The sequence below is a fragment of the Paenibacillus sp. RC84 genome, assembly GCF_041260495.1.
GTDB lineage: Bacteria > Bacillota > Bacilli > Paenibacillales > NBRC-103111 > Paenibacillus_F.
In genome coordinates this window covers 1-57,671 of record NZ_JBGBYL010000017.1, presented here as the reverse complement: position 1 = coordinate 57,671, position 57,671 = coordinate 1, and the positions used below count along the sequence as shown (strand labels likewise).

The 57,671-nt window shown below is 45.3% G+C and carries 54 protein-coding genes, 5 tRNA genes and 2 pseudogenes (1 of these 61 running past the window's edge); 47 read left to right on the top strand and 14 right to left on the bottom strand.

Going from position 1 to position 57,671, the window contains the following annotated elements:
* Positions 1–982, bottom strand: partial view of an S-layer homology domain-containing protein gene (locus ABH899_RS27690; RefSeq protein ID WP_370002047.1) — the 5' portion only. It extends 359 nt beyond the left edge of the window; 982 of the gene's 1,341 nt are visible here — the first part of the coding sequence; the start codon lies at positions 980–982; the stop codon falls past the left edge of the window.
* A 214-nt stretch (positions 983–1,196) separates the two neighbouring features.
* Here ABH899_RS27690 and ABH899_RS27685 point away from each other — a divergent pair, with 214 nt between their 5' ends.
* Positions 1,197–1,475 (top strand): hypothetical protein, encoded by a 279-nt coding sequence (locus tag ABH899_RS27685; RefSeq protein WP_370002045.1) that lies wholly within the window; start codon positions 1,197–1,199, stop codon positions 1,473–1,475.
* A gap of 151 nt (positions 1,476–1,626) precedes the next feature.
* On the opposite strand, the gene ABH899_RS27680 is transcribed toward ABH899_RS27685, so the two are convergent.
* The gene (locus ABH899_RS27680; protein ID WP_370002044.1) at positions 1,627–2,055 is read right to left on the bottom strand and encodes a MarR family winged helix-turn-helix transcriptional regulator; all 429 of its coding nucleotides are present in this window, start codon (positions 2,053–2,055) and stop codon (positions 1,627–1,629) included.
* 260 nt (positions 2,056–2,315) lie between these two features.
* Between ABH899_RS27680 and ABH899_RS27675 the strand changes: the two genes are divergently transcribed.
* Entirely contained in the window at positions 2,316–2,489 is a 174-nt protein-coding gene (locus ABH899_RS27675) for an SDR family NAD(P)-dependent oxidoreductase (RefSeq protein ID WP_370002042.1), read from the top strand.
* Positions 2,490–2,667: 178 nt separating this feature from the next.
* On the opposite strand, the gene ABH899_RS27670 is transcribed toward ABH899_RS27675, so the two are convergent.
* Positions 2,668–3,366 carry a Crp/Fnr family transcriptional regulator gene (locus ABH899_RS27670; RefSeq protein ID WP_009675171.1) on the bottom strand — a complete coding sequence of 233 codons (699 nt, stop codon included), beginning with the start codon at positions 3,364–3,366 and terminating at the stop codon, positions 2,668–2,670.
* A gap of 41 nt (positions 3,367–3,407) precedes the next feature.
* Between ABH899_RS27670 and ABH899_RS27665 the strand changes: the two genes are divergently transcribed.
* The 7 genes and pseudogenes from ABH899_RS27665 to ABH899_RS27635 form a co-directional block, all read left to right on the top strand.
* Entirely contained in the window at positions 3,408–4,556 is a 1,149-nt protein-coding gene (locus ABH899_RS27665; protein WP_370002040.1) for an aminotransferase class V-fold PLP-dependent enzyme, read from the top strand.
* A 211-nt stretch (positions 4,557–4,767) separates the two neighbouring features.
* Positions 4,768–6,009, top strand: a complete 1,242-nt coding sequence (locus ABH899_RS27660; RefSeq protein ID WP_370002039.1) for a metal-dependent hydrolase family protein — start codon at positions 4,768–4,770, stop codon at positions 6,007–6,009.
* A gap of 37 nt (positions 6,010–6,046) precedes the next feature.
* A complete protein-coding gene (locus ABH899_RS27655; protein ID WP_009675199.1) occupies positions 6,047–6,256 on the top strand; it encodes a DUF3311 domain-containing protein in 210 nt (69 codons plus the stop codon).
* Positions 6,256–7,737: a sodium:solute symporter family protein gene (locus ABH899_RS27650; protein ID WP_370002037.1), complete on the top strand. Its 1,482-nt coding sequence runs from the start codon at positions 6,256–6,258 to the stop codon at positions 7,735–7,737. Before ABH899_RS27655 ends, ABH899_RS27650 begins: the two co-directional genes overlap by 1 nt.
* Position 7,738: 1 nt before the next feature.
* Positions 7,739–8,932 carry a metal-dependent hydrolase family protein gene (locus ABH899_RS27645; RefSeq protein ID WP_370002036.1) on the top strand — a complete coding sequence of 398 codons (1,194 nt, stop codon included), beginning with the start codon at positions 7,739–7,741 and terminating at the stop codon, positions 8,930–8,932.
* A 252-nt stretch (positions 8,933–9,184) separates the two neighbouring features.
* The gene (locus ABH899_RS27640; protein ID WP_370002034.1) at positions 9,185–9,316 is read left to right on the top strand and encodes a hypothetical protein; all 132 of its coding nucleotides are present in this window, start codon (positions 9,185–9,187) and stop codon (positions 9,314–9,316) included.
* Positions 9,317–9,373: 57 nt separating this feature from the next.
* Positions 9,374–9,691, top strand: a pseudogene (locus ABH899_RS27635) (DUF4352 domain-containing protein); the annotation flags it as partial.
* Positions 9,692–9,748: 57 nt separating this feature from the next.
* Here ABH899_RS27635 and ABH899_RS27630 read toward each other — a convergent pair.
* Together ABH899_RS27630 and ABH899_RS27625 are read right to left on the bottom strand one after the other, a co-directional pair.
* Positions 9,749–11,374, bottom strand: coding sequence for an S-layer homology domain-containing protein (locus tag ABH899_RS27630; protein WP_370002032.1), 1,626 nt, complete (start codon positions 11,372–11,374; stop codon positions 9,749–9,751).
* A gap of 319 nt (positions 11,375–11,693) precedes the next feature.
* Positions 11,694–14,147: an O-antigen ligase family protein gene (locus ABH899_RS27625; RefSeq protein ID WP_370002031.1), complete on the bottom strand. Its 2,454-nt coding sequence runs from the start codon at positions 14,145–14,147 to the stop codon at positions 11,694–11,696.
* A gap of 150 nt (positions 14,148–14,297) precedes the next feature.
* Here ABH899_RS27625 and ABH899_RS27620 point away from each other — a divergent pair, with 150 nt between their 5' ends.
* The 21 genes from ABH899_RS27620 to ABH899_RS27520 all read left to right on the top strand — a co-directional run bounded on the left by ABH899_RS27620 (position 14,298) and on the right by ABH899_RS27520 (position 36,635).
* A complete protein-coding gene (locus tag ABH899_RS27620; RefSeq protein WP_370002029.1) occupies positions 14,298–15,593 on the top strand; it encodes a glycosyltransferase family 4 protein in 1,296 nt (431 codons plus the stop codon).
* 23 nt (positions 15,594–15,616) lie between these two features.
* On the top strand, positions 15,617–16,690 hold the full coding sequence (locus ABH899_RS27615; RefSeq protein WP_370002027.1) for a mannose-1-phosphate guanylyltransferase: 1,074 nt from the start codon (positions 15,617–15,619) through the stop codon (positions 16,688–16,690).
* A gap of 36 nt (positions 16,691–16,726) precedes the next feature.
* Positions 16,727–17,695 (top strand): GDP-mannose 4,6-dehydratase, encoded by a 969-nt coding sequence (gene gmd / locus ABH899_RS27610; RefSeq protein WP_218230774.1) that lies wholly within the window; start codon positions 16,727–16,729, stop codon positions 17,693–17,695.
* A 3-nt stretch (positions 17,696–17,698) separates the two neighbouring features.
* Positions 17,699–18,646: a GDP-mannose 4,6-dehydratase gene (locus ABH899_RS27605; RefSeq protein ID WP_370002025.1), complete on the top strand. Its 948-nt coding sequence runs from the start codon at positions 17,699–17,701 to the stop codon at positions 18,644–18,646.
* Positions 18,643–19,593, top strand: coding sequence for a GDP-L-fucose synthase family protein (locus tag ABH899_RS27600; RefSeq protein WP_256124152.1), 951 nt, complete (start codon positions 18,643–18,645; stop codon positions 19,591–19,593). The genes ABH899_RS27605 and ABH899_RS27600 overlap by 4 nt, the downstream gene beginning before the upstream one ends.
* The gene (locus ABH899_RS27595) at positions 19,586–20,371 is read left to right on the top strand and encodes an ABC transporter permease (protein WP_370002023.1); all 786 of its coding nucleotides are present in this window, start codon (positions 19,586–19,588) and stop codon (positions 20,369–20,371) included. The genes ABH899_RS27600 and ABH899_RS27595 overlap by 8 nt, the downstream gene beginning before the upstream one ends.
* A complete protein-coding gene (locus ABH899_RS27590) occupies positions 20,368–21,582 on the top strand; it encodes an ABC transporter ATP-binding protein (protein ID WP_370002021.1) in 1,215 nt (404 codons plus the stop codon). Before ABH899_RS27595 ends, ABH899_RS27590 begins: the two co-directional genes overlap by 4 nt.
* Positions 21,583–21,602: 20 nt before the next feature.
* On the top strand, positions 21,603–23,009 hold the full coding sequence (locus tag ABH899_RS27585; protein WP_370002019.1) for a class I SAM-dependent methyltransferase: 1,407 nt from the start codon (positions 21,603–21,605) through the stop codon (positions 23,007–23,009).
* A 1-nt stretch (position 23,010) separates the two neighbouring features.
* Positions 23,011–25,314, top strand: a complete 2,304-nt coding sequence (locus ABH899_RS27580; protein WP_370002017.1) for a glycosyltransferase — start codon at positions 23,011–23,013, stop codon at positions 25,312–25,314.
* Between the two features lie 9 nt (positions 25,315–25,323).
* Positions 25,324–26,475, top strand: coding sequence for a glycosyltransferase family 2 protein (locus ABH899_RS27575; protein ID WP_218230768.1), 1,152 nt, complete (start codon positions 25,324–25,326; stop codon positions 26,473–26,475).
* Positions 26,476–28,413, top strand: coding sequence for a hypothetical protein (locus ABH899_RS27570; RefSeq protein WP_218230767.1), 1,938 nt, complete (start codon positions 26,476–26,478; stop codon positions 28,411–28,413).
* A 38-nt stretch (positions 28,414–28,451) separates the two neighbouring features.
* A complete protein-coding gene (locus tag ABH899_RS27565; protein ID WP_370002015.1) occupies positions 28,452–29,438 on the top strand; it encodes a glycosyltransferase family 2 protein in 987 nt (328 codons plus the stop codon).
* Positions 29,425–29,838 carry a GtrA family protein gene (locus ABH899_RS27560; RefSeq protein ID WP_218230765.1) on the top strand — a complete coding sequence of 138 codons (414 nt, stop codon included), beginning with the start codon at positions 29,425–29,427 and terminating at the stop codon, positions 29,836–29,838. Before ABH899_RS27565 ends, ABH899_RS27560 begins: the two co-directional genes overlap by 14 nt.
* Positions 29,835–30,578, top strand: coding sequence for a sugar phosphate nucleotidyltransferase (locus tag ABH899_RS27555; RefSeq protein ID WP_370002012.1), 744 nt, complete (start codon positions 29,835–29,837; stop codon positions 30,576–30,578). Before ABH899_RS27560 ends, ABH899_RS27555 begins: the two co-directional genes overlap by 4 nt.
* A 19-nt stretch (positions 30,579–30,597) precedes the next feature.
* On the top strand, positions 30,598–31,161 hold the full coding sequence (gene rfbC / locus ABH899_RS27550) for a dTDP-4-dehydrorhamnose 3,5-epimerase (RefSeq protein ID WP_370002010.1): 564 nt from the start codon (positions 30,598–30,600) through the stop codon (positions 31,159–31,161).
* Positions 31,158–32,162, top strand: a complete 1,005-nt coding sequence (rfbB, locus tag ABH899_RS27545) for a dTDP-glucose 4,6-dehydratase (RefSeq protein ID WP_370002008.1) — start codon at positions 31,158–31,160, stop codon at positions 32,160–32,162. The genes rfbC and rfbB overlap by 4 nt, the downstream gene beginning before the upstream one ends.
* 17 nt (positions 32,163–32,179) lie before the next feature.
* Positions 32,180–33,031 carry a dTDP-4-dehydrorhamnose reductase gene (gene rfbD, locus ABH899_RS27540; protein ID WP_370002006.1) on the top strand — a complete coding sequence of 284 codons (852 nt, stop codon included), beginning with the start codon at positions 32,180–32,182 and terminating at the stop codon, positions 33,029–33,031.
* The gene (locus tag ABH899_RS27535; RefSeq protein ID WP_370002004.1) at positions 33,021–33,962 is read left to right on the top strand and encodes a glycosyltransferase family 2 protein; all 942 of its coding nucleotides are present in this window, start codon (positions 33,021–33,023) and stop codon (positions 33,960–33,962) included. The genes rfbD and ABH899_RS27535 overlap by 11 nt, the downstream gene beginning before the upstream one ends.
* A 97-nt stretch (positions 33,963–34,059) precedes the next feature.
* Positions 34,060–34,956 carry a glycosyltransferase family 2 protein gene (locus ABH899_RS27530; RefSeq protein ID WP_370002003.1) on the top strand — a complete coding sequence of 299 codons (897 nt, stop codon included), beginning with the start codon at positions 34,060–34,062 and terminating at the stop codon, positions 34,954–34,956.
* Between the two features lie 72 nt (positions 34,957–35,028).
* A complete protein-coding gene (locus ABH899_RS27525; protein ID WP_370002001.1) occupies positions 35,029–36,444 on the top strand; it encodes an undecaprenyl-phosphate glucose phosphotransferase in 1,416 nt (471 codons plus the stop codon).
* Between the two features lie 62 nt (positions 36,445–36,506).
* Positions 36,507–36,635: a hypothetical protein gene (locus ABH899_RS27520; RefSeq protein WP_009675220.1), complete on the top strand. Its 129-nt coding sequence runs from the start codon at positions 36,507–36,509 to the stop codon at positions 36,633–36,635.
* 98 nt (positions 36,636–36,733) lie between these two features.
* Here ABH899_RS27520 and ABH899_RS27515 read toward each other — a convergent pair.
* Positions 36,734–37,083, bottom strand: a pseudogene (locus tag ABH899_RS27515) (SDR family oxidoreductase); the annotation flags it as partial.
* 142 nt (positions 37,084–37,225) lie between these two features.
* Positions 37,226–37,408 (bottom strand): hypothetical protein, encoded by a 183-nt coding sequence (locus tag ABH899_RS28625; protein ID WP_483312626.1) that lies wholly within the window; start codon positions 37,406–37,408, stop codon positions 37,226–37,228.
* 558 nt (positions 37,409–37,966) lie between these two features.
* On the opposite strand from ABH899_RS28625, the gene ABH899_RS27505 reads away from it, so the two are divergent.
* The 9 genes from ABH899_RS27505 (at position 37,967) to nagZ (ending at position 48,106) form a co-directional block, all read left to right on the top strand.
* Positions 37,967–38,851, top strand: a complete 885-nt coding sequence (locus tag ABH899_RS27505) for a hypothetical protein (protein ID WP_370001999.1) — start codon at positions 37,967–37,969, stop codon at positions 38,849–38,851.
* Entirely contained in the window at positions 38,848–39,624 is a 777-nt protein-coding gene (locus ABH899_RS27500; RefSeq protein ID WP_370001997.1) for a ParB N-terminal domain-containing protein, read from the top strand. Before ABH899_RS27505 ends, ABH899_RS27500 begins: the two co-directional genes overlap by 4 nt.
* 495 nt (positions 39,625–40,119) lie before the next feature.
* Positions 40,120–40,347, top strand: a complete 228-nt coding sequence (locus tag ABH899_RS27495; protein ID WP_370001995.1) for a serine hydrolase — start codon at positions 40,120–40,122, stop codon at positions 40,345–40,347.
* Between the two features lie 253 nt (positions 40,348–40,600).
* Positions 40,601–42,007 (top strand): DUF4367 domain-containing protein, encoded by a 1,407-nt coding sequence (locus ABH899_RS27490; protein ID WP_370001993.1) that lies wholly within the window; start codon positions 40,601–40,603, stop codon positions 42,005–42,007.
* 182 nt (positions 42,008–42,189) lie between these two features.
* Positions 42,190–43,389 carry an alanine racemase gene (gene alr, locus ABH899_RS27485; protein ID WP_370001992.1) on the top strand — a complete coding sequence of 400 codons (1,200 nt, stop codon included), beginning with the start codon at positions 42,190–42,192 and terminating at the stop codon, positions 43,387–43,389.
* 215 nt (positions 43,390–43,604) lie between these two features.
* Positions 43,605–43,886, top strand: coding sequence for a CopG family ribbon-helix-helix protein (locus ABH899_RS27480; RefSeq protein WP_036740450.1), 282 nt, complete (start codon positions 43,605–43,607; stop codon positions 43,884–43,886).
* Positions 43,887–43,890: 4 nt separating this feature from the next.
* Positions 43,891–44,241 carry a type II toxin-antitoxin system PemK/MazF family toxin gene (locus tag ABH899_RS27475; protein WP_009675190.1) on the top strand — a complete coding sequence of 117 codons (351 nt, stop codon included), beginning with the start codon at positions 43,891–43,893 and terminating at the stop codon, positions 44,239–44,241.
* Between the two features lie 181 nt (positions 44,242–44,422).
* The gene (locus ABH899_RS27470; protein ID WP_256124149.1) at positions 44,423–46,654 is read left to right on the top strand and encodes a Tex family protein; all 2,232 of its coding nucleotides are present in this window, start codon (positions 44,423–44,425) and stop codon (positions 46,652–46,654) included.
* A gap of 192 nt (positions 46,655–46,846) precedes the next feature.
* Positions 46,847–48,106, top strand: a complete 1,260-nt coding sequence (gene nagZ, locus ABH899_RS27465; protein ID WP_370001990.1) for a beta-N-acetylhexosaminidase — start codon at positions 46,847–46,849, stop codon at positions 48,104–48,106.
* Positions 48,107–48,154: 48 nt separating this feature from the next.
* On the opposite strand, the gene cmpA is transcribed toward nagZ, so the two are convergent.
* Together cmpA and ABH899_RS27455 are read right to left on the bottom strand one after the other, a co-directional pair.
* On the bottom strand, positions 48,155–48,301 hold the full coding sequence (gene cmpA / locus ABH899_RS27460; protein ID WP_085981306.1) for a cortex morphogenetic protein CmpA: 147 nt from the start codon (positions 48,299–48,301) through the stop codon (positions 48,155–48,157).
* Between the two features lie 96 nt (positions 48,302–48,397).
* On the bottom strand, positions 48,398–48,763 hold the full coding sequence (locus ABH899_RS27455) for a hypothetical protein (RefSeq protein WP_009675188.1): 366 nt from the start codon (positions 48,761–48,763) through the stop codon (positions 48,398–48,400).
* 142 nt (positions 48,764–48,905) lie between these two features.
* On the opposite strand from ABH899_RS27455, the gene ABH899_RS27450 reads away from it, so the two are divergent.
* The 8 genes from ABH899_RS27450 (at position 48,906) to ABH899_RS27415 (ending at position 52,626) form a co-directional block, all read left to right on the top strand.
* Entirely contained in the window at positions 48,906–49,379 is a 474-nt protein-coding gene (locus tag ABH899_RS27450; RefSeq protein WP_370001987.1) for a SprT family protein, read from the top strand.
* An 18-nt stretch (positions 49,380–49,397) separates the two neighbouring features.
* A tRNA-Asn gene (locus tag ABH899_RS27445) sits at positions 49,398–49,473 on the top strand.
* 5 nt (positions 49,474–49,478) lie between these two features.
* Positions 49,479–49,569 (top strand) — tRNA-Ser (locus tag ABH899_RS27440).
* Positions 49,570–49,765: 196 nt separating this feature from the next.
* Positions 49,766–49,840: transfer RNA gene (locus ABH899_RS27435), tRNA-Glu, on the top strand.
* Positions 49,841–49,843: 3 nt separating this feature from the next.
* Positions 49,844–49,916, top strand: a tRNA-Lys gene (locus ABH899_RS27430).
* A 17-nt stretch (positions 49,917–49,933) separates the two neighbouring features.
* Positions 49,934–50,015, top strand: a tRNA-Leu gene (locus tag ABH899_RS27425).
* 473 nt (positions 50,016–50,488) lie between these two features.
* Complete coding sequence (locus ABH899_RS27420) at positions 50,489–52,102, top strand: esterase/lipase family protein (protein ID WP_370001985.1); 1,614 nt, start codon at positions 50,489–50,491, stop codon at positions 52,100–52,102.
* Positions 52,103–52,206: 104 nt separating this feature from the next.
* Positions 52,207–52,626, top strand: a complete 420-nt coding sequence (locus ABH899_RS27415) for a pyridoxamine 5'-phosphate oxidase family protein (RefSeq protein WP_370001983.1) — start codon at positions 52,207–52,209, stop codon at positions 52,624–52,626.
* Positions 52,627–52,883: 257 nt separating this feature from the next.
* On the opposite strand, the gene ABH899_RS27410 is transcribed toward ABH899_RS27415, so the two are convergent.
* The 5 genes from ABH899_RS27410 to ABH899_RS27390 all read right to left on the bottom strand — a co-directional run bounded on the left by ABH899_RS27410 (position 52,884) and on the right by ABH899_RS27390 (position 57,051).
* Entirely contained in the window at positions 52,884–53,513 is a 630-nt protein-coding gene (locus tag ABH899_RS27410) for an ABC transporter permease (RefSeq protein WP_009675182.1), read from the bottom strand.
* A gap of 32 nt (positions 53,514–53,545) precedes the next feature.
* Positions 53,546–54,445: a glycine betaine ABC transporter substrate-binding protein gene (locus ABH899_RS27405; RefSeq protein WP_370001982.1), complete on the bottom strand. Its 900-nt coding sequence runs from the start codon at positions 54,443–54,445 to the stop codon at positions 53,546–53,548.
* A gap of 93 nt (positions 54,446–54,538) precedes the next feature.
* On the bottom strand, positions 54,539–55,207 hold the full coding sequence (locus ABH899_RS27400) for an ABC transporter permease (RefSeq protein ID WP_370001980.1): 669 nt from the start codon (positions 55,205–55,207) through the stop codon (positions 54,539–54,541).
* Positions 55,208–56,431, bottom strand: a complete 1,224-nt coding sequence (locus ABH899_RS27395) for an ABC transporter ATP-binding protein (RefSeq protein ID WP_009675165.1) — start codon at positions 56,429–56,431, stop codon at positions 55,208–55,210.
* 98 nt (positions 56,432–56,529) lie between these two features.
* Positions 56,530–57,051, bottom strand: a complete 522-nt coding sequence (locus ABH899_RS27390; RefSeq protein ID WP_009675179.1) for a DUF2179 domain-containing protein — start codon at positions 57,049–57,051, stop codon at positions 56,530–56,532.
* Between the last annotated feature and the right edge of the window lie 620 nt (positions 57,052–57,671).

Below are 57,671 nucleotides of genomic sequence, written 5' to 3'. Positions count from 1 at the left end.
CCCCATGTATGTTGATATTTATGGGTGCACGATGTTGAGAATTTTCTATTTCATTTTCAGAAATACTGTGAACAATATAATAAGCATCTTTAATATCTTCTACCGGATAAGCTTCTTTGTACGAATTTCTATACAATTCACTTAATGGATATTGTATTTTATCCCAATATGGTGAGTCTGGGTCATTAGCGTCGATGATATAAAGTCCGGTAATGTCACCGACGAAAAAATCGGTCTCTATATGTAACTTTGTCGTATCAAATTTATTGGCATTTTCTATGCCGAGAAAATTCGACCAAACAGTGAACAGATTAGTTGAATGCCAGAATACTTCTGCGACTTCCAAAGTATGTCGGTCAATCGGTAAACTTTCCCCCGCATTATAAGAAAGGACTCGTTCAATAACTACTACAGCCTGAGCACGAGTTGTGGCGGAATCAAGTGATAATTCGGTAGAGCTTGTGCCCGTCATCAGCCCTCGCCTTACCGATTCATACACCATTTGTTTGGATTCCATATTTTTGTGCATCGAATCGATGTCCTGTATCCTACTTTGTGGGGACGATTCAACCAATTGCTTAAAACTCCTTTGTCGAGTAGCCCTCTCTAAAGTCAATGCCATGTCACCACGGGTGAGTGGTTGATCCCATCCTTTCTGATAATCCCCCTGATAAATACCGCTTTTACCTGCCGATTTGTAAATTGGGGAAAACCAAGATTCCTCCGAGAGCTGGGATTCGATGGGGATTTTTAACGCTCGCACCATCATAGCCAAAAACTCTTCTCCACTCACAGGAGCTTCAGGCTTGAAAGTTCCATCTTGATAACCATTTACATAACCTTTAACGACTGCTGATTTGATTTGCGCTTCAGCCCAATGCCCGGAAATGTCTTTTAAGTTTCCTATGTTCGCTGCTCCTACATCGGGCATAGATGCTAGTGAAAAAATAAATAAAAAAGTGATAATAATTTTTGCCTTCAATTCTGCCACCCCATCCGGTAAATTTAGGTATCTACGAATGTATCGACAAGTTAATGATTCAAGTTTAGTTAGGAATTCCGACTCAACTAACCTGCCCGTTAGCGGGGCGAAGGGCTGCCACGCGGCAGCCCTTCACTGTTTAACTATCGTTCTGCGTTAGATTCCTGTAGATGGATAAATTTCAGCTTTGTAAAAAAAGGAGCGCCTCTGTACGATGGAAGTACGCTACGGGTCCAAAGCCCTCCATGTTGACTCCTGTCCGAGAGGACAGCGAAGATCACGCACGGAAAAATGGTTCTCTTTAAGCAAATCCACCTATCTTGGGTACAACCATTTGAGAGGAAGATTGATTTGGGAAGCGATTGTTACCCATTGTGCAGGTATGGACGTGCATCAAAAAAACATTGTGGTTTGTGTCATGATCGGTTTACCCGATGAAACGCCAACCGCCGAAACCCGCTCTTTCCCGACCACAACGAAGCACTTGTTATGAAATGCTGCGTTAGATGGAATCCAAGGGAGTTGGGCAGTCATGGAAAGTGCAGGAGTATATCGGAAAAAATAGGTGCTGGCTTTCGGGCGCGTCATCTCCCAGCGAAATTTGTATTCAAGTTGCATTTGTCTGGGGATAATCTCAACATTGACTACAGATTTTGATTGATCTTCGTCAAAAGTTGTTGAAGAACTTGCTGATCGTCTTCGTTGAGATTCTGAACGATCTTCTCTTCTACTCGTTGGAAGGATAGTTCGAAGTCATTGATCAAGGCAAGGCCCTTGGGCAGAACGTAGATGTTCTTCTGCCGTTCGTTATGAGCGGGGATCTTCCGTTCGATATATCCCTTCTTCTCAAGTCCCTGAAGCATGCTTGTGATGCTTGCTCCGCGCACATGGAAACGTTCGGAGAGATCTTTCTGAATAAGGCCTTGCTCCTGATGTTCATGGATGAAGGCTATTAATTTTCCCTGCTGAGAATTCAAGCCCAGTTCTTTAATGCTCTCATCGGCTTGTTTCTTTAATTTAAGTCCGATAAGCTGCAGCATTTCCAGAAACGGGGTGCCGGGGTTGGTATCCATGCTGGACTCCTCCTGTCTAACGATTAAATTTCTAATTGTAAGTAATAAAACTATATAAGAATGAATGAATAGTGTCAACGGAACCGGTGGTTAGTTAGGGCTTGCTGAACGATCAATATGTTTGCAAAATCCTAGTTAGGATACGGATAGAAGTCGAATAAAAATATATTGACTATTAGAATTCTAAGTGTTAAATTTTGAACAATCAATCACCCAACTTAATTACACACCAATACACAAGAAAGCTGGAGGAATTAGACATGAATTCATTGAATGGAAAAGTAGCGTTGATCACCGGATCTTCTAGAGGAATTGGACGCGGCATTGCCGAGCGGTTATCGGAATTGGGGGCCAAGGTGGTCATTAATTATTCGAATAGCGCAGAGGATAAAGCCTTGTGCATTAAGGTTTCCCGCAAGGGGAAGACCGCTTGACTAGATCTGTTAAAAAGGCCTCTCAGAGTTCATATCTGAGAGGCCTTTTACGTGCGTCTTTTTCATCCTGTATGGATAAGGTTTTAAAAAATGTTGATTAGATGTGAGAAATTTTATATCTTGTAAACTACTTTACAGAATATTTAGTAAGTAATTAATAAAATGAAGGCATACCCAATTAATTGTGAGTGGTTCCTAAAGAAATCAAGCGCGCCTTGTCTTCAATCACGTACTTGCCGTTTTGTTTGGAAATGACGCCGGTTAGTTCCAATTTTTTCAGGGTTTTTGCCGCTGTCACCCTTGATGTGCTCACTAGATTGGCCAATTCTTGGTGTGTGAAGCCGATTCCGATGAACTCTTTTTCACCGCTTTTTAACCCGTACGTATCAACTAACTGTAAAAGCGTGTGACAAATTCGCTGGATGGCGGAATAAGAGCTTAATTGCAATAATTGGGATGACATGATTCTCATTTTTAAGTTTACCAAAAGCAAAACTTGTCGCGTGAGTTCAAAATTGCTTTTCAACGTTTCTTCGAGTTTTTTTCGATCAATTTTAATTAAAGTAGCTTTACTGGCGGCAATAGCGCTATGGTTGTACGATGCAACGTTATCAAAGATGCCGTTTTCGCCAATCATTCCGTTTTTTCCAATGATTGCGATCGTTTTTTCGACGCCGTTAAGGGAGGTCACATATAATCGAATACGTCCGTTCAGAACCAGATAGACAAAATCATCAGGTTGATTTTCCAAGAAGATAAAAGCATTTTTTTGAAAAACCAGTTTTTGTCCAAGTTGAGGGAGCGGATGCCAATGAAAAGCCAAGCTCTCCAGCCAAGATGTTACCGAAGAATTGATAGCGCTTTCTATCTTGGTCATAGTCATTCTCCTCAAATATAAATTGAAAGCGAGCGATTTCTGTGGACTATCCTTTTGGTAAGGAAAGACAATATTTTCCGATATTGAAAAACAAGATTCAGCTGTCCAGTTGTTCGCAAAGCGCGATGAGCCTTCAAGTGGAAGCGGCCATAAAAGAGTATACCGACGGTTGGTTAGCAGAAGGCATGGACTGGACGGGCTGGGTGCATCGGGTAGAGATGGCTAAACAATCTTTTGCCACACTGATTAATGCGTCACCCGATGAAATTGCGGTGCTTCCGTCCGTTTCATTAGCGGCGGCGGCAGTTGCATCCGCGCTGCAATTTACAACACGCAGGAATAAAGTCGTGACCACCGAAATGGATTTCCCTTCAATCGGGCACGTCTGGTTGGCTCAACAATCTCGGGGGGCCCAAGTCGCATTTGTTCCAAGTGAAAACAACGAGATTCCCATTGAATTTTATGATCAATGTGTGGATGAACAAACGTTGATCGTCTCTATGTCGCATGCTGCTTATTATAATGGACTTAAACAAGATTTAAAACAAATTTCCTCCATTGTTCACGATAAAGGGGCATGGCTATTTGTTGATGCGTATCAGTCAGCGGGTTGTGTTGCTATAGATGTTAAGGAGATGGACGTAGATTTTCTTGCGGCAGGAGCTCAAAAGTACTTGCTGGGGATACCGGGAATCGCCTTCCTATATGTGAAGAAAGAACTTGCCAGTGAATTGCAGCCTTCCATTACCGGCTGGTTCGGCCGAATAGATCCTTTTTCGTTTGATGTTAAATCGCTGGATTATGCGGAAGGAACAAGACGTTTTGATACGGGAACTCCTCCAATGATCAACGCTTACGCCGCTCATGCAGCGCTGGAACTGATTAATCAGATAGGTGTCAATCGAATTGAGTCCTATCTTAACGAATTATCGAGCTTTGCCATTTCTTATGGACAAGAAAAGGGATTAACCATCGCAAGCCCGCTAGATCTCCAGCGAAAAGCAGCGAATACGGCATTTCATTGCCCGAACGCATCCCTGATCGAAATGAAAATGAGGGAAAGAGGAGTTATTGTGTCGGCGCGCAATGATGTCATTCGGATTGCACCCCATTTTTATAATAAAAAAGAAGAAGTGGCTATTGCAATTGATACGCTGTATGAACTGAAATCGCAATTTGCAGGCGTCTAAATTTGAACAATGGAAGAGATGATGCTCACTGAAAAAGACTTTGTACCGATCAAGTTTGGAATCATTTGTTTGGTTACCGATATGTAGGGGGAAAGTGTATGATTTATAATACGATCGGCATGTTCTAAATACAGCTATTCTTTAAATTGTATGCGCTTACTTTTACGGCGCAATCCAATCTTAATTATCAAGAAAAAGGGAGAAATGCTAGATGGCTAACCAGAAAATTTTCAAGAACGCATTGCTCATAGACGGAAAAAGTAACACGGTACAAAAAGAAGCTCTAGTAATGGTGGAAAACGAGAGAATCACGTATGTTGGCTTATACGATGAAACCATCGTGCAACAAGCCGGTGATGCGGAGCTGTTCGATCTAAAAGGCATGACCTTGATGCCGGGAATGATTGATACACACGTGCATCTGTGTATGGCAGGCGAGCCGAGCACCTTCACCGACATGGTCATGGATACACCGGCGTTCGCCGCAATTAAAGGGGTAGAAAGAGCCAAACGCTCGCTCGAAGCAGGATTTACGACACTTCGCACAATGGGCGAAAAGGGGCATATTGATATCGCCATTAAAAAGGCAGTCGAACAAGGAATCATCGTCGGACCCACCATTTTTGCCAGCGGAAAAGCATTGACCATAACAGGCGGGCACGGAGATATGTTTCCTGAAGGAGTAAGTGTGGATGGAATCGGCATCGTATTGGACGGTGTCGACCAAGCAAGAAGAGCTGCTCGAGAGCAGTTAAAGCTGGGTGCCGACAACATTAAAATGATGGCTACGGGCGGAGGAATGTCACCTGGTCCGGGAACGATCGCCCAATTAACCATTCAGGAAATGCAAGCTGCCGTAGAAGAAGCGGTGAAATTCGAGAAAGTCACAGCCGCCCATGCCATTGGTGTAGAGGGGATTCATAATGCTTTGAAAGCCGGTGTTCGAACTATTGAGCATGGGACATTCTTAGACGATCAAGGGATTGAACTCTTTTTGGAGAAAAACGCTTATCTTGTCCCTACACTCTCTGCTTTTAAAACGATTAAATACGGCAGAGCGGGTGGAGTCCCCGAACACCATCTTAAAAAAGTGGAATACTACCAAACTGCCCATGAAGCCAATTTACAAAAGGCGATTGCGGCAGGCGTCAAGATTGTCGCGGGTACGGATGCGGGAACCCCTTTTAATTATCACGGGGAAAATGCGTATGAACTGGAATGTCTCGTGAGAAACGGTTTGTCTGAAATGGATGCGATTAAAAGTGCTACGCAAGTAGCCGCAGAAGCCCTTCGTTTAACGGAACTAGGGGTCATTGAGACGGGGAAAATCGCAGATATGATCGTCGTCGACGGGAATCCGCTGCTTGATATCAAAATCCTTCAAGATAAAGCGAGAATCAAGCGGGTCTATAAAGGAGGGCGACTCGTTCATACCAATTCTGCTGAGTGCTGATTCTGATCATGGAAAAAGCTTGAGGGGGTTAACTAGAATGAGAAATTATTATTGGCTGGTTATCATTCCGTTTATTGGAATGCTCGGAGGTGCCGTTGTCTTTAATCAAGTTACTCCTTACGTATTAGGATTGCCTTTCCTGCTCTTTTGGATCTTGCTGTGGATTGTTCTCTCTTCGCTTACGATGCTGGTAATTTATCAGCTGGATAAATCAAACGGATTGCTCGATAAGGAGGGCGATGACTAATGAATACGGCTCTGCTCATTATGCTTGGGTTTCTTTTGCTGTCTCTCTTTCTCGGGTTAATGGCGAGAAGAGGAAAAGATATGAATATGGAACAATGGGCTGTAGGGGGACGGGGATTTGGCACCGTATTCGTTTTTCTATTACTCGCCGGGGAGATTTACACCACTTCTACTTTCCTTGGGACAAGCGGTTGGTCCTACTCCAAAGGCGGCCCCGCATTTTATATCCTCTGTACCTCTTCCTTAAGCTATTTACTGGGGTATTGGCTGCTGCCGCCGATTTGGAGATATGCAAAAGAGCACAAACTCGTTTCACAATCTGATTTTTTTGCCATCAAATACAAAAGCAAAGGTTTAGGTGTATTGGTAGCGATTGTAGGTGTCTTGGCACTCATACCGTATCTGATTTTGCAATTTAAAGGATTGGGGATTATCGTATCCGCAGCTTCATATGGTTCGATTTCGCCCTCTCTTGCCATTGTCATCTCTACCATCGTCATCACGGTTTATGTAAGCGTTTCCGGTATTCATGGATCGGCTTGGACGGCAGTCATGAAAGATATATTAATCTTTATAATCGTTCTCTTTTTAGGTATTTATCTTCCCTACCACTATTATGGCGGTATTCAATCGATGTTTGAGGCAGTGAATGAAGCGAAACCGAACTTTTTGCTTATTCCTGAAAAGGGGTTATCCTTCTCTTGGTTCATTTCGACAACCTTGCTCACTGTGATCGGCTTCAGCATGTGGCCCCATACTTTCGCAGCTTATTTTTCCGCGAAAAGCACGAACGTATTTAAGAAAAATACGATCATCATGCCCCTTTATACACTGATGCTGCCATTCGTATTAATCGTTGGGTTCACGGCTATCTTACAGGTCCCCGGATTAACCGGTCCCAATGGAGATTTGGCGCTGTTAAAAATATCGATCCAAACGTTCGACCCTTGGCTCGTTGGATTAATCGGAGCTGCAGGATTATTAACAGGGGTCGTTCCCGGCTCCTTGCTGCTCATGGCTGCTTCTACAGCTATCGCGAAAAACATCTACCAAGTAATCTTTCCTGCAACCACAGATGCGGGGCTTAGCAGAGTTGCCAAGATGATCGTTCCGATTATCGCTCTCGTTTGCATGTTTTACGCCATTTTCAACAGCAGCACGATCATGACCCTGCTCCTGATGGGCTATAATTTTGTAACCCAATTATTCCCGCCCTTACTCGCTTCTCTGGTCAATAAGAGATTCTTCACCAAGCAAGGCGCTGCAGCCGGAATGCTCGTCGGTGTTCTCACTGTCATCATTATTACACTGAACGACCTTACGATAGCTCAGCTATTCCCAGGTTTGCCGCAAGCCATTCAAGAATTAAATATCGGGTTCATCGCCGTACTTCTAAATACTGCAGCGTTAATCCTCGTCAGCATGCTTACACGCAAACAAGCTATTCATATGAATAACGTTGGCTTAGATAAGGGGGCTTAACATGAAAACCTACATTCGGAATGTCACTTTATATAACGGACGAGGCAACAAAACGGAAGGCGCCAATATCCTTTTTGATGAAACCGGAATTCTTGGATTAGGTACCTATGATCTGACGAGTCAAGCTGATCTGGTCATTGATGGCACAGGTTTAACCGCACTACCTGGTCTCATTGACTTGCATGTTCATTTGACAATGGATGGCAGTCCCGATTCCATGGGCAAAACAATCGCGGATTCGGCTGGTATTGCTGCCTATCGCGCACTTGTTAGTGCAGGGAAACAGATTCAATCAGGCGTAGTCACCGTTAGAAATTGTGGCTCCAAATACAATATAGATATTGAACTGCGAAAAGCGATTGAAGAAGGGATTGTAAAAGGCCCGAGGATCTTTGCTTGCGGTCAACCGATTACGATGACAGGCGGCCACTGCCATATGTTCGGTACAGAGGTAGATGGCATCGAGGAAGTTCGAAAAACAGCGAGGAGCAAGATAAAAGAAGGGGCCGACTTTCTTAAGCTCATGGCTACAGGCGGTGGACTAACACCCGGGGTAAAGGCAGGAGCTTCCCAACTAACTGAAGAAGAATTAGCTGTCGCTTGCCAAGTTGCCAAAGAGGCAGGAAAACGAACAGCCGCACATGCCCAAGGCAACGAGGGGATCAAAAATGCGATTCGTGCAGGCGTGACAACGATTGAGCACGGAGTCGAGCTGGATGATGAAGCGATCCAATTGATGAAAGACCGTAACACGTATCTCGTCCCGACACTGGCGGCTCCCTATCAGATTGTAAAGAATGGAACGGCTGCCGGCATACCCGAGTTTGCGGTAAGAAAAAATGAGGAAGCCATGATTCCCCATCGTGAGAGCTTTCGCAAGGCACATAAAGAGAAAATAAAAATTGCCGCCGGTACAGATGCGGGTACCCCGTTTAACCTGCATGGAGATTTTGCAACGGAGCTTGAGCTTATGAAAGAAGAAGGCATGTCCCTGCAAGAGGTCATACACGCCGCTACCTACATGGCTGCCGAAGCGCTCGGCATCGAAGGGGAGACCGGCAGCTTGGAGATCGGGAAATGGGCCGATATCATTCTCCTTGAAGGTGATCCCGAAGCGGATTTCTCTGCTTTTCGTCGAGTAACCCATGTATTCAAAAGCGGGGAAAGCATGTACATGCATGCTTTGGAAGTTTAGGGATAGAGGCTGCCGCGGTGCTGCTCGTTGAGCACGGTATGCTATAGTCCGGAGCAGACTTTTTCGAGAAATCGGGAAGTCTGCTTTTTTGTTGAGTTGAACTCACTACTCTTCGTCGCATAAGTGGAACGATAACGGGAAATTTCGCGTAAGGAATAAAAGTGATAAAGTAACGAGGCGGGTTTCATTGAATCCCATATGGGTTTTTCTGGTATAATAAAAGGAGTAAGAAAGCAGAGGAGGCGCGTAGGGATGACGGAAATCATCAAAGGAATAATTCCCTTGATCAGCAATCTGCTGCTGGCCGTAGGCCATTTCTTTTTGCAGAAGAAGATTGACAAGACCAACTGGAAAGTGCCCCAGCGGGAAGAAGATACGAATTAGACTGCCGGGTACAGAGGCGGTCTTTTTTTTGTGACTATAGACCTATAAAAAATGAGTAAAGCTAAAGCGCAAGGTGCTTTTAAAATTGTGAAAGTTCCCCTTACAAACAATCAAAAAGACGCCATTACGATCGATGGCAACAGTTTTAAACTGATAGATGATCAAAAACGTGAGTTTACTTACTCCACAGAAGCACTAATTGCTTTGGAATCTTCCGTTAAAGATAAAAAAGACTCTTTCTTTTTGAAAAAGCTGAACCCGGGCCTTTCCGCTACCGGTTATGTAGTGTTTGACGTACCTGCAGACGCTAAAGGCTTTGTTCTGGAAGCAAGCGGCGGATTTACTGGCAAGAAGATCAAGTTGAAAGTGGAGTAGTCCAAAGTCAAAAGAAAAAAAAGAAAGTTCCTGAAAAGGAACTTTCTTTTTTATTGCTTAGATAAATTTAGCCGCCGTCAGGAAACGCTTCAGCATCGTTGCGCTTTGTGCGCGTGTAGCCTGCTGGAGAGGCTCAATCGTAGTCGAAGTCATGCCGTCGATGATACCGAGGCTGAGTGCCGCAGCAATTTCATCTTTAGCCCAGACGATCGTATGGGAATCTTTGAACTTAGTCAGCATGGCTTGTCCCTTAGTGATTTCCGTGCTGGTGTTTACCCCAGCGTAGCTAAGAGCGCGAACGACCATAGCCGAAAGCTCTTCACGGGTAATCTGGTTGTTCGGACGGAACGTACCGTCTTCATAGCCGTCCACCAGCTTAAGCTTGGCTGCCGTTGCTACTACGTCCGCATACCACTGGTTGGAAGCTACATCTTTAAACGTGGAGGATCCGCCCGTATTTTGAATGCCCAGAGAACGGACGAGCATCGCTGCGAATTCAGCGCGGGTTACACTGCGGTCCGGCTGGAAGGTTGTGTTCGTCACACCGTCCACAACGAGCTTGTTGGCCAGCATCGTAATGTTCGATTCCGCCCAGTGTCCCTTGATGTCCGAGAAGGTCTTGTTAAGCTCCAGTACACCGTAAATACTGTTGCCTTGACGCTTCACCATTACGTCTGTTTTGCCGTCGCTAAACGAGTAGAAAGCGGGAACGAACGTCATGGTTTTAGTCGTTTCGTTATACAGGAAAGCCGTCGTTTTTGCCTGATTCAGCACGGTGTCGAAGTTCAGGCTGCGAGGCACGTACACATTACTGGTGTTGACCATGGTTGTCTTACCGGCGGAAGTAGCTGCTTCCAGGTTAAAATCAGCCGGAGTACCGATGATTTTACCGCCCATTGCAGCCGCTTCCGTCTGCATCGTGCTGCGCATGCTTTCGGAAACGAACTTCACGGTAACACGGATGTAAAGGTCACTTGCTCCAACGCTTAGAGAGGAGGCAAGGGAGTCGTAGTTAATCGTCGCAAGCGGTACATAATAAACGGCGCTGCCGTTTCTGACCGTAATCTGCTTATTGTCGCCGCTCTCTTTCAGCACCCATGCCGGGATATTTACCATATCCCCGTTTAGAACAATCTCCAGCGTGTCGCCTTTGGCAAGGGCATCTTTCAACGCCTGCGCGTCTAGAGAGCCGTCAGGGCCCGCTTTAATGGAATTCACGGCTGTGCTTCCGTCACCGGGAGTGGTCACGCCTCCACCATTGCCGCCGCCTGTGCTTCCGCCCGGAGTAGTGGAACCGTTATCGGAATCATTGTCGTTACCATTGTTATACGCGGCGTTTTCAACGGTTTCGTACACGGAGTCCACTACCGAGTGTAATTTAACATAACGGTAAGCGGAGTCGACAACCGTTTGGAAATCGTATTTATACTGCTGTTTTGCTTCATCGAAATAATTTGCATAAGTAGCTTTGACTACTCCCACGTATTGACCGCTCGGGCCGTAGAGGAGCAATTCTGTTTCATCGCCGTTTTTGTGGTCTAAGTATACGGAACCTTTCACCGTTCCGTTGTTGAAGGAGACACCGGAATAACTTGTTTGTGCAGAAGCAAGAATCGGCATTAGAGCTGAAAGCATCAGCGTCAAGCACAGCATTTGAGCTGTTTTGGTAAACCATTGATTCATCGGGGCAACGCTCCATTCTCTCTTTTGTTTTCTGTCTGTAATCTTGATCTTAAGTTTCATCTTTTGTCGATTCACCTCCCTCACGATGATAGTTCAAACATGTAAGTATTTAACAAGAATAATTATCCGAACGTTGGAAAAATGAAACAAAAAGATGTGCTAAAAGAACCAGAATACTTTTCACAAGCTGGGATTCTTTGTAATGTGTGATGGAAAATAAGGGTAATTTGATTCTAAAACTACCCAAACGGCCTAATGGATTTTATAATAAAAAGCCTGTCCTCCACGTTAAAGGGAGAACAGGCTTTTTATTTTCATCTTACAGCGGAGGTGTGTTTGTGATAATCTGATCAATCTCTTGCTCGACAGTCGGAGTTAACGCTTTTACTTTGTCCAGAACCGGTTGATCGGTTTTATTTTGCTTTTTCAGAGCAGCCAGATAATAGCGAATGCCCGTCTGTGCATTTTCGTCTTTAAGTTCACCGGCAGTGAAAGGTTTCAATAAGGCTTCCGCATCGGCGTACTTGCCTTGAGCAAAGTACATTTGACCCAGATACAGTCTAATGGGTTCCGTTACATCAAATTCACGGCCCTGCAGCTGTCCTTCGGGAAGTTTGGCCAGTTCCTTCATGCGATCGAGAACTTGCTGGTAAACTTGGAGAGCCTGGTTCCACTCCTTATCTGCCTCAGCCTTATTCTTGGCTGCATACCCTTCAAAACCGGCAGTAACATGGTATTGAATACTTCTTTCATAGAAGGTAATATCCCATGGGTAGTAGTTAAGGCCATTTTGAATAAGCTTCTCAACTTGCTCACGCTCTCCCTTAATCTGAAGGGTGTTTAGTTCACGATCCAGAAGAGATTTATTGTAGGGCTCTTTATCTCGTGCGGTATTGATTAATGCTATTTCTTCGTTTAAGTATTTCTCATCCTGAGTCTGTTTATAAATTTGCGCCAAAAGGTCCACTTTTAATAAGACATATTCAGGGTGATTGCCGCGTAAACTCAGCGCATTATTTAACGGCGTTACAATTTCCGTATAATTTTGCGAAGTTTTCGCCACTTCCAGCGCTTTATTATAAGAACTATTTGCACTCAGATAGCGTGCGGAAACAAAGAGGGTAACGATTGAAAGAACAAGTATAACCGAAGGATACACGTATCTTACCGGTGCGGCTTGTTTGGCAAATTCTTTTGTTTTGACGTCTGCAATCATGGCCCCCAGGCAAAGGAACACAAGCGCTCCAATGTACACATAGCTCATATCAAAGTCGAGCACGCTATGCCCCAGGATAGCAATGACAAAGATGAAATAAACAAAATGTTTGTCGCGTTCCTGTTCTGTGCTGCGGATATAGTTACGAATGTAGATCGCAAAGATCGCAACCAGCAGTACAGCCAGAATCAGGATGCCGACAGCCCCGACTTCAACCAGATACTGCATGAAAAAGTTATGAGCTTGACGGACTGTATATGGGTTGTTCTGGTATTGCTCGTACAAGCTCGACCAAGCGCCGCCGCCTGCCCCGAATAGCGGGTAATCCGCAAAAAGCTTGGAGGCGTCTTTGTAAAAAGTGATCCTCTCAAGTACGCTGTGCTGGCCGAAATTGATTGTCTCCAGGCGGATCCGCACATTTTCGGGAAGCAGGTTTTTGAGCGGAGTGGCCATAACAATCAGGACACCCAGAATCCCCAGTACAATGGAACCAGCCGGAATTGCAAAGGGAGCCCACTTCTTGGTGTAGAAATTTCCGAGCTTGCTTTCCAAAGCTGGAGCAAGGAACCGCTGAACCAGCAAGGCAAGGATTCCGTAAATTACGCTAGCTCCGATAAGCAGCATCCAGCCTTTTCCCGAAAGAGAGGCCGAAAACTCTTTGTTCACATCGATACCGATCGCTGTAATCTTGCTTAAAACGGCGAAGGAGGCCAGAGTTGACAATATCGCATGAACAAGTAGGAGGATTTGCCTAGTTGGCTTCTGAAAGATTAGAATAAGAAAGAAAATAATAGGCAGAAAGATAATCGCGCCGCGTGACAGGGTGAGCATAAAGGACACCAGGACCGGTACGAGGAACAATGCGTGTACCAGAACCTTGGACCAGCTGCGGTTCTTCGATATCAGGAACAATCCTGTACCCCATAGAGCGATCAGGAAGCCCGCATAGGTATTGGCGTACTGGAATACGGACGTCAAACGCAGCCCGTTGGAATCCGTCATGACAGCGTCTTTGTAAATGCCGGTAGCGTCAATAGTGGAGAACCATCCCACGATCGCGCCCGCCAGCTTGCCGTTTCCAAGCCAGTTCATGAGGCCGAAAATTACAATGACATAACCGCTGGTCAAGAGTCCGATATGAATAATTTTGTTGCCTAATGCCGATTTGGTCAGATAGGCTCCGATCAGGAACAGCGTTACGAGCACGATCTGAATAAGCAGGAGGTTAACCGCCGAATATTTGGAAGCGGCCGGCAGCAAGGAAATCAGATAAGTGAGCGGAATTAAAAAGATAAACAAACTCAGCAGATCTTTACGTTCCCGCAGCTTCCAGAAGTAGAAGAAGTAGATTCCCGTCAGGAACAGAAAAATGGAAGCCCATATAACTGCGGAATAAATAGGTCTTTCGAAATTCAGCGAATTTCCGTTAAACAAGGCCTTCTGAAAAGGGGCCCAGAATAAAAACAGGGTTACGAACCCGATCAACAGCCAAAAGATGATAGAACTCTTTTCAGCCTGTTCTCTTTCGTCTAGCTTTGGCTTTTTATACGCGTACATCACAGTCTCCCTCTCCGATAAATCTCGACAATATTTTATCATAGCGGAGAAAATATTCCAATTTATCATTGGATGGGGTACAGTTAAAATAGTATACTGATCAGTGGAACCAGAACGATTAAGGGTTGTACAGCAGCAGGGAGTTGTAAAATGAAAGGACATAGCTTTGTAACGAAGTCAGCCCGGCTGGTGTATTCATTGGCATTGAAACTCAAACCTATGCTAATCCGGGTTATTCCGGGCAAACTCAAAACAAGGTTAAGGGATAAGGTATTGAATGCAGCGTACCCCCAAAGTGTAGCTGTATTTGCAAATGCCAATGAATCTATTAGTGATTTTGACAAGGGAATAAATTTAGTGGGATACAACCGAGCCGAGATGGGCATTGGGGAGTCCTGTAGAATAGCTGCCCGTTCTATTGATGCGGTGGATATTCCTTTCGGGGTTATAAACTTCGAAGTTAACAATCTATCGAGAATGGGAGATTTATCATGGGTACACAAAGAAATCGAGGCTCCTCGTTATAATATCAATATTTTTCATATAAATGCGGACCAGATGATTTTCGTTAACACTCACCTGGGGGATAAGATATTTCAAGGGCGATACAATATTGGATATTGGCATTGGGAGCTTCCTGACTTTCCGGAAGATTGGAAAACTAGTTTCAACCTGGTTAATGAAATTTGGGTGCCATCACGGTTTGTTGCAGATTCTATTGCAATTAAATCGCCTGTGCCAGTTGTACGAATTCCTCACAGTATTCAAGTTCATGTTAATAAAGACATGAACAGAAAGCACTTCAATCTTCCTGAGAAATGCTTTTTATTTATGGGGATGTATGATGTCCACAGTTATCAGGAACGAAAGAATCCGAAGGCTGTTATTGAAGCCTTTAAAAGAGCCTTTTCAGCTGATGATCAGGAAGTTGGACTAGTAATTAAGGTTAATAACTCAGATACTAACCTAAAGGAAATGGAAACCTTGCGCGACGAAATTGCGTCACATAAAAATATCCATTTGATACAAGGGACATTAACTCGTGAAGAGGTTAATAGTCTTATAAACAATGTGAATGTATTCGTTTCTTTGCATCGCTCTGAAGGTTTTGGCTTGGGACTTGCAGAAGCCATGTACTTGGGCAAAGCCGTTATAGGCACTAATTGGTCTGCAAACACCGACTTCATGAACGCTAAAAATTCATGTCCCGTCGATTATAAACTTATTGAAATCGGTCAGGATTATGGCCCGTACAAGGCTGGTCAGTATTGGGCAGACCCGGATATCAAGAACGCTGCAAATTATATGGAACGATTGTTTTCAGACCCTGAATACTATAGTGAAATAGCGGAAGAAGGGCAAAAAACTATTCGTAATGAATATTCACCCGAAAGAGTTGGAGGACTTATAAGAGAAAGGCTTAGGCACTTGAGTTTATTAAGCTAGTTAGTAAATGGAGGCTTTATAAAATGGTTGCTACAGCAGTGATAATGGCAGGCGGTAAGGGAGAAAGATTTTGGCCCAAAAGCCGAATCAATCTCCCTAAACAATTTTTAAATATTTCCGGAAATAAGTCTATGATTCAACAATGTATTACGAGACTTGAAAAGATGATTCCAGCCGATCAAATCTTCATTGTCACGAATGAGTTATACGCGGAGTTAATTCAAGCTCAAATCCCTCATCTTCCATCCGATAACATCATTATTGAGCCCGTTGGACGAAATACAGCACCTTGTATAGGGTTAGCTTCCATCATTATTGAGGAAAAGTTTCCTAACAGCTCTATGGTAGTAATTCCATCGGATCATATTATACACAATGAAGAGGAATTTTTAAGTATCATTCAGACAGGTATCCAAGTAAGTGAGAAGAACGGTGTTGTAACCTTAGGGATATCTCCAAACTATCCAGAGACGGGCTATGGGTATATCGAGACCAGTGGTAGTCCGCAAAGATTGAACAATTTCGAAATTCATAAAGTTAATCAGTTTGTGGAGAAGCCTGATCTTGAGAAGGCTATCCAGTATATAGAACAGGGAAACTACTATTGGAATAGTGGGATTTTTATTTGGAAAATTGATGTTATCAGAGAATACATAAAGCAGCATATGTTAGATATGCATGAGATACTAGAAATCATGAAAGTAAGTTTTCTTTCGGAAGAGAGAAATCAGGTTATACGCAGAGAATTCCCCAAAATGCCGGATCAGTCTATTGACTACGGAATTATGGAAAAGATTAAGGACATCTATATGATTCCTTGTATTTTCGGATGGGATGATGTAGGTAGCTGGACAGCTTTAGAACGAATTGATGATTTAGATGAGAATGGCAATGTTATCCGAGGCAATATTCTAAGTTTAGATACCAAGAAATGCATTATTGAGAGCAATGGGAAGCTAATTGCTACACTTGGCGTAGAAGACTTGATTATAGTGGATACAGAAGATGTAACCCTAATTTGCCGAAAAGATAAGGCTCAGGAGATCAAAACCATTATTAAAGAGTTGAAGATTCAAAAGTTAGAAAAATATTTATAGATTTTAAAAACATGCCGATAAGGAGAAACGATAAAAATGACTAAACGTGCACTTATTACAGGAATTACAGGACAAGACGGTTCTTACTTAGCCGAGTTGTTACTGAGCAAAGGCTACAAAGTATATGGATTAAAAAGAAGAACGAGTGTCCCTATTATGGAAAATATTCAACAAATTAAAAATGAAATTGAATTTATTGATGGAGATCTTCAAGACCTAAGTTCTTTAATTCGAGCCGTTCAGATTGCAGCCCCGGATGAAGTCTATAATCTTGCTGCGCAATCGTTCGTAGCCACTTCATGGGAACAGCCGGTGTTAACCGCCCAAGCAACTGCTATTGGTGTTACGAATATGCTTGAAGCAGTTCGCATTGTAAAACCGGAAGCAAGATTTTATCAGGCATCCAGTAGTGAGATGTTTGGGAAAGTCGTGGAAACCCCACAAAAAGAAACAACGCCTTTTTATCCGCGCAGCCCATATGGAGTTGCAAAAGTTTACGGGCACTGGATTACAATCAATTACCGGGAGAGCTTTGACATGTTTGCTTGCTCCGGGATTCTGTTTAACCACGAGTCGCCTCGTCGCGGGGTTGAATTTGTTACCCGCAAAGTAACGGATGCTGCGGCAAGAATCAAGCTTGGCCTGCAAAACGAACTTCGGATGGGAAATCTCGACGCTAAGAGGGATTGGGGATTTGCTGGCGACTACGTAAAAGCTATGTGGCTGATGCTGCAGCAGGATAAGCCCGATGATTATGTTATTTCTACCGGAGAAACTCATACAGTTGAAGAACTAGTTGAAATTGCTTTTAATCATGTTGGGCTAAATTGGAGAGATTATGTAGTAATCGATCCTAAATTTGTGCGCCCGGCAGAAGTGGATCTTTTGTTAGGCGACTGCACTAAAGCCAAAGAGCAGCTTGGTTGGGAACTCGAAGTCGGTTTTGAACAGCTTGTTAAAATGATGGTGGATAGCGATATGGAAAAAATTAAAAAGAACGGATAAGGTGTGATTGTTCTGAGGGCGCTAGTTACAGGTGCAAGCGGGTTTGTAGGGGGCTATCTAACTGATAGGCTTACTCAACTTAACTATGAAGTCATGGGGATATCAAGGACTGAGGGCCTCCAAAATAAAAGTAGAGCTATCTCTTACAATTGCGATATTTTGGACCAAAACAAAATAGAATTTGCGATTTCAGAATTTAAACCAGATTATATTTTTCATTTAGCTGCCCCAGCTTATATTCCAAATTCTTTCAAAGAGCCAAAGCATACCTATAATGTTATTTTTAACGGCACTTTTAATGTGCTAGAAGCCGTTAAAAATATAGGATTAAATCCGAAAATTTTATATGTCAGCTCTGCCGATGTTTATGGCAGGGCAGGTAACCGCGAGTTAATATCCGAATCAGATAACTTTGATCCTATAAATCCGTATGCCGCAAGTAAAGCTTGCGCTGAAATCCTATGCAAACAATTTTATGAAACCTACGGTATGCAAATTATTATTGCCCGGCCCTTCAATCATACAGGTCCGGGACAAGCAGATGATTTCGTTTGTTCTAACTTTGCCCGACAAATAGCTAAGATGAGTAAAAGCATGAGCATAGACTCAAAATTGTTAACTGGAAATGTAGATGTCTCCAGAGATTTTCTGGATGTTAGGGATGTCGTTAACGCTTATATAGAGCTAGCGAGTCATGCAAAAATAGGTGAAGTTTATAATGTATCTTCGGGAGTACCTATTACTGTTCGAAACATAATCAATCTTTTATTCCAAGAATCAGGAATCAAGAATTACAATATTGTGGTAGATCAAGAAAAAATAAGACAAAGAGAAATATTAAGACGGACTGGAAACAATGAAAAACTTGTAGCTGAAACTCAGTGGAAACAAACTATATCAATAAATAAGACCTTATCAGATCTGTATAATTATTGGAGGGAAAATGTATGATCGATAAAATGAATGCACGAATCGTAGTAACAGGTGGCGCTGGTTTCCTAGGTTCCCACGTCGTGGACAAACTGAAGCAGAAAGGCTACAAGAATGTTTATGTACCTAGAAGCGCTGAGTATGATCTGATACATGAAGCAGACATTAAACGGATGTTTGAAGACATGCAGCCGAGCATAATTATACACCTGGCAGCTGTTGTTGGGGGTATTGGGGCAAACCGTTTGAATCCAGGGAAATATTTCTATGAAAATTTAATGATGGGGACACAATTAATTGAAGAATCACGTAAAAACAATCTTGAAAAGTTTGTTGCGATAGGGACTATTTGTGCTTATCCTAAATTTACTCCTGTTCCCTTCAGAGAAGAAGATTTGTGGATAGGCTTTCCGGAAGAAACCAATGCTCCCTATGGTTTAGCCAAGAAAATGATGCTTGTACAATCTCAGGCTTATAGAGAGCAGTACAACTTTAATTCTATCTACTTGTTACCTGTTAATTTATATGGACCTAGGGATAATTTTGATTTAGAAACGTCACATGTCATACCGGCATTGATAAGAAAATGCATAGAAGCAAAGAACAGTAACTTAAATGAAATAGTGGTGTGGGGAACTGGAAAAGCAACCCGGGAATTTATTTATGTAGATGATGCAGCAGAAGCTATTATTCTAGCAATGGAAAATTATAATAGCAGCGAGCCGGTTAACATTGGTTCAGGATATGAGATTTCGATTAGAGATCTAGTAGAAACAATTGCTCAGTTAACTGAATTTGAAGGGAAGATTACTTGGGATTCCGGTAAGCCTGATGGACAACCAAGAAGATGTTTAGATATAACGAGAGCCCAAAATGAATTTGGATTTCTGGCAAAAACCAAGTTCGAAGAAGGATTGAAGAAAACAATTGATTGGTATAAACAGTATAACGAGGATCAAAATGTTTAATGAATTATGGATTCACAGAAAATATATTTTAAACAATGCAATTACTGAACTGAAATTCAGATATGCGGGTTCAACAATGGGAATTGTTTGGAATTTCCTAAACCCGCTTTTTCAAATTTTAGTTTACACTTTTATTTTTACGAATGTAATGATTGCAAAAATTCCTGGTCTAAATAATACTATGGGTTTCGCCATATATTTGTGTGCAGGTTTATTGGCTTGGACGGCTTTTTCTGAAAGCATTAACAGAGGCGGAGGAGCCTATATAGAAAATGCGAATCTATTGAAAAAGCTTCCAATTCCAGAGCATGTATTTGTAGCTAAAGTAGTAGTCTCCGCTGCTTTTAACGGTGCTGTATCTTATCTTATTCTTTTTATTTTTATTTTATTTTCTGGAGAGCCGTTATCAATAAAATGGTTGCTGGTTCCGATCATACTGCTTCTTTTATTTATTTTCGCGTTTGGTATTAGTTTGATAATAAGTTTTTTTAATGTTTTGTTCAAAGACACAAGTCAAATTGTTTCTATAGTATTGAATATATGGATGTGGCTAACGCCTATTGTATATACCAGGGCAATTATTCCTGAAGCATTTCAGAACGTGTTTAATTTTAACCCGATTTACCCATTCATAGAAGCGTTGCATCAAACTATTGTGTACAAAGAGTATCCAGCGAGTTGGATTTGGATTTCCATGTGTTTAATATCTGCAAGTGCCTTTATGCTGGGATATTACACTCTTTGTAAGTTAAGAAAAGAGGTTAGGGACTTGTTATGACAGATACTGCAGTCGAGGTCATTAACTTATCCAAAAAATTTAATATATACAAAAAACCGCAGCATCGATTCTTTGAAATGTTCTCCAAGAAGAAGTACCACGATGAGTTCTGGGCTCTTAAGAATATCAATTTCAAACTAAATAAAGGCGAAGCGTTAGGAATTGTCGGCCCAAATGGAGCGGGTAAAAGTACATTACTAAAAATTTTAACGGGTTCTTTATGGCCTACAACAGGAAAATGTAAAATAAACGGAAGAGTTGTTTCTTTGTTAGAGCTTGGAACGGGGTTTCATCCCGAATTGACAGGGATTCAAAATATATATAATAGCACAAGCTTGCTTGGGATAGAGCCGTCTATAATCAAAAAGAAGTTGGATAGTATTTTAGATTTTGCAGGAATAGACGAGTTCATAGATAAGCCTTTGAAAACTTATTCTTCAGGTATGTATGTGAGACTTGCATTCTCTTTATTTGCTAATCTAGACCCGGACGTATACATAGTAGATGAAGCATTGGCAGTGGGGGATGTTTTTTTTCAGCAGAAGTGTTACGACAAATTACAGCAGATGAGAGATAATGGAGTTTCGATTATTATCGTATCACACGATTCAGCACCAATTGTAAACTACTGTGATTATGCAATGATAATCGACAAAGGAGAGCTTCGTGATATCGGAAATCCTGCGGAGATAGTTTCACTTTACCAAGCAAATGAGTATTCAAAGAAAACACTTAATGGTAATTTTAACATTGCAACTGATTCTGAAGGTGTTTCTTTCGGGGATTTTTCTTGTGAAATCACCAGTGCGAGAATAATAAACGATAATAATAAGGAAGTATTTTTACCGGGAGATTTTGTGACGATTCAAGTAAACTTCTTGCAGCATAAGCCTCTCGATTCGCTGAGCGTGGGAATTCAATTGAAAAATCGACTGGGTAGTGTTGTTTATGGAACCAATACGAATTGGAATAAAATTAATCTTGAAGTGGGTAAACCTAAGGATAACTATTTATGTGAATTTAAGACTCAGCTAAATATTGGCCCGGGGGAGTATACGTTGAGTGTAGCGATATCGGAGTCGAAGAAATTTGTGGAAAGAGTATACCATTGGCGTGATAATTTTTTGAAGTTTGAGGTACTGGAGAGCGGTGACCTTAATTTCGGCGGACAAGTTTTTCTGCCTATGGAAATTAAAATGACAAAAAATTAGTCAGTGTGAGGGTGAAAAAAATGCAAATATTTGGTGAGGTTGATCTGGATCAATTTGAGATAAAAACAAAAACGTATAATCAAGTATTCGTACCCTATGTTGAAAATATGAAGAAAGTTGGGGAGAAAAGAAAGGAAGCACAAATCTACCAGACATTTATGGACTACATTAATATAGTTCAATGGCCCATAAGAAAAATGGAATATTCATTTGTTTTGGACCACATATTAAACAATATTACTAAAAACAGTACAAAAATTTTGGATGCAGGTTGTGGAGTCACACCGCTGCCATTTCTTCTCGGGAAATATTGTGATCAGGTAGAAGCGATTGATTACAGTGAAACAGATATGGAGTTAATGACTTTATTAGGCGAAAGCAGAGAGTTTGAGGGAGCAGAAAGTGTAAATTTTTCTGTTCAAGATATCTGTAACCTGGATTTTGAAGAAAATGTTTTTGATCTGATATGCTGTGTATCGGTTATGGAACATATGGACTTCCCTAATTATATAACTGCCTTATCTGAGCTTTACCGAGTGCTTAAACCCGGCGGTTTATTAATTTGTACAATGGATTATTGGAGCGGAGAATCAAGGAAATATACTTTCGGAGCCGGAGGTTTTACAACAACCGATCTTAATGAGATAGCTGGCTTTTTCGGGAATCAGATTGAGAATCCAGATTCAAGTAAGTTAATTGAATTATCTAAGAATGATATATTGCAGTTTTGGGAAAAACACTATGATGTAAATGTTATGGAAGATTTGACGAGGGAATATTTGGCAGTGGGCTTTGTTGTAAAAAAATCATTAGATGAGCGTGTGATTTCTCAAACAAGCCATAATTTTACCAACTATAAAATAAAAGAGAGTATGGATGTCGTCACCCATAGAAATTCTTTGATTCAAACCATTGAGATGGATCGAAAAAAACGTCTAGAGATGATTAATCAATTACATGTAGAAAATAAGAAAAAAGATGCACTTATAGAACAAATTGAAGTAGATCGTGAAGAACGTTTGAATATGATTAATCAATTAAATATAGAGAATGAAAATAAACAAGATTATATAAACCAAATTGAAATAGATAGAAATAACCGACTAGAAGATATTATTTTACTTAATGAACAATTATTAAAATTACAAGAACAGTTTGGTGTTGTCGAACAAGATAGAGAAGCCAGATTAGAAGTTATTAAAAAAATGGAAACTGAATTACTTCAAAAAAATACAGAATTGAATGAACTGAAACATACTACCGAATTACTCTTAAATAACCAAAGCAAAGAACTTTCTCAAATGCGAGAAGAAGCTCTTGTTCTTAGCAACAAACTAAAAAAAATTGATGTTTATATGAAACAAAATATTTTTATTAGAATATTAATCAAATTAGGTTTGGTTAAAAAAGAAGCTATTGAGGTGTGATATGCGAATAGGTATTAACTTACTTTCCCTGGTGCCAGGGAAAATTGGTGGAATGGAACAATATATAAGAAATTTAATTTGGTATATCATCAAAACCGATACTTCCCATCAACTTTTCTTGTTTCTAACAAATGAGAATTTTCAAACTTTCAACGAATACGGAGAAGAGGAAAAACTAAAGCGCATTATTGTCCAAGATAATTCTCAATTGTATAAAGAAATCAATGATCATCGCCTTGAACTATGGTTCTGCCCTTTGCTTGTAATGGAACCAAGTTATGTGAATATTCCTACAGTAGTAACTATACCGGATATTCAGCATGAATTTTTTCCGGAGTTCTTTGAAGAAAATATTATAAAATGGAGAAAAGAGAAATTTGATTTTTCTGCTAAAAAAGCCGACGCTATACTAACATTATCCGAATTTTCAAAAAAAACTATTGTAGAGAAATATACTATCTCAGAAGATAAAGTTCACTCCATATATTTGGATGCCGGTAAAGAATTTGCATCCCCTTTGGAAGATAACTTAAAGAGAGAAATTTTTCTGAAATATAACTTGCCAGAAGAGTTTGGCTTTTATCCAGCAAATACATGGCCTCACAAAAATCATGCAGGTTTAATAGAGGCGCTCTATATATTAAAGAGTAAATTCAACCAAATTATCCATATAGTTTTAACCGGCAGCAGTCAACAAACTCATGATTCGATAAATAAAATGATCAAAAAATATAATTTGGAGAGTCAGATTACTTTTTTAGGTTACATACCCCAAGATGAGATGCCCTATATTTATAGTAATGCATCTTTTTTGGTCTTCCCTTCTCTTTTTGAAGGATTTGGTATTCCTCTAGTGGAAGCAATGAAAACAAACACACCTATTATAGCCTCAAATACGGGAAGTATTCCTGAAGTGGTTGGTGAAGCAGCTATCTTATTTGACCCCGAAAAACCAGAAGATATTGCTCAAAAAATAATTGAACTATCAGATAAAGAAGTACTTAAAAATTTAACGCATAAAGGCGAAGGAAGAAAAGAACTTTTCGATTGGACCATTACTTGCGAAAATACTCTAAAAATATTCAACAAAGTAATAGAAGATAAACAAACAAAACATAGATCCTACCCTTTAATTTCAATTATCACTCCTTCGTATAACCAAGGGAAATTTATCAGAGAGACAATTGAGAGTGTATTAAATCAAGATTATCCTAACATTGAATATATCGTGATAGATGGGGGATCGAAAGACGAAACTGTTGATATTTTAAAAAGTTATGGAGAAAAAATTAACTGGGTATCTGAAAAAGATAATGGCCAAGCTGATGCTGTAAATAAAGGGATCTTACGGGCTAAAGGAGATTTTATAGGGTGGTTGAATTCTGATGATACCTATCTTCCTGGAGCTATTCAAAAAGCAATGGACTTTTTGACAATTCATACGGATGTTTCAATGGTCTACGGTGAGGGGTTCCATGTCAAAGAAAACGGGGAGATTATGGAGCGATATCCTACTGAGCCGTTCAATTACTTGAGACTTGCAGAGACCTGCTTCATTTGCCAACCGACCGGATTTTTCAGAAAAGAAATATTTGAGAAAGTCGGATTATTAAAGGAAGATCTTCATCTTTGTATGGATTACGAATTGTGGATGAGAATTGGAAAATCCAATAGCATTGCATATATTCCTGATTATTTAGCTACTTCACGTATGTATGAAGATAATAAAACGCTTTCCAGAAGGAAAGAAGTTTATGAAGAAGTGATAGCAACCGTTAAAAAGTACTATGGATATGCGCCCGTTTCATGGTTATATGGTTATGCGGATTATTTGTCCGATTCGAAAAGGAATAAAAAATTTTATTTTCTATTAGCTTGGTTTATTTTTAAATATAATGACACTTCCCATGCTTTTAAAATATTTAAAAGTTATGCAAAAAGAAGACTGTTATCAAACCTTACGGATAAAAATTTTGCTGGGCGATATGAGGATGGTTGGGTATCAAAAATCTACAAACAGAATATAGAACGAAACGGAAAAAGTAAATTGTCTATAAAGGGAAAACACATTTGGCCCTACAAAGATGATTTAATTATTAAAGTGAAAATTAACGACCGTATCATTCATCAAATAAAATTAATCGATAAGGGAGAATTTGAAGCTAGTGTTGAGTTAACTGATCCGTTTTCAGATTCTATTGAACTTACCCTTATTGCCAATAAAACCTTTTGTCCAAATCAAATGAAAATAAATAGCGATAAAAGAAGCCTAGCATATATTATTGATGAAATAGAAGTAATCTAGGAGGATCGAATGTCTGATTTCCCAAAAGTAACTATTATTACTCCGTCATTCAACCAAGGCAGGTTTATTGAAGAAACTATACAAAGTGTTTTAAGTCAAGCTTATCCCAACCTAGAGTATATCGTTATAGATGGCGGATCAACCGATGAAACAATTAGTATTTTAAATAAATACAATGGAAAACTGAAATGGATATCTGAAAAAGATAATGGTCAATCGGATGCGATTAATAAAGGCTTTAAGATGGCCAGCGGAGAAATTGTTGCCTGGCTTAATTCGGATGATACTTATGAACCGGGAGCAATTAAAACAGCTGTTGATTGTTTTCTGGAAAATCCACAGTATGTTATGGTTTATGGTGAAGGCGATATTACCGACGCTCAAAGTAACAAGTTAAAGCGGTTTGAAGCAACTCAACGCTTTGATCTATATGCTCTTATTAACGTTTGGGATTACATTATGCAACCAACAACTTTCTTTAAGAGAGATGCCCTCAAATTAGTGGGGTTCCTTGATGAAGATTTGTACTGGTGCATGGATTGGGATCTCTGGATTAAATTGGCCATGGTTGGAGAAGTGGGATATATAAATAAAGTGATCGCGAACTCGAGGGAGTATGAAGAAACAAAAACCAGTACAGGAGGCTGGAAAAGATTCAAGGAAATAAGAAACCTCATGAGTAAATACAGCGGCAAAAAATTTCCATATGGGTATTTTTTATATGGCGCAAGTACTCTGTATACCGAATCCACGAATAAATTTGTTAAAGAGTTAGCGAAGCAGGTATTACGTATTGTACAGATATCCATATTTAAAAATCTACCCGTAGTTTATTCAGACGGTTGGATTGGAAGAAAGGGAGAGGTAATCGTACCTCTTTATATTAAAGAGCTTGAATTTTTATTTGAGTCAGTAACATCGCAAGTACAAACTAAAATTTTTGTTAATGGTAAGCTCGTTGAACATTTAAACATAAATGAAAATACTCACTACACCTTTAAATTCGATGAGAATATTAATGGTAAAAAATTATTTAACGAAATTACATTTAAAAACAATAAGTGCGTTAAACCAAATAAAACAAGCAATAGTACAGACTCCAGAAATTTATCTCTTCGACTTAGTGTAGTATCAAAATCTCTAGTTAAAAGGAGTATATAATTGAAAGCTACTAGCAGAATATTACCTTATTTTATAAGTTTTTTAATGAGCTTACTAGTTATTTATCCCGCAATTAGAGGAGAAGGATGGTTTTATCTGGATGTTCCGACAATTGTTTTAAGAGGTAGCGAAATTATTAACAACCTAAGTTTGTTATTACCAGACAACAGCGGAAGATACGTACCATTTTTCTGGACATATTATGCCTTATTGTATAATTTTTTTGGTTCCAATGTTGCGTATTATTTTATTATTCAAGCAATTGTTATAATCTCTACAAGTTTTGTGGGGATTATGATAATGAAAATGTATACGAGAAATATTTTTTGGATCTGTGCAGGGCTCGTTTTATTTTATACAAGCTCCCCATTGGCCGAGAATGCTTACACGCTCGGAAAACATGAACATCTAGTGTTATTGTTACTGTTTTTAATAATCCTATTAAGTATTAGTTACATTAAGGACGCTTCTAAGGGTAAAATAATAGCAATTTTTATTTTAACCATACTGGCAAACTGGACAAAAGAAACATCCATGGCTCTTATTGTGTTTCCATTATCAATAATGCTAATAACATTAATAACAACCAAACTCAGGAATAAATATATTCTTAAAGTTACTATACATGTGACTATTGCTGTTTTCTTAGGTATAGCGATTTCTCGAGTTATCTATTATTTGTTAGACAGAAGCGAGACACATACATACACCAGCTATGACATAAACTTAAGTTTAATTAAGAGTAATTTACTATATTATATTAAAAATCAACCTGACGTATTTATTATAGGACTAGCATCTCTGGTCTTATTCTTAATTTTTAACAAAAGATATACATCTGATGAGAAAATGGCTTCGTTCTACTCTATAATTGGAGGATTGTTACTATTCGCTTGGGCCTATATTTTGGGTTTGCTTCTATGGAGATGGCCTTTTGGGTATTATTTTTACATTCCTTCCTCTATATTCAGCTTGGTATTCGTTCTAATCATAAGCTCTATAGAAAGAAAAGGTAAATTTCTTTTAATAGCTCTTTATGCAGTTATTTTAGTAAGCAGGACTTATTCGATTGCTTACAACTATTATATTGCAATGAGCCAGGTTTCAATGACGCAGCTATATACAAAGGCTGTTAATGATTATGTTGCAAACGGAAAAAATAGCAAGTTATTTGTTGAAAATTGGACATTTTACGAAGAGCCGACATCACAAACTAATTTGCTGGTAAAAAAAATCTATGGCCGAGATGATTTAGAAGTGGTTGGTATGGCAGATATATATAATCCAACAATGATCACCCCAGAAATTAGAGAGCTTTATCAAATAAACAATATTCCTGATCAAGCTTACAGGACTCCTAAAAAAGGAGATTACGTATTGGTTTTCTCAGGATATAAACCTGCATATTGGAACCTTAGGGCTGTTACACCAGTGAATTATAATCAATCTAAATCAATGGATGCAGGAATTAATCTTGAATTAATATCAAGTGAAGATAAGACGTCTAAAACGATATTTTCGGAAGCGACTTCGTATAAAATTAAATTTGGAAATACCCATTTGGGTTACAAATTGTACAAAGTTTTAGAAGGAGGGGCTCTAGGTTTATGGGAAGGTAGATATGAAGATGGTTGGATAGCAAAACATGCAACCTATTCAACAAATGTGGATAGTAATCAAGAAAAAATTGTGCTGAGTATTCATGCACCTAAGTATGTATTGCCAGCTAATTTAGCCATAAAAATTGAGGATCAATTATCTGCTAACTATGAGATTAAAAATGAAGGCGAACAAATAATCGAATTGGATATTTCCAAATATAAAAATAAAAAAGTAAACCTAGATTTCCTGCTCGACAAGACGTTTGTTCCAAAGAATGAACATGTCAATAACGATACAAGAGAACTGGGAGTGCAAATCGAAATATTAAGCAAGTAAGGCAGCTAATATTCTATTAAACTAGGAAGAGGAATAAAATGAGCCCTACAGTCACATTATCTCTAGTTATTCCTGTTTATAACGAAGAAAAGCATCTCGTTAACAGCGTAAAAAAAATAATGGAAGTAATAGTTACTCTCGCTTGCGATTTTGAAGTAATCTTAATTGATGATGGATCAAAAGATAATACTTGGAAAGAGATTAATGATCTCTCAAAAATGTTTAAGGAAGTCGTAGGAATCCAACTAAGCAGGAATTTTGGTAAAGAGGCAGCTTTGTGTGCTGGGTTAGATTATATATCAGGCGAGGTTTGCATAATAATGGATGCTGATCTTCAACATCCGCCAGATATAATTCCCGAAATGATGCGCCTGTGGAAAGAAGGTTATGATATTGTAGATGCAGTTAAAATAAATAGAGGGCATGAATCTTTTGCATATAAATTATCGTCTAAGTTATTTTATATTCTTCTTAATAAGTTTACCGGTTATGAACTTACTGGGGCGTCCGATTACAAGTTGTTAGATTCTAAAGCAATTGATGCATGGCGGCAAATGCGAGAAAGAATTACGTTTTTCAGGGGAATGGCCGCGTGGTTAGGATACAAACGATCCTCCGTACCATTTGTAGTGGCTGCAAGAGTAGATGGAGTTTCCAAATGGTCTGTACCTGCCTTATTTAAATTAGCCAAAAATGCAATAACAGCATTTTCAACAATACCTCTCCAATTTATCACAACAATTGGGTTCATTTTCTTGTTAGGCTCTCTTCTACTCGGTACTAATACCTTATATCAAAAAATATCGGGTGAAGCGATCAGCGGTTTTACCACGGTGATAATATTGCTGTTAATCATTGGGAGTATATTGATGATAGCTTTAGGAATTATCGGTGAATATTTAGCTAAAATATACGAAGAAGTAAAAATGCGCCCTAGGTATCTGGTTAGAGAGTCAGTGACATACCGCAGTAAAGAAAATAATCTGAATAAGCAAGATAAAGAATATAATTATGTTAAAGTTTAAGAAAAGAATGTCTCAGTTTTTTAAATATGGTGTTATAGGTTTAATCGGTACTGCCGTCCATACAGGAACTCTTGCATTTTTGGTTGAAATTTATCATATAAAACCACTAGTTGCTTCAATCTTTGGATTTATAGTTTCTCTAGTTATTTCTTATTTTTTAAATAGCAGATTTACATTTTCACAAAGAAGAAATGTTTATGTATTTATTAAATATTGTTTAGTCTCATTAACAGGTTTACTCTTGAATCTGTTTCTATTGTTTTTTGTAGTTAATATATTAAATAGTTGGTATGTTTATGGGCAAGTATTGAGTATCGTGATAGTGCCAATCTGTAACTTTACTCTAAATAAAGTGTGGGCTTTTAAAAGCAAACCTAAAAAGGAGACAGATACGCCATGAAAGGAATCATCCTTGCAGGTGGTACAGGTTCCAGGCTTTTTCCGCTTACCAAAGTTACGAATAAGCACCTCCTACCTGTCGGTAAATACCCGATGCTGTATCACTCCCTTATTAAATTGAAACAAGCAGGTATCCAAGATATCTTGATTGTAACTGGCAAAGAACATATGGGCGATGTCGTCAACTTACTCGGAAGCGGACGCGATTTTTCGCTGACATTTACCTATAAAGTTCAGGACGAGGCTGGTGGCATTGCTCAGGCACTTGGAATGGCGGAACATTTCGTCGGCAACGAACAAATGGTGGTTATTCTTGGAGATAATGTATTTGAAGAAGACATCTCTGCATATGTGGACAAGTTTCGTAAGCAATCAGAGGGGGCCAAGATCCTAATTCAGGAAGTCCCTGATCCTCAACGTTACGGTGTTCCGGAACTCCATGGTGATAAAATAATTTCGATTGAAGAAAAACCTTCACATCCTCGCAGCAATTATGCTGTGACGGGGATTTATATGTATGACAGCCAAGTATTTAATATAATCAAGACATTAAAGCCTTCAGCACGTGGAGAGCTTGAGATAACGGATGTCAATAACGCATATATTGAACAAGGAAAGCTGACTTTCGATATTCTTCAAGGCTGGTGGACGGATGCAGGAACCCACTCCTCTCTGGCTCGTGCAAATGAGCTTGCTAAAGATATTGCATACGGTGAGGAGTTCGGCAAATTAAAGCCTTAAATGGAAAGGGGACTTAATCGTGAAAACAGTTCCTACAATTTTCCCTGAAGCGCTAATAATCGAACCTACAGTCCATGGCGACAGCCGTGGCTTTTTCATGGAAAGCTATAACCAAAAAAGATTTGAAGAACTGGGTATCGCCTACAGCTTCATCCAAGATAATCACTCGTTGTCTGCCGAAACAGGGGTTCTTCGCGGCCTTCACTATCAGCTCAAACCCAAAGCGCAAACCAAGCTTATCCGTGTCCTTGCCGGCGCCATTTACGATGTTATCGTGGACATACGCAAAAAGTCGCCGACGTACGGCCAGTGGCTGGGATTTATCCTCAGCTCGGAGAATAAGCGCCAGCTTCTGGTGCCGAGAGGCTTCGCTCACGGTTTTTGCACGCTGGTGCCCAACACGGAAGTACTGTATAAGGTAGACGAGTATTATTCTCCCGAAAATGATAGGGGGATCATGTGGAACGATCCCGCGCTTGCTATCGATTGGCCCACATCCAGCCCTATTCTTTCCGCAAAAGATGAAAAACACCCGCGCTTGGCGGATGCGGATAACAACTTTGATGAGGAGGTTCAATCATGAAACTTCTCGTAACAGGCGGAGCGGGTTTTATCGGAAGTAACTTCGTTCTGTATATGCTTAAGAAATACCCGGATTACCAGATCGTCAATTTGGATGCTTTAACCTATGCCGGAAACCTAGAGAATCTAAAAACGGTGGAGAACCATCCCAACTACCGGTTCTTAAAAGGAGATATTTCCGACCGGAATGCTGTTGAGCAGGCTTTCGATTTGGGCGTTGACGTCGTCGTAAACTTTGCGGCCGAGTCTCATGTGGATCGCAGTATTCTGGATCCAGGCATTTTTGTTCAAGCCAATGTTATGGGGACTCAAGTGCTGCTTGATGCCGCAAAAGCCCGTGGGATTACTAAATTTGTACAGGTTTCCACAGATGAAGTGTACGGCTCTCTTGGCGAGACGGGACTATTCTCGGAAACAACTCCGCTGGCTCCTAACAGTCCTTATTCGGCTAGTAAAGCCGGTGGCGACATGCTGGTTCGCGCTTATCACGAAACATTCGGACTGCCGGTTAATATTACACGCTGTTCCAACAATTATGGGCCGTATCAGTTTCCGGAGAAGCTAATACCTCTTATGATTGCCAATGCCCTGGATGGGAAATCTCTTCCCGTTTATGGAGACGGTCTCAACATACGAGACTGGCTTTACGTGGAAGATCATTGTTCGGCGATCGATCTGGTTCTGCACAGCGGGCGAAATGGGGAAGTGTACAATATCGGAGGGAACAATGAGCGCACCAATCTTGTTATCATCCAAACGATCTTGGCCGCACTCGGCAAATCCGAACAATTAATTACGTTTATTCAGGATCGTCCCGGACATGACCGCAGATATGGAATTGATGCAAGCAAAATAACGGCGGAACTGGGCTGGCAGCCCAAGCATAACTTCGAGTCCGGTATCCAGGAGACCATACGATGGTATCTGGACAATAAAGAGTGGTGGGAACGGATACGTTCCGGGGCCTATCAATCCTATTATGAACAGCAGTACGGTTCTTAAGAAACACGGAGGTTCCTATGAAAATCTTAGTTACCGGAGCAAAAGGACAACTTGGAAGCGAAGTTTGCAGGCTGTTTGAAGCCGAGGGGCACGAAGTCTACGGATACGGACGTGAAAAGCTGGATTTTACGGATCAGACGGCGTGCGGGCGGATTATTCATGAAATCAAGCCGGACGTTCTGATTCATTGCGGCGCCTATACGGCCGTAGACAAGGCGGAAAGCGAGCCCGACGCGGCTTACCGCGTCAATGCAAGCGGAACGCGTAATTTGGCTGTGGAAGCGGAGAAACATAACGTGAAGTTTTGTTATGTCAGCACGGATTACGTATTCGACGGCAGAGGGAGTACGCCGTACAACGAATATGACAATACCAATCCCCAAAGTATTTACGGAAAGTCTAAGAGGGCCGGTGAAATTCTTACTCAGACGTTAAGCAGCCGGTATTTTATCGTGCGGACATCGTGGGTCTACGGCCGGGTCGGGCAGAATTTCGTAAAGACTATGCTGAAGTTGGGTGGAGAGAAAACTTCATTAAATGTAGTTCATGACCAAACGGGCTCCCCGACTTATGCGGCTGATTTGGCTTCCTTTCTTCTGGAACTTGTACAAACGGAGAAGTACGGAATTTACCATGCTTCCAACGCCGGAACGTGTACATGGTACGAATTTGCTAAAGAGATATTCGAGCAATCGGATTTGAAAGTGGCAATAAACCCCTGCACCACGGATGAATTTCCGCGTCCCGCGGAACGGCCGCCATTTTCCGTAATGGACCACATGGGCATTCGCTCCAACGGTTTTCAGGATTTAAGAGGCTGGAAGGAAGGGCTGAGAGACTTTCTTAAGGAATACCGGAATGGGGAATGAACGGGTCGTTGTGCTTTTATCTACATATAACGGAGCTAACTTTCTTGAAAGTCAGCTGAATTCGATATTAGCCCAGTCTCATTCCAATACGAGCATCCTTGTGAGAGATGACGGATCCAGCGATAAGACTTTGGCTATTTTAACGCAGTACGAAATGCAGTACGATTGTGTCCGATTAATGCCGCAAGAAGATAACAAAGGACCGAAATTAAGCTTCGGCCGGCTGCTTCAGGAAGGCCTCTTAGGGTCAAATGCGAATTATTTTATGTTCGCGGACCAGGACGATGTCTGGCTTCCAGACAAGATCGAAAAGACTTTGGCTAAAATGAAGCAGCTGGAAAAGACACATGAGCAGAGGCCCTTATTGATTCACACGGATTTAAAAGTAGTCAACGAGCAGCAGCGGGAGCTTAACCCGTCTTTCTGGAACTATCAAAAGCTGGATCCCGCTAAGGATTCGTTTCCGCGCCTGCTCATGCAGAATGTCATTACGGGCTGCACCATGATGATAAACCGCCGGTTGGCCGAGCTCAGCCTTCCCGTACATGCGGACGCGATTATGCATGATTGGTGGATCGGTTTGGCCGCCAGCGCGTTCGGCAGCATCGGCTATTTGCCGGAGCCGACGATTTTGTACCGGCAGCACGGTGAAAACAACGTAGGAGCTAAGCGGTTCGGGATGTCTTACATCAAGACTAAGCTTTTAGAACCGGTTTATCTGGAAAAGAATATACGTCAAGCGAGGGCTTTTGAAGAACAATTTTCGAAGAGGCTCCCGGAAGAAAAACGCGTGCTCTTGCAGAAATTTATCGAGCTGGAGAACAGCTCTTTTGTAAGGGGCCGGTTTTCCCTCCTTAAGAACGGGTTTTATAAAATAGGATTTGCACGGAATATGGGGTTATTTCTCAATTGGAAATCCAGGAGGCCTTGAATTACCAAAGGTCTTTTTTATTTGAGGCGGTTTTAGCCTATTCCCAATCTTGCATGGTATACTAGGAATATCTAGTAAAATTCGGATGGAGATTCAGATGGACTTAAGCATTATCATCGTCAATTACAATACCCGTCGGCTGACGCTCGATTGTCTGCATTCGGTATATGCTTCCGTTACGGGGTATACATACGAAGTACTTTTGATTGATAACAACTCCTCGGATGATTCCGTTTCTTTCATTCGAAGCGAGTTTCCGCAGGTAGATTTGATCGCGAATCAGGAAAACGTCGGTTTTTCCCGAGCGAACAATCAGGGCATAAGAATAGCGCAGGGCCAATATATTCTATTGTTGAACTCGGATACGATTGTGGAGCCGGATACGTTCCAAATCATGCTGGATTATATGAACCGACATCCTAAGGTCGGCGCAGCCGGCTGCAAGGTTGTACTGCCCGACGGTTCTCTCGATAAAGCGTGCAAACGCGGGTTTCCGACGCCGTCGGCGTCTTTTTATTATGCGTTCGGGTTTTCGAAGCTGTTTCCGGATCGTCCCAGGTTCAATCAATACCAGCTGGGGTATTTGGATCCCGACGAGGAATACGAAGTCGATTGCTTGGTCGGAGCTTTTATGATGGTCCGCAGGAAAACGATCGAGGAAGTCGGAATGCTCGACGAAGAGTTTTTCATGTATGGGGAAGACGTGGACTGGTGCTACCGGATCAAGGAAGCAGGCTGGCAAATTTATTATTACCCTCGCACCAAGATTATCCATTATAAAGGCGCCAGCAGCCGGCGCAAGCCGTATAAAATCATCTATGAATTTCACAGGGCCATGATCTTGTTTCATCGTAAACATTACAAGCGTAATTACTCGTTTGTGACGAATGCCGCCGTTTATATGGGAGTGGCGGTCAAGTTCGGGCTTGCGCTGCTGAAAAATAAGGCGCTGCCGGTGAAGAAGTCCCTGAACCAAACGGATGTCGGAGCGTAACGTATTGATCGTATTCATCATGCGGCAACGATTGCGTTGTCTCCTACCAACGATTTTTGAGGTGAATCTTCCATGCTTCGCAGAAATCAACAATTTCTAACCCAGGTCTATGCGATTTTTGATTTCGCTGTGATTCAGACCGCCTTCCTGATCGCCTGGTGGGTTAAATTCGAGAGCGGTTGGCTGGATGCCAACCAGCCGATTCCCATCTCCGTATATGCCGTTTGGAGTGCGGTTTACGGTGCGGTCGCCGTAGCGGTCGGCTTTTTCGTCGGGCTGTACGGGCCAAACCGCAAGAAGCGGTTTGCCGATGCGCTGATCAAAATCGTGCAGACGCATCTGATCAGCTTGTTCATCCAGCTCAGCTTGCTCTTCTTCTTCAAAGAAGTGCATATTTCGCGTGAATTTCTGGCGATGTATATCGTGCTGGATATTGTGCTCATCACCGTATACCGCTACGTTTTGAAAGAAAGCCTCAAGCGTCTTCGCGAGAAAGGCTACAACAAACAGTTTGTGCTCATTCTGGGAGCGGGTACGCTGGGCAGGCGCTTTCACGATAAGCTGCTGCAGCACCCGGAGCTGGGCTATGAAATTATCGGGTTTCTCGATGATCATGGAGAGCATCCGGAGCACAAGGAGCTTCCTGCGGCTCCCTACAAGCCGGTCATCGGCAGTCTGGACGATCTGGACGAAATTCTCCAGGACAAATTGATCGATGAAGTCATTATCGCGCTGCCGCTGGACGTCCATCACAAATTCCCGCGTATTATCGCGGCTTGCGAGAAGGCGGGCGTGCGGACGCTGATCATTCCCGACTTCTTCGATTATTTGCCGGCGCGGCCGTTTTTCGATAATTTCGCGGGCATGCCGCTCATCAATGTGCGCGATATTCCGCTCGATATGATCAGCAACCGCGTGATCAAACGGGCTTTCGACCTCGCGTTTTCGCTCACGGCTATCCTGATCACCCTACCGGTGATGATCGTGATTGCCTCGGCAATCAAACTGACGTCGCCCGGCCCGGTGATTTTCAAGCAGGAGCGGGTAGGGTTAAACCGGCGAAAATTTTATATGTACAAATTCCGCTCGATGCGCCAGGAGACGGCGAACACGTCCGACACCGGCTGGACGACGGCCGACGATCCCCGCAAAACGAAGCTGGGCGCCTTTCTCCGCAAAACGAGCCTCGATGAGCTGCCTCAGTTTTTCAATGTGCTTTTCGGGCATATGAGTGTAGTCGGACCGCGTCCGGAACGGCCGTTTTTCGTGGAGCAGTTTAAAGAAGAGATTCCGAAATATATGGTGAAGCATCATATTCGTCCGGGGATTACAGGCTGGGCGCAGAGCAACGGTCTCCGTGGGGACACCTCGATTTCGGACCGGATTCAGCACGATATTTTCTATATCGAAAATTGGTCGTTCCTCTTCGACATCAAGATTATCTGGAAAACGATCGTAAACGGCTTTACGAACAAAAATGCTTATTAAGTATATTCCGCCCGAATCTTCCCGATACTAGGATCATATCTTGGTAACGGGGAGGTTTTTTTATGATCGATCATGAAGACGCTTACCGGGACGATCAAATGCCAATGGGGCGGGGGCTGATCATCGGAGTGTTGATGGGAGCCGTCATGTGGGCGGTCATTATCGGCGGGTTTCTTTACCTGGTGAACTAATGAGGGGAAAAATAATAGAAAAGCCGCCGAGCCGGTCTTCCCGGTTTCGGCGGCTTTCAATTTGGGCGGTTTACCCTAGGGCATCTGGAAAATCCTTCTTATCTCGCCGTCCAGCCGCCGTCAATGATCAGCTCCGTGCCGGTACGAACGAAGACTCGTCCGAAGCCAGATAAAGGACTCCGTACGCGATGTCCTCGAGCTTGCCCAGGCGGGGCAGCGGAGTACCCGCTTCGAACATGTGTCCCGCGCCCTGATCGAGGGCTTCCAGGATCATCGGCGTCACGATAATGCCCGGGTGAACGGAGTTCACGCGGATTTTATCCGGGGCCAGCTCGACAGCCGATGCTTTCGATAAGGAGCGGAGGGCTCCTTTGGCCGCGGTATAGCCGTTGGTGAAATTAAGGACGACAATACCCGCGATGGAGGAGATGTTGACGATGGAACCTCCGCAGACGATAAAAGGTGGTCAGGATGAAAAGAAATCACTTGAACCGACTGTTAGATGAAAAAGTACTATTATCCACAAGTCGAGAAGGCTTTGATGGAACGGTGTTTGTGTCCGTAACCGGTGACATTTTGTTTCACGAGGCCTAAGATTGGGCCAATCGTGAACTGAAGACGGCGAGCAGGCCGGACACAGTGTACCGGATCGGTTCCGTTACGAAGCCTCTGACGGCATCGGCCGTTATGTAGCTTGCGGCAAAAGGAGCACTCCGTACCGGCGATCCTGTGTTGGAATACGTGCCCAGATTTCCGTCGGGGAGCCGGATCACGCTGCAGCACCTTTTTGATGCACACTTCCGGAATTCCGAATCTTACGGAGCAGACCGCGTTCGGAGAATAGGTCAAAATCCGCCGGAGCGTGGACGAGCTTATCGGGTTGCGGGGAAAGCCGCTCGAATTCGAACTGCGTTCCCAGTTCAAACACTCTAATTCCGGCTAATGTCCTGCTTGGGAAAGTGATCGGAGGGGCAAGCGGACACAGTTACTTCTCCTATATGGGTCTTGTGGGCATGTCCATGACAGGTCTCGATAATAATAGAAATTTGCTCAAAAACGCACCGGTAATATTGATGGCACGAAAATAAGATGAAGCAGGTTCGCTTATTATTATATTTTGGTATACAAAATATATCGATTAGATAATGAAGAAGAGGGGCAATCCCTAAGTCAATATTTACGACTTATGGGACAGCCTCTTTGTTTTTTCTATGGTGTGTCAATAAAGCGGAACCAAACGGTTCTTTTTGTTAACTTATCGCGGCTCTTCATTTTTTGTTTTACATATTTCTTGTTTTAATATAATATATAAATCAGGAGGTCGTGCATATATGATAGGCGAAAAACAATGTAAAACGTGTAAGGAGGTCAAACCAACCACCGCGTTTTACTCGAAAGAAAATAATTGTAAACAATGTTTGAGATCAAAAAGTAAAGAAAATCTCTTAAAACGTGCTTTAAAACCAAAGGAGTTCGTCGTTGAAAAACAGTGCATTCGTTGTAATAGAATAAAACTTAGAGAGGAGTTCCTTACGGACAAATATACAAAAGATGGATTGCGAAACTCATGCCATGATTGCGAGAAATTGTTACAGCTTGAGTACGACTTGGCCGTTAAAGCAAAGCGCGAAGCAAACCCTGACTTGTACCAAGTAGCCGAAAAGAAGTGCTCTTGCTGTAAGGAATTAAAACAAAGAAGCGAGTTCAGCAAACACAGCTACTCATTAGATGGCTTACAAACCTACTGCAAACTTTGTAGGCAAGAGCTTGGCAAGAAGCGAAGAGAAAAGATTAAGGAACAAGTCTTAGAAAGAGTAATTATAGAGAAGCGATGCAAAAAATGTAGAGAAATTAAAAAAGCAAATGAGTTCACAAAGAGTCTCAGTTCTAAGGATGGATTTTCAAATACCTGCAAAATGTGTATGTCCATTCAATATCGTAATCGGAAGCGCGAAAAGCAGATCAAAGAGCGAATAGCGGCAATCGGCTATGTTGAAATCGAGAAAGTTATCCCGAAAGACATTGATTTGAATCAGACCAAGACCTGCACCAAGTGCAACATGGAGAAACCACTTCGTGAGTTCAACTATAGTTATACTGTGAAAAAATTCCGTCCCGAGTGCAAACAATGCGGTAAAGAAAAAAGGCATAATTATAGAGTGAATAACGAGATCAAGCGGTTACAACGCTTAAAACAAAGGAGAGATTCTGAATGATGGAGCAAGCAGTAAAAAGCCAAGATAAATACACCGAAGTATTCATAACGAAAGACTATGATAGGTTTAATACCATCGATGGAAACAGAATCATCAACGAACTGCATGTAAAGCGTCTTATCGAGTCGATGCAACAGAAACAATTGATCACACCAATCATCGTGAATGAGAAACATGAAATTATAGATGGTCAGCACCGTTTTAAAGCACAATCAAGTTTGGGGCTATCGGTGTACTACATTATATGTGAGGGATACGGACTATCTGAAGTTCACCGTCTAAATGAAAAGAGCAATAATTGGAAGGCGAATGACTTCCTAAACGGTTACGCGACCTACGCTGAGAAAGAGGAGAAATTCTTTGACTACGTTTTACTGAAGGATTTTATTGAGGGTAATGCGATTACACCGATTTTAGGTATTTTTTTAACAAGAGGAGAATTAAACGAGCAGGACGCGATGACAACGTTCAAAAATGGTCACTATAAGGCGAAGAATATCGAAGCAGCGCAAGTGTTTATGGACCAACTTGAAGATTTCTCGCCGTACTTCCATGAAACATATAAGTCAACAAAGTTCATTAAAGCGTTCCTGTTATTTTCAAGCAGCACGAAGTACAATCATGATAATATGATAAAGAAGCTTGAATATATGAGTGGCTATCTACAACCACGTAATCAAATTAGTCAATATTTGGACATACTGAGTGATATATATAACACAAGGCTCTCAGAGAAAAGTCGTATTCACTTCAAAGGTGAGAAAGAACTTTAATAGAATCGAGGGACATAATGACAAAATCAAAGACGACGAGCAGTTTCAGATTCGATATCGATTTTATTGACTTGCTGAATACATGGTCATTTGTAAGTAAGAGAGAGAAGGGCGCTCTCCTGCAGGACGCATTCCGAGAGTACACTAAGATGAAGCAGAACTCGGACGTTGCCGAAAAAGTGAATATGATTTTGGAAAGTTTGAAAGAGGATTGAGTCATGGATGCGGCGCTTTCTTTCTTCATATCCAAAAGACCAGAAGAAGAGAATTAAAACAAAAATCATATAAGATTAATAAAAGTTAGATGAAGTCATCTCAGTTGATTGTCCAGTAACTCGTGGTAGGCGTAAGTATTGACAATGCTTACACTTTGCATCCGGAATGCTATGCAACGCTTCCCATACAGGCGGATTGTACTCGACGGCAGCCGATCTGTACCGATGGGACAAGGCGCTGCGCTAAACCCGCCTCCTGCCGGAGGACATCCAGTCCGACATGTACCAACTGCACAATCCGACCGGGTACGGGTACGGCTGGTTCAATCAGACGGAGCCGGACGGGACCGTGTATCATCACGGCGGAATTAACGGATTCACTTCTTCGTTCGTCCGCGACTTAAAGCGGGGGATTACGGTTATCGTGCTCAGCAATACGGCCTCTATGACTCCTTCCGTCCTGTCCGGTGAGCTTCACAAGCTTGCCGTCCGGGCCGAAGCTTCCTAGTAGTCGGATTAGAATATGCTCAGCCTGACACACATGGCGGTCGCAGCCGGGTAACAAAAGGAGGTCTTCTTAACAGAAGGCCTCCTTTTCCGCATGCAAACTTCCCGCCGTTCCGGTGCAGGATCCTCCCTCCAAAAAAACCAAGGCCGGCCAAGGACAGGATCACGGCTTGTCAAACTAGTCCGCATAATCGGCCAAGTCCCTTCATAGACATGTATCAGTACATTTTACTTAAGGATGAGGGGATGATGACATGCGTCGGGTCACATGGATACTCGCCATCGTGATGAGTGCAGCATTGCTTCTGGCCGGTTGTGGAAAAAAGGATGCAGGATCGGTAGTAAAAGATTTGGATCATGTGATCGGCAAGCTCGAAAGTTATCAGGGCACGGGACGCATGGTTCTTCAAACCGGGCAGGAACCGCAGGAATACCAGGTGGAAGTGTGGTACCAGCAGCCGCATTATTACCGCATTTCCTTGACCAATGAGAAAAAAGACATCACGCAGGTTGTGCTGCGAAACGATGACGGGGTTTTTGTTTTGACGCCTCATCTGCATAAAAGCTTCCGGTTCCAGAGCGACTGGCCGGAGAATCAGGGTCAGGTCTACCTGTTCCAGTCCTTGGCTCAAAGCATTCTGCTGGACACGGAGCGTCAGTTTACGAAAGAGGGCAATTCGTTCGTCTTCGACGTGGCGGCGAATTATGCCAACAGCGGACAGATGGCGAGACAGAAGATATGGCTGGATCAAAAAAGCCTCGCGCCGCAGAAGGTCGAAGTTTCCGACAGCAGCTCGAACGTACTCGTCAAGCTTGATTTCACGCAGTTCGAGTTTGGCAAAAAGCTGGAAAAGGACAGCTTCGACATGCAGCGCAACATGACCAGCTGGGATCTGAAATCGCTGGATAAGGACGCGCCTGTCTCCGGCGCGGTAACCCAGCCGGCCGCGGGCGCAGCATCCCCGGACGGCAAATCGGCCGCAGCCGGGACAGCGCCGAACGCGGCAGGCGCCGCCGGCAAGGACGCGGCTGCCGGCGCTCCAGCGAGCGGCGCAAGCGCCACCGCCACTGCCGACGGCGGCAAAGCCCCCTCCGCGTCGCTGGGCAAAGCCGCGGACGGCTCCGCGAAGGCTCCGGCAGCGGCGGCGGGCTCCGGCGGCGCGGCGGCTGACGCCGGCAAGACGCCCGCTGCGCCAGGCGCTCCCGCGGGCGGCGCAGCCTCCGCCGACGGCACCGGCGCCAAGCAGCCAGCACCCGCAGCGGCGGGCACTGCCGCGACCGGTGCGGCCGGCGCGGACAAAACCGCCGCGGCCAACAGCAGCGCGGGCTTCGGCCTCATCGAGCCGTCCTACATGCCCAAGGGTGTCGCGCAGCAGGACATCCGGGATGTGAAGCTCGGCGAGAACACGGGCATCATGGTCCGCTACCAGGGGACCTACAACTACACGCTGCTCGAGGTAGCGCCGCAGACGCAGACCGTATCCGTGCTGCCCGGCGATATCGTCGACCTGGGCTACACGCTCGGCGTGGTCACCGGCGACGAGAAGAAGACGCTGACGTGGACGTACGACGGCATCGAATTCCGGCTGGCGACCGCCGACCTGCCGCACGACGAGCTTGTCAAAATCGCCCAGTCCGTTGCCGAAGAAGCGGGCAAATAACCCGCAAAGCCCCATGGATTGGGGAATTTTGCCCGGAACAATGCATTGACTTCATCCAGCGGAGCCTTTAACATGGGTGTATCGGAGGACGGCGGAAGTGCCGGCCAATTAGGGAAGGGAGACCCTGTTTATTCGGGATCTCCCTTGTCCCGTGTACAGTCTTGAAGAAGGTGAACTTTGACGTGGATGCTTTTTACCGTCCGACTTACGTGGAAATTTCATTGGATGCGCTCCGCAGCAACCTGGAGACTTTCAGGCGCGTGCTGCCGGGAAGCGTACACATGATGGCGGTTCTGAAAGCCGATGCCTACGGCCACGGCGCCGTAGAGGTTTCGAAAGTGGCAATGGAATGCGGCGCGACCTATCTGGCCGTAGCTTTTCTCGACGAAGCGATGGAGCTTAGGAACGCCGGCATCACGGCGCCTATCCTGGTTCTGGGCTATACGCCGCCGGAAGGGATCGGACTTGCGCTGGAACACGACATTACGCTGACCGTTTATACGGAAGAACTGCTTGAAGCGGCTTCCGGGTACGCGCAGCGTGACGCCGCAGCGGGCGGGAACAAACCGCTGCTTAACATTCATATTAAAATCGACAGCGGCATGGGACGGATCGGCCTGCACGACGAGGACGAAGCGGTCGCGTTTATCGCGAGAGCGCTGCAGACTCGGGGAATCCGGGTCGAGGGGCTGTTTACCCACTATGCCAATGCGGATGAAAGCGACAAAGCTTATACGTACGAACAGCACGCGAAATTCGCCGGGATCGTCCGGAAGGCCGGTGAGCTGCCGGGAGCCCGTTTTCCTTTTGTTCACGCCGGCAACAGCGCGACTGCCATTGATCTGCCCGAACTTACTTACAACATGGTGCGTCTGGGCATTGCAATGTACGGCCTGTATCCTTCCGAAGAGGTAAACAAAGAGCAGATCAGGCTGAAACCCGTACTGAGCCTCAAAACGGGGATCGTCCATCTGAAGACTCTTCCGTCCGGATCGGGCGTCAGCTACGGCACCATTTATCACACGCAAGGCGATGAACGGATCGCCACACTGCCGATCGGCTATGCCGACGGCTTCTCGCGTCTGCTGACGGGGAAAGCGGAAGGACTGGTCCGCGGCAGAAGAGCTCCGGTCGTTGGCCGGATCTGTATGGATCAATGTATGCTGAGTACGAGCGATATTCCGGAAGCGGCATTCGGTGACGAGGTCGTCCTGCTCGGCGAGCAGGGCGGAGAACGCATAACCGCGGAGGAAATCGCCTCTAAGCTGGGCACGATTAATTATGAAGTAACCTGCATGATCTCTCACCGGGTTCCCCGCGTTTACGTAAGCGGCGGCCGCAGAGTGAAGGCGGTCAACTCCCTGTTCAGACATCTTTTTTAACGGATCGACAGGACTTAATCAAAATTCCACAATTTTTCCCGAAGGAAAAACAGGATTTCAGGGTATGCCCTCGAATAGATTACAAGGGAGCTTGACGATGCGTATGGCATAAATGATATACCACACGCATATATACTGAAGTAGTATAAATTTACTACTGCATCGACATAATGGTAGTAAAGTGTTTTCGGATGTTTCTTGGGGGTGCGAAATCGGTGAATAATGCTCATAACACGAAGAGGATCATGATCAGTTTGCCAGACAACCTATTACAGGAGGTCGACGGCATTGTGGAGAAGGAGAACTCCAACCGAAGCGAGTTTATTCGCCAGGCCATGAAGCTGTACTTGCTTGAACGCAAAAAACGCAGCCTTCGCGAATCCATGCAGAAAGGCTACATGGAGATGGCTAAAATCAACCTAACGATAGCGGACGAAGCTTTTCAAGCGGAGGAAGAGGCGGACAATACGCTGGTACGCTTAGTAAGCGGGGTGTAATAATTTGATTGTAAAACGTGGCGATGTGTACTTCGCAGATCTTTCACCGGTTGTCGGTTCCGAACAGGGCGGCGTCCGTCCGGTGCTGATTATCCAGAACGACATCGGCAATCGCTTCAGCCCGACGGTCATCGTCGCCGCAATTACGGCGCAGATTCAGAAAGCGAAGCTACCGACGCACGTGGAAATCGATGCGGAAACGCACGGTTTTGACCGGGACTCCGTCATTTTGCTGGAACAGATCCGTACGATCGACAAACAGCGGCTGACCGACAAAATTACGCATCTGGATGAAGAATCAATGCGCAAGGTGGACGAAGCGCTGCAGGTCAGCGTGGGACTGATTGATTTTTAGCGATGAAATGAGGAGCGAGGGGCCCTAACAGCCCTCGTTTTTTCGTTTCTTTTACAAAGGTCGGCACGGAAACGAGGTCCAGGCACGCGAATGCGGCGGAGATCGAGATGTTTTCGGGGGAAGGATCGGGTCGAGCACAATCTGCCCGGAAGAAAGCTACAAAACGCATGGGGGAATAACGATGGCAAACACGGATGTCCAGCACGCAGACAAGCAGCAAGCACCTAAGAGCTACGAACGGACCGAGGAAAAAACGGCGGCTACGGCTGCCCGGATCGTCAAACAAATCGCCGGCGAGCTTCAGCTCAAGGCTTCGCAGGTTCAAACGACCGTAAATCTCCTGGATGAAGGCAACACCATCCCGTTTATCGCGCGGTACCGGAAGGAAATGACGGGAGAACTCGACGAGAATTTCCTGCGGGATATCGAGGAGCGGCTGAATTACCTTCGCAACCTGGAAGACCGCAAGCTGGAAGTGCTGCGTCTTATCGACGAGCAGGACAAGCTCACCGGCGAGCTCCAGGCTTCCATTGAAAAAGCGGTAAAGCTCCAGGAGCTGGAGGATTTGTACCGTCCATACCGTCAGAAACGCAAAACACGCGCGAGCGTCGCGAAGGAAAAAGGGCTGGAGCCGCTGGCGAAATTTATACTAAAACAGCTTCAGAAAGGTTCTCTTCAGGAAGAAGCCGAGAAGTATGTCCGTGAAGACAAAGGCGTCGCCACCGCTGAAGAAGCTCTTCAAGGCGCGCGGGATATCGTCGCCGAGCAGCTCGCGGACGATGCGAAAATCCGGGCTTGGGTCCGCAAATTTACGCACGACAACGGGATTCTGCGTACGGAAGCGAAGAAGCAGGAAGAAGAGTCCGTTTACGAGATGTACTACAGCTACCAGGAACCGCTGAAAAAAATGCCGCCGCACCGCACGCTGGCGATTAACCGCGGTGAGCGCGAGGACGTGCTGAAAGTGGCGCTCGACGTTCCCGTTGAGCGGATCCACGAATTCATCGGCCGCCAGGTCATCCAGGGGCCGTCCGTGACGCGCGACGCGCTGCAATCGGCTGTGGAAGACGCCTACAAGCGTCTGATCGCGCCATCCATCGAGCGGGAAGTCCGCGGAGAGCTGACGGAACGGGCGGAGACGCACGCGATCCAGATTTTCGCCGGCAATCTGCGGAATCTGCTTCTCCAGGCGCCCGTTAAGGGCCAAACCGTGCTCGGCGTCGACCCGGCTTACCGGACCGGCTGCAAGCTGGCTGTCGTGGATGAGACGGGCAAGATGCTGGAGGTCATGGTGACGTACCCGACGCCGCCGAACAACAAAGTCGCGGAAGCGAAGGCCGCTTTCAAGCGCCTGATCGACACGTACGATGTCAGCCTCATCGTTATCGGCAACGGTACCGCTTCGCGCGAAACCGAGCAGTTCGTGGCGGATCTGATCGCCGAACTTAAAGCGCGCAAGCTCCAGTACCTCATCGTGAACGAGGCCGGGGCAAGCGTGTACTCCGCATCGAAGCTTGCTCAGACGGAGTTCCCGGATCTCGACGTGGCGGAGCGCAGCGCCATCTCGATTGCGCGCCGCCTGCAGGACCCGCTCGCGGAGCTTGTCAAAATCGAGCCGAAAGCGATCGGCGTCGGCCAATACCAGCACGACGTCTCGCAGAAGCATCTCGACGAGAGCCTCAAAGCGGTTGTCGAATCCGCCGTTAACCATGTCGGTGTCGACGTGAACACGGCATCGCCGTCCCTGCTTTCTTACGTCTCCGGAATCAACAGCACGATCGCGAAGAATATCGTGAAGTTCCGCGAGGAGAACGGGAAGTTCGGCAGCCGCAAAGAGCTGCAGAAGGTTCCCCGCCTCGGCGCGAAGACGTTCGAGCAGTGCATCGGCTTCCTCCGGGTACCCGGAAGCGGCAACCCGCTCGACAACACGCCGATCCACCCCGAGACATACGACGTGGTGGACAAGCTGCTGGCCGAGCTGAGAGTCGAGCTTGCCGGGATCGGCTCCCAGCAGCTCAAGGAACTGCTTCAGCGCCAGGAGCCCGAAGAGCTTGCGCCCAAGCTCGGCATTGGCGTTCCTACGCTGCGTGACATCCTGGACAGCCTGCAGCGTCCGGGCCGCGACCCCCGCGAGGAACTCGGGACGCCGATCTTCCGGACTGACGTCCTGCAGATCGAAGATCTGAAGCCGGGCATGGAGCTTCAGGGTACCGTGCGCAACGTGATCGATTTCGGCGCTTTTGTCGATATCGGCATCAAAAGCGACGGTCTCGTCCATATTTCCCAGCTCAGCGACAAGTTCGTGAAACATCCGATGGATGTGGTATCCGTCGGTGACAACGTAACGGTCTGGGTATTGAACGTAGATGTGAAGAAGGGCCGTGTCGGCCTGACGATGAAACAGCCGCAATAAACGGAACCGACCCTAAAGAACCTCAAGATCCCAAAGAGCTTGAGGTTTTCTTTTTTACCTGAATTTTGCATCTTAGTGCCGTCCTGACATCTCGATCAGGCAGGGCAGGAATAACTCTTACCCGAATGGGCAAAAACAGAAAAGATAGCTGCCGCTGGAATCCGGCAGACGATCAGAGCGGAGGGAAGGTCCATGCTTCACACATGGTTACGCAAGGGAGGGACGCTGGCGCTTGCCGTACTGCTGTTCATTTCGGCCGGCTGCAGCACATCGGGACCGCAAGCAGGTCCGGGCAATAGTCAAAGCGGCGGCAAGGAGTCGCAGTCGAGTCCGACCCCTACGGTGGAGGACCCGCTGAAGGATCAGATTGCGAGGATGACGCTGGACCAGAAAATCGGGCAGATGGTCATCAGCGGAGTCGACGGATTGGAGATGGACGAGCACGCGCGGCAGTTGATAGATACCTATAAGGTCGGAGGCTTCATTTTATTCAAGCCGAACGTAAAAAGCGCCGGGCAGGCGTCAGCCCTCCTGAATTCGCTGAAAGAAGAGAATGCCCGTACGGGCAGCAAAATACCGCTTATGCTGAGTGTGGACGAGGAAGGCGGACGCGTCAGCCGCATGCCGGACGAGTATATGAACGTGCCCGCGAGTCAGGTGATCGGCAGTACGAAGAACCTGCGTTTCGCTGCGGAGATCGGGGATATTCTGGCCCGGGAAGTGGCCTCCCTGGGATTTAACACGAATTTCGCTCCGGTGCTCGACATCAACAGCAACCCGAAGAATCCGGTCATTGGGGACCGTTCTTTCGGGTCGACGCCCGAGCTTGTAGGCAATCTCGGCGTCGAGATGATGAAAGCCATCGCCGCGCAGAAGGTGATTCCCGTCGTGAAACATTTCCCGGGACATGGCGATACCGCGGTAGATTCCCATATCGGGCTGCCTGTCGTGGAGCACGATGCGAGCCGTCTGCGTTCTTTCGAGCTCGTCCCTTTCGTCAAAGCCTTCCAAAGCGGGGCGGATGCGGTCATGGTTGCGCATATTCTGCTTCCGAAGCTGGATTCCACCTATCCGGCTTCCTTATCCCCGGAGGTCATTACCGATTTGCTGCGCAAAGAGCTGAATTTCGGCGGTGTCGTGTTCACGGACGATCTGACGATGGGCGCCATCGTCAAAAGCTACGGAATCGGAGAGGCGGCCGTTCAAGCGGTGAAAGCGGGCACGGACGTAGCCCTCGTCTGTCATGAATTCGACAACACGGTCCGTGTCGTAAAAGCGCTGAAGCAGGCCGCCGAAACCGGCGTTCTCTCGGAGCGGAGAATCGACGAGAGCGTTTACCGGATCCTGAAGCTGAAATACAAGTACACGTTAGCCGATCACCCGGCTCCGCAGCCGGATGTCGGCAAAATCAACGAGCAGATCGGCCGGGTCCTGGACGCCCGTCTACCTTAACGGCCCGGAGCCGTCACAAAAAAAGCAGGTAATTCCGCCTACGCGGAGCTACCTGCTTTTTTCAAAGGATCCCGACAGCTCGTCGGGTGATCTCCGTGTCCGGTAAAAAAACCAACTGTCGTTAAGTAAACGAATCTGCCGAGGGTTTTTGTTCTGAAACGCTCGCATCAGCTGGTTGCAGAGCCATTGCGGCATAACGCCATCCCCTTCCTGACTGACTACTTACAGCATATGGGGAAGAGGCGCCCGGCGTGCAGGTCCTGCAACTTTTTTTATCGGAAAAGCGGAGATTTACTGCTGATCTTCCTCGTACTCTTCGTACCACTGCTCCAGTTGGGCCTGCAGCGCCCGGATTTCGGTGAGCAGCGATACGATCGGGTAGGCGGATTCCTGAATGGAAGCAAAGGATGCTTCCAGCTTATTGATATAGTGGAGACCTCCTGTTACCGTAAAAGCGGTACCCACCGGTTCCAGGTTGTCGCATTCGGCGATAACGACCGGCAGTTCAGGCACATTGTGTGCGGTCAACTTCTCGATTTCTTTGTGCAGCCGGCCGTTTAGGGCTGTAAGCTGGTACATGTGCGTAGCGGGCATTTCGACAAATTCGAGCTGGTCTTTCAGTTTCAATACGGCATATTTCATAACGCTGGTCGGCATAGCGGCGGTGCTCCTCTCGCGCATCACATTCTCGTTTTCTACTTGACAGTATAGCCCTTCATTAGGTACAAATTCAAGAGAGACTTATCCGCGGGAGCATACGGGAAATCCCGTGCCGAAGCGGGGAAAGGGGTCGCTTGCTATGGACGACGGGCAGCTTCAGGAGTGGGTGGAGCAGATTTCTTTGCAGGCGTTCGGATGGCCGTTTCGTCACCGTGCGCGGTTTAACCGCAGGCTTCGTGCCACGGGCGGTCGGTATTTTACGAAGTCCCACGATATCGAGATCAGTTGGCACCAATGGGAGACTTACGGCAGGGACGATGTCGAAAAAATCATTAAGCACGAGCTGTGCCACTATCATCTTCATTTGCAGAGAAGAGGCTATCAGCACCGGGATGCCGACTTTAAAATTCTGCTCAAGCAAGTGGGCGGGACGCGATTTTGCCGGGCTTTGCCTCAGCGCAAGGAACCGGCGCCTTACAAGTACAAGCTCCAGTGCGTGGCCTGCGGCACCGAATATTACCGGAAAAGAAAGATGGATGTGCGCAAATACTCGTGCGGAAAATGCCGGGGAAAGCTGAATCTTTACACGCTTGACTTTCCCAAACGTTCATGATAAATTAATTATTGTCTTTCCCTGATAGCTCAGTTGGTAGAGCACTCGACTGTTAATCGAGTTGTCACAGGTTCGAGTCCTGTTCGGGGAGCCATATCTGGAGAGATACCCAAGTGGCTCAAGGGGACCCTCTGCTAAGGGGTTAGACTGCGTAAGTGGTGCGAGGGTTCGAATCCCTCTCTCTCCGCCATTAAGTAATGTGAAGAAAGTCGCTTAGATACAGCGGCTTTTTTGCTTTTTAAGGGCCTTTGCGCAAGCGGCACGGGTGCCGGGCCAAACGATTTTGTGCCAGAAAATTCATTGCAAATTAGGCTTGTCATTTTGAAAAGGTTAAGCTATAATAACACTTGTCGTCAAAAACGACATCATGTTCTAAGAGTTGACATGGCCCGTTGGTCAAGGGGTTAAGACACCTCCCTTTCACGGAGGTAACAGGGGTTCGAATCCCCTACGGGTCACCATGAGAGCCATTAGCTCAGTTGGTAGAGCACCTGACTTTTAATCAGGGTGTCGAAGGTTCGAGTCCTTCATGGCTCACATTCTTTACCTCACATGCGGTCGTGGTGGAACGGCAGACACGCTATCTTGAGGGGGTAGTGCCCAATGGGCGTGAGGGTTCAAATCCCTCCGACCGCATACCTCATTAAATAAGAGACCTTGCTGAATACAGCGGGGTCTCTTATTTTTTTTAGAAATATTTCCCGAGAAATATCGAACCGTGAGACGGGTGTCTATTTGTGCCGGATGATTCATCGACAAAGGATCAAATACATCATGCGGATGTCGAAAGGCAGGAAGCTTCGGAAATAAAGACAGATATACCGCCAGCCGGACGCAGTAAGGAGCCGATGTCGATGAACAGTTCCTTTTTAAAAAGGAGAGGAAGCGCGAAGCTACCAGCGCGGAGCTCGGCGTCACATGTCGGTGGTCCGAAAACTTAGATTTGTGTTGGCGGACGGTCAAATAGGTGGGTTAGAATCACTTTAGTCCGAAAATAGTTCCGGTTTTTTATTTTATTTTCTTAAAATTAACATCTAGCTAATGCTGAATTGTAATTTCTTCCATATAATGGTGGAGTAAGCTATTATCCATTCAGAGGAGGGAATTAAATGATTCAAAAAGTTCGTGCCCGTATGATCCCCTTGTTAGGTCTTTCCGCCGTTCTTGCGTGTTCTTCGGTGGTCCAAGCCGCTCAGCCTCCGGCTCCGGCTCTGCATGACGATAACCCGTCCGGTAATTTCGGGGACTGGTACACGGGAGCGGTGCCGCCGCAGGCTTCCAATGGCAAGCCCGTGATTCTTTTCGTTCAGGGTCTTCACTCGAATTATAACACCTGGCTCAAAACGGACGGATACTACGAGGCGGCTTATAAGGCCGGGTACCGCACGGCTTTCGTACAACTGAAAGATGCGGACGGTACGGGCGGGGACATGTGGACCAACGGTCCGAAGCTGGCCGAGGTCATCAAGAAGGTCGCCAACTATTATGGTGTCTCCCAAATTAACATCATCGCTCACTCCAAGGGCGGAATCGACACGCAAGCCGCTCTCCTGCATTACGGCGCCGCGCCGTACGTGAACGTCGTTCATCAGCTTTCTACGCCGAATAAGGGCTCCGAGCTGGCTGACATGGCTTACAGCGACTGGACAAGCTGGCTGGCCGACATTCTCGGCAAGAAAGATGATGCGGTCTATTCGCTGCAAACTTCCTACATGGCCAATTTTCGGACACAGACAGACAGCAAACCCGGAGTCTCCGCTACTAAGACCTACATGTCCGGCGGAGAAGGCGATGACGGCTGGTTCACTGCCTACTGGTTCGCTCATGCCGTCCTTCCGGGTGAGGATGACGGTGCGGTCAGCGTAGCTTCCGCGCTCGGATTGCCATATGGCATTAAAAGCTTTACAAAAAACATCTCCCACAGCGCGATGACGACGGCTTCCCAGACTTGGAGTCTGGTTCAACCTAAACTGGCACTCGGCAAAACGACGATTGCAGCGGCGGCGCTTCAAGAAGAGAACCTCTCCGCCGCTCCCCAAGCAGCTCCTGCGGTTTCCGAGAATTCTTCTTTCATTATGAAAGGGGGCAGTCTCGCCAAAGGATCCGCAAAAGAGGTGTTCCCGCTTGAAAGCGGTCTCGGCGCGATCTCACTGGATGTGTTGACGGCTAAAGAAACGACGCAAGTCACATTGACAAGCCCATCCGGCAAAAAGATCCCGCTTAACCCGGCCAAAAGTGCGGAGAAAGACGATGCCGTTCTGTTCTCGGATGCCGTTCATCATACGCTGACGCTCGAGAACCCGGAGAAGGGGAACTGGACCCTGGAGCTGTCGGGAGAAGGGGACGCATACTTTATGCTGGCCCGTCCGGAAGGCCGTGTAAAAGGACAAATCAAGAACGCCCGCAAACAATACAAACAAGGTGAGAATGCGCAAATTGCCGTTTCGTTCGACGGAGCGGGCAAGCTGGAAGACACTCAAGCGAAGAAGGCGAAGCTGACCCGTTCCGGAGGCAAAGGCAAAGTGAAGAGCCTCCAGCAAGCGGGAGAAGTTAATCTGCAAACCGCGAAGAACGAAGTTCTTTTGGACTTCAAAGCACCGACGGAGCCTGGGGTCTATAATATCTCATTCGACATCAACGGGGTGAATGAGCGGCAGGAACCTTTTACACGTTCCGTGAACTACAACTTCGCCGTGACCGATGAGGCGGGAAAAGTCCAATAGGAACGCTTGTCCAAAGCGGCTCTCCTTCGTTTGGAGCTTCATCATTTCGGGTAATCTAAAAATAGAAAGAGAAATGTGTTTACTCGAAAGGAGCTGGAGAGAGCATGTCGAATCCGTCTTTGGAACAGCAGATCGTAAGCGTTCTGGATAAAAACGAGTTCTGCTCGTTCGGTACTGTTGAGAATGGGAAACCGCGTGTACGCTACATGGCTTTATTTCACGATGAGCTGACGATTTATCTGGCGACAAACCGTAAAACCGATAAGGTGGAAGAGCTGCGGGACAACCCCCATGTACATATTCTTGTGGGCTTTGACGGCAAAACTTCTTCCGATATCCTTCAAATCGCAGCGACAGGCAGCGTGAGTACGGATGAAAGCTTGCGCGAAAAAGTATGGCGCGACGACTTCAAAGAATGGTTTGACGGTCCGCACGATCCGGAATATGTTATTCTGAAGATTGTCCCCGGCCGTATCGAGTACTACAGCGGTAAATCCGAGCCGCAGGTATGGCAGGCGAAATAACAACCGCGAAGCCGAAAGAAGCCCGAATGGGCTCTTTCGGCTTTTTTGTTTTCAGCGCAGAATCTTCTCGTTCGTTACGTGAATATGAACCGCTGTTCAAACGCGGCGCGCATTGTGAGTACGACGATAGGCGGTTGCTGCTCCCCCAAAGCGGGGGGGCGGTACAGCCGATTCACGGGCGCTCACCACGCCCTTCCCGACAAATAAAAAGAACGCGGAGGCTGCACAGGCAGTCTTTCGCGTTCTTTTTATTTACACTATCGGCTGATGTGCATACGCTTCTGCACTTGGCCGAGGACAAAATCCGTCAGCAGCGCGAGAAGCGCCGCCGGGATAGCTCCCGCATACAAACGGGCGGAGTTGTCCATGTTGATGCCGGAATAAATCTCCCGGCCCAGGCCCCCGCCCCCGATCAGCGGAGCAATGGTAGCCACGCCGATGGCGATGACCGCGGCCACCCGGACGCCTGTCGCGATGAAGGGCAGCGACAGCGGAAGCTGTACCTTCCACATCAGCTGAAGCTGGCTCATGCCGACTCCCCGTCCGGCTTCCGTAATCGCCGGATTTACCTGGGTGAGCCCGACAAAGGTGTTGCGGATGATCGGCATCAGGGAATAGAGGAAGAGGCCGATAACCACAGTCTTGAAGCCGAGCCCGAACACGATCATCAGCAGCACGAGCAGCGCCAGACTCGGAAACACCTGAATGATGTTCGCGGCCGTAAGAATGACGGAACCGAGGCGGCGGTAACGCGCGGCCAGAATGCCCAGCGGCACCCCGACGATAAGCGCCATGAGAATGGCAAGGAGGACCATTACGATATGATCGTAAGTCAGTCCCAGCAAATCCAGCCAGTTTTCACTAACGTATTGAAAGAAAAGCTCCATATTCATGTCCCCTTAGAAGGCCTGCAGGACCTTTATTTCAGCAGTCCGATTTGTTTTAAATAGTCTTCCGCAACTTTTTTCTCATTGCGTTTTTTCACGTCAACTTCATAGTTCAAATCAATCATGGTTTTGGCATCGATTTTCCCGATAAGCAGTCCGATGATATCGTTCAGCTCCGGATGAGCGGCCAGCAGCTCTTTTTTCACAACCGGTGAGGCGTCGTAAGGAGGGAAGAACTGTTTGTCGTCCTCCAGTGTGACCAGATTGTATTCTTTTAACCGGGCGTCCGTTGAGTAAGCCAATACGATATCCACTTTTTTGCTGGCTACGGCGCTGTAAACGAGCGCGACCTCCATAGGAAGCGTATCTCCGAATTGAAGCCCGTAATGTTTGGCGAACGCCTTGTATCCGTCGCTTTCTCTTTCCAGCCAGGTCGTATCTACCCCGAGTTTGATGGAGCCGGCGTCCGGAATAATGTCCGAGATCTTCTTCCAGCCCTTCTCGTCCGCCAATTCTTTGCGCACCGTAAAGGCATACGTATTTTCAAATCCGTAAGGATTAAACCATTTAAAGTTAAAATGTTTATCGAAACCGGCCTGCGCTTCGGCAAGTATTTCTTCCCGGTTTCTTTTCTTGTCCTCGATCGGGAAATGCTTATTGAGCAGTTCGCCGGAATAAAGGGTGGACATCTGGATGTCGCCCTTCTTCATGGCATCGATGATTACTCCGCTTGACGCAAGGTCCGGGAGTACATCCACCTTCAGGTCGGTGCGGTCTTCGATCAGCAGCTTGTACATTTGAGCCAAAATTTTCGGCTCCGAATAAGTCTGCGTCCCGATCAGAATGGTATCTCCCCGTCCGCAGCCGCTTGCTGACACAACAACCGCAGCGAGAAGGCTTGCTGCCAGTAAGCGTCTTCTCACACGTTTCATTCGAAATCCCCTTTAGACGACCTTCACAGCGCGGCCGTTTTTTTATAGTGATAAGCTTTTATTCAGCTCGTTTAATGATAGTCTTCAAAAAAGTTAAGCCGCTTTAGCGCTTGATGTTTTGGTGCGCGAGGTGAGCCATTTTTCCAAAGCTCCCAGCACGAAATCGGCGATCAGAGCCAAGATGACGGCCAGAATGGCGCCTGTGAAAATAAGCTCCTTCTTGTTCACGCCCATCCCCGCTACAATCAACTGGCCCAGGCCGCCGGCTCCGATAAGCGTCGCCAGTGTAGCCCAACTGATAATATAGACCGTTGTCACGCGGACGCCGGACATGATGTAAGGAAGAGCCAGCGGAAGCTGGATGCGCACTAACCGCTGAATGGAGCTGTAGCCCATGCCTCTTGCGGCCTCGATCAGATGCGGATTGACCGCCTGGAAACCCGTGAACGTATTCCGCATGATAGGCATCAGCGAATACAGGAACAGGGCGATGATGGCCGGCTTCATACCGACCCCGATCAGCGGGATCAGGATAGCCAGCAGCGCGAGGCTGGGAATGGTCTGGAGCAGATTCGATAAAGCGAAAACAAGCGAATTGATCCATTTAATCCGGTTCCCGGCCAAATAGACGCCTATAGGGATGGCGACAATACAGCCGAAAAGGATAGACAGGAACGAAATGATCAGATGCTCCCGGAAAGCGATCAAGATATCAGGCAACCGATCGCTAAGAAATTGACCGTAGCTGTTCAGGAAGTCCATTTAAGCACCTCCGCTGCCGCCGACCGGTACTTGCGTCCCATCTTCCGCTGAAGCTTGGAGCGACGCTTCGGCCGTTTCGGCAAATTCGTCAGACTCGGCAGGTGTATATACATCCGCGATATGACGGACTACACTCCCTTTGGTAACGAGCCCGGCGAACGTGTTGTTTTCGCGGACGACCGGAATATAAGGAAGGTTATGCTCGTTCATAAGCTGGATTGCCACGGATAAGGAAGTGCCTGTCTCGACTGTATGATGAAAAGGTTTGGCGATATCGGCGAGTGTGATATTTTCCTGCCTATACTTGTCGAGCACCTGGAAGATGGACGTCGTACCGATCAGACGGTTCTGCCTGTCTACGATCAAGAGGGAATCGACCCGGTTTTTCTCCATGATTTTAATGGCTTCGGCAAGACCGCGTGTAGGATAGGCTGTGATCGGATGTTCGGCCATAACCTCATCGACGGTAGGGATTTCCTCGAATCCGGTATCCGCCTGCAGCCTCTTTTTACCGACGAAAGACTTTACAAACTCATTGGCCGGATAACGGAGGATATGCTCCGGACTGCCGTGCTGAACGATTTCGCCGTCCTTCATAAGCACGACGTTGTCCGCGATTTTCACGGCCTCGTCCATGTCGTGGGTAACGAAAATAATCGTCTTCTTCAGATCCTGTTGAAGCCGTACCAGCTCATCCTGCAGCTGTTCCCGGGAGATGGGGTCGAGCGCGCTGAAAGGCTCATCCATCAAAATGATATCGGGTTCCGCGGCCAGAGCGCGGATAACGCCGATACGCTGCTGCTGTCCTCCGCTAAGCTCGGATGGATAGCGGTTGCGGAACGTGTCCGGGTCAAGGGATACCAAGCGAAGCAGTTCATCGACCCGTGTATCTATGCGCTGCTGGTCCCATTTCAGAAGCTTTGGAACAACCGCTACATTTTTGGCGATCGTCATGTGGGGGAATAGGCCGATATTTTGTATTACATAGCCGATGTTGCGTCTCAGCTCGACCGGATCCATTTGGGAAATATCTTTCCCTTTAATGGTAACCTTCCCTTCGGAGGGATTGATCAAGCGGTTGATCAGTTTCATCGTGGTGGATTTACCGCATCCGCTTGGTCCGATCAGGACATGGAGCTGGCCTTCGGCGAACTCTAAATTAAGATTTTTTAGTGCGACGAATCCATCGTCGTATCTTTTGATAACACCTTCCAGACGAATCATTCTATGCAGCACCCCTTTTTTTCTCTAAGTAAAAGCGTGGAATTTACTTATGTAACCTTTTATATAAACAGGAGAAGACAAAATGAATCACCAACCGGTCAAGGGTTCAGTCTCCTCGTCCAGAAACCCCCGCGGAAAAAACGCGGTTCATAAGAGATTACAAAAGCTTTCGGAGCAAGTTCATGAAGAGTGCTCAAAAGCTTTTTTTCCAGCGAACGCTTGGCGAGCACCTGCATGACCAGACGGGGACCGTCGCGTCCTTCCGCCACCCAGTGAGTGACTCCGTAACCTTTGTTCCGCAGGGTATCCGGCAGAGTCGTTTCCGTATAATCGACGACAATCTGCAGAGTGGTGTATCCGAGCGCAAGCCAGCCTTCAATGCGGATCCCCAGCCAGACGCCAGCCCCCCAGCCTACGCAGTAAGCGATAATATTGACAGGATCGTCGATGTTCTTGAGCACAATATTAAGACCCATTAAATAAATGAAGATTTCCACCGTACTTATACTTGCGGCGAGCAGCCTTCTTGCCTTCATCACCAAAATCATGCGGATCGTGGAGAGAGAGACATAAGCGATATTGATGACGATAATGGTAAGAATGGTTTGGGCGCTTATCATGCTGATGCTCCTTTCGATGTGAGTTTGGCGCTTTCAACTTATAAAAAGGTATTACCCACAATCGCCGCAGCCGAACAGGAACAGGAGAGAGAAGGAAGAGTGAGCGCTGCAACCCGTCAAATATAAGCCCGGTATTAACACCTCGGAAGCTGGCTGACGGCGTCTTCATCTTAGCTTTGCGTTACGTTTAAGATTGCTGAATGAAGACCAAACTATACAGGGTTGCATATAAAGGAAGTTAATTGTTCATACATGTAAAAATATACCTGTTGAATGTTTCTTTGCAGGCGTGGTATATTGTTCTTCCGGCCGCTGAGAGGCAGTCGGAAATGATTAAAAAAGATGTTGCAAGCTAACAACTAATGTGATATATTATAACTCGGCCGCAAGAAACGCGGTTGAACGTGAGAGTCATGTTAGATAACTTGCTACAGAATGTTAAAAATAACACTTGCATTGCTAAGATGAATGTGTTAGAATGAAATTCCGGTCGCGAGAACGACTGGTACAAATGAGTAACATAAACGAGATTGTCCTTTGAAAACTGAACAACGAGTGATTGAAGCGTCTCAAGCAATTGAGACATTAATGAGAAGAAATTCTCGTCAGCAACGAATTTT

Coding starts and splice junctions, on each gene's coding strand:
- ABH899_RS27455 (WP_009675188.1), bottom strand. CDS start 48,763: ATGCCGACCAGCGTTATGAAATATGCCGTATTGAAACTGAAAGACCAG.
- ABH899_RS27530 (WP_370002003.1), top strand. CDS start 34,060: ATGGACTTAAGCATTATCATCGTCAATTACAATACCCGTCGGCTGACG.
- ABH899_RS27500 (WP_370001997.1), top strand. CDS start 38,848: ATGATGGAGCAAGCAGTAAAAAGCCAAGATAAATACACCGAAGTATTC.
- ABH899_RS27575 (WP_218230768.1), top strand. CDS start 25,324: ATGTCTGATTTCCCAAAAGTAACTATTATTACTCCGTCATTCAACCAA.
- ABH899_RS27630 (WP_370002032.1), bottom strand. CDS start 11,374: ATGAATCAATGGTTTACCAAAACAGCTCAAATGCTGTGCTTGACGCTG.
- ABH899_RS27615 (WP_370002027.1), top strand. CDS start 15,617: ATGGTTGCTACAGCAGTGATAATGGCAGGCGGTAAGGGAGAAAGATTT.
- rfbB (WP_370002008.1), top strand. CDS start 31,158: ATGAAACTTCTCGTAACAGGCGGAGCGGGTTTTATCGGAAGTAACTTC.
- ABH899_RS27670 (WP_009675171.1), bottom strand. CDS start 3,366: ATGACCAAGATAGAAAGCGCTATCAATTCTTCGGTAACATCTTGGCTG.
- ABH899_RS27495 (WP_370001995.1), top strand. CDS start 40,120: ATGTACCAACTGCACAATCCGACCGGGTACGGGTACGGCTGGTTCAAT.
- ABH899_RS27560 (WP_218230765.1), top strand. CDS start 29,425: ATGTTAAAGTTTAAGAAAAGAATGTCTCAGTTTTTTAAATATGGTGTT.
- ABH899_RS27585 (WP_370002019.1), top strand. CDS start 21,603: ATGCAAATATTTGGTGAGGTTGATCTGGATCAATTTGAGATAAAAACA.
- cmpA (WP_085981306.1), bottom strand. CDS start 48,301: ATGCCGCAATGGCTCTGCAACCAGCTGATGCGAGCGTTTCAGAACAAA.
- ABH899_RS27420 (WP_370001985.1), top strand. CDS start 50,489: ATGATTCAAAAAGTTCGTGCCCGTATGATCCCCTTGTTAGGTCTTTCC.
- ABH899_RS27600 (WP_256124152.1), top strand. CDS start 18,643: ATGATCGATAAAATGAATGCACGAATCGTAGTAACAGGTGGCGCTGGT.
- ABH899_RS27525 (WP_370002001.1), top strand. CDS start 35,029: ATGCTTCGCAGAAATCAACAATTTCTAACCCAGGTCTATGCGATTTTT.
- ABH899_RS27395 (WP_009675165.1), bottom strand. CDS start 56,431: ATGATTCGTCTGGAAGGTGTTATCAAAAGATACGACGATGGATTCGTC.
- ABH899_RS27390 (WP_009675179.1), bottom strand. CDS start 57,051: ATGATAAGCGCCCAAACCATTCTTACCATTATCGTCATCAATATCGCT.
- ABH899_RS27640 (WP_370002034.1), top strand. CDS start 9,185: ATGACGGAAATCATCAAAGGAATAATTCCCTTGATCAGCAATCTGCTG.
- ABH899_RS27490 (WP_370001993.1), top strand. CDS start 40,601: ATGCGTCGGGTCACATGGATACTCGCCATCGTGATGAGTGCAGCATTG.
- ABH899_RS27505 (WP_370001999.1), top strand. CDS start 37,967: ATGATAGGCGAAAAACAATGTAAAACGTGTAAGGAGGTCAAACCAACC.
- ABH899_RS27565 (WP_370002015.1), top strand. CDS start 28,452: ATGAGCCCTACAGTCACATTATCTCTAGTTATTCCTGTTTATAACGAA.
- ABH899_RS27675 (WP_370002042.1), top strand. CDS start 2,316: ATGAATTCATTGAATGGAAAAGTAGCGTTGATCACCGGATCTTCTAGA.
- ABH899_RS27645 (WP_370002036.1), top strand. CDS start 7,739: ATGAAAACCTACATTCGGAATGTCACTTTATATAACGGACGAGGCAAC.
- gmd (WP_218230774.1), top strand. CDS start 16,727: ATGACTAAACGTGCACTTATTACAGGAATTACAGGACAAGACGGTTCT.
- ABH899_RS27625 (WP_370002031.1), bottom strand. CDS start 14,147: ATGTACGCGTATAAAAAGCCAAAGCTAGACGAAAGAGAACAGGCTGAA.
- ABH899_RS27415 (WP_370001983.1), top strand. CDS start 52,207: ATGTCGAATCCGTCTTTGGAACAGCAGATCGTAAGCGTTCTGGATAAA.
- ABH899_RS27660 (WP_370002039.1), top strand. CDS start 4,768: ATGGCTAACCAGAAAATTTTCAAGAACGCATTGCTCATAGACGGAAAA.
- ABH899_RS27680 (WP_370002044.1), bottom strand. CDS start 2,055: ATGGATACCAACCCCGGCACCCCGTTTCTGGAAATGCTGCAGCTTATC.
- ABH899_RS27450 (WP_370001987.1), top strand. CDS start 48,906: ATGGACGACGGGCAGCTTCAGGAGTGGGTGGAGCAGATTTCTTTGCAG.
- ABH899_RS27400 (WP_370001980.1), bottom strand. CDS start 55,207: ATGGACTTCCTGAACAGCTACGGTCAATTTCTTAGCGATCGGTTGCCT.
- ABH899_RS27580 (WP_370002017.1), top strand. CDS start 23,011: ATGCGAATAGGTATTAACTTACTTTCCCTGGTGCCAGGGAAAATTGGT.
- ABH899_RS27405 (WP_370001982.1), bottom strand. CDS start 54,445: ATGAAACGTGTGAGAAGACGCTTACTGGCAGCAAGCCTTCTCGCTGCG.
- ABH899_RS27595 (WP_370002023.1), top strand. CDS start 19,586: ATGTTTAATGAATTATGGATTCACAGAAAATATATTTTAAACAATGCA.
- nagZ (WP_370001990.1), top strand. CDS start 46,847: ATGCTTCACACATGGTTACGCAAGGGAGGGACGCTGGCGCTTGCCGTA.
- ABH899_RS27655 (WP_009675199.1), top strand. CDS start 6,047: ATGAGAAATTATTATTGGCTGGTTATCATTCCGTTTATTGGAATGCTC.
- ABH899_RS27410 (WP_009675182.1), bottom strand. CDS start 53,513: ATGGAGCTTTTCTTTCAATACGTTAGTGAAAACTGGCTGGATTTGCTG.
- rfbD (WP_370002006.1), top strand. CDS start 32,180: ATGAAAATCTTAGTTACCGGAGCAAAAGGACAACTTGGAAGCGAAGTT.
- ABH899_RS27555 (WP_370002012.1), top strand. CDS start 29,835: ATGAAAGGAATCATCCTTGCAGGTGGTACAGGTTCCAGGCTTTTTCCG.
- ABH899_RS27590 (WP_370002021.1), top strand. CDS start 20,368: ATGACAGATACTGCAGTCGAGGTCATTAACTTATCCAAAAAATTTAAT.
- ABH899_RS27650 (WP_370002037.1), top strand. CDS start 6,256: ATGAATACGGCTCTGCTCATTATGCTTGGGTTTCTTTTGCTGTCTCTC.
- ABH899_RS27685 (WP_370002045.1), top strand. CDS start 1,197: ATGGAAGTACGCTACGGGTCCAAAGCCCTCCATGTTGACTCCTGTCCG.
- ABH899_RS27620 (WP_370002029.1), top strand. CDS start 14,298: ATGAAAGGACATAGCTTTGTAACGAAGTCAGCCCGGCTGGTGTATTCA.
- ABH899_RS27535 (WP_370002004.1), top strand. CDS start 33,021: ATGGGGAATGAACGGGTCGTTGTGCTTTTATCTACATATAACGGAGCT.
- ABH899_RS27520 (WP_009675220.1), top strand. CDS start 36,507: ATGATCGATCATGAAGACGCTTACCGGGACGATCAAATGCCAATGGGG.
- ABH899_RS27470 (WP_256124149.1), top strand. CDS start 44,423: ATGGCAAACACGGATGTCCAGCACGCAGACAAGCAGCAAGCACCTAAG.